This is a genomic window from Rhizobium sp. SJZ105 (genome assembly GCF_007828365.1).
Lineage (GTDB): Bacteria > Pseudomonadota > Alphaproteobacteria > Rhizobiales > Rhizobiaceae > Agrobacterium > Agrobacterium tumefaciens.
In genome coordinates this window covers 1-51,880 of record NZ_VIUP01000017.1, presented here as the reverse complement: position 1 = coordinate 51,880, position 51,880 = coordinate 1, and the positions used below count along the sequence as shown (strand labels likewise).

General features: G+C 56.3%; 42 protein-coding genes and 1 pseudogene. 27 read left to right on the top strand and 16 right to left on the bottom strand.

Annotation, left to right across the window (positions count from 1 at the left end):
• Window positions 1-396: 396 nt before the first annotated feature.
• The 9 genes and pseudogenes from FB593_RS25375 to FB593_RS25335 all read right to left on the bottom strand — a co-directional run.
• Window positions 397-683 (bottom strand): annotated as a pseudogene (locus FB593_RS25375) (ATP-binding protein); the annotation flags it as partial.
• Between the two features lie 677 nt (window positions 684-1,360).
• Window positions 1,361-3,352, bottom strand: coding sequence for an RNA-binding domain-containing protein (locus FB593_RS25370; protein WP_145167277.1), 1,992 nt, complete (start codon window positions 3,350-3,352; stop codon window positions 1,361-1,363).
• 803 nt (window positions 3,353-4,155) lie between these two features.
• Window positions 4,156-6,447, bottom strand: coding sequence for a methyl-accepting chemotaxis protein (locus FB593_RS25365; protein ID WP_145167276.1), 2,292 nt, complete (start codon window positions 6,445-6,447; stop codon window positions 4,156-4,158).
• A gap of 339 nt (window positions 6,448-6,786) precedes the next feature.
• On the bottom strand, window positions 6,787-7,749 hold the full coding sequence (locus tag FB593_RS25360) for a TorF family putative porin (RefSeq protein ID WP_145167275.1): 963 nt from the start codon (window positions 7,747-7,749) through the stop codon (window positions 6,787-6,789).
• Between the two features lie 312 nt (window positions 7,750-8,061).
• Window positions 8,062-9,465, bottom strand: coding sequence for a helix-turn-helix domain-containing protein (locus FB593_RS25355; protein WP_145167274.1), 1,404 nt, complete (start codon window positions 9,463-9,465; stop codon window positions 8,062-8,064).
• Window positions 9,466-9,597: 132 nt separating this feature from the next.
• Window positions 9,598-10,908 (bottom strand): aspartate aminotransferase family protein, encoded by a 1,311-nt coding sequence (locus FB593_RS25350; protein ID WP_321186327.1) that lies wholly within the window; start codon window positions 10,906-10,908, stop codon window positions 9,598-9,600.
• 25 nt (window positions 10,909-10,933) lie between these two features.
• Window positions 10,934-12,343 (bottom strand): aldehyde dehydrogenase family protein, encoded by a 1,410-nt coding sequence (locus FB593_RS25345; protein ID WP_186447977.1) that lies wholly within the window; start codon window positions 12,341-12,343, stop codon window positions 10,934-10,936.
• Window positions 12,344-12,398: 55 nt separating this feature from the next.
• Window positions 12,399-13,019: a TetR/AcrR family transcriptional regulator gene (locus tag FB593_RS25340; protein WP_145167273.1), complete on the bottom strand. Its 621-nt coding sequence runs from the start codon at window positions 13,017-13,019 to the stop codon at window positions 12,399-12,401.
• 124 nt (window positions 13,020-13,143) lie between these two features.
• Window positions 13,144-14,094: a phosphotransferase gene (locus tag FB593_RS25335; RefSeq protein WP_186447976.1), complete on the bottom strand. Its 951-nt coding sequence runs from the start codon at window positions 14,092-14,094 to the stop codon at window positions 13,144-13,146.
• Between the two features lie 302 nt (window positions 14,095-14,396).
• Here FB593_RS25335 and FB593_RS25330 point away from each other — a divergent pair, with 302 nt between their 5' ends.
• From FB593_RS25330 to FB593_RS25300, 7 genes are all read left to right on the top strand, one after another.
• A complete protein-coding gene (locus FB593_RS25330; protein ID WP_145167271.1) occupies window positions 14,397-16,847 on the top strand; it encodes a GcvT family protein in 2,451 nt (816 codons plus the stop codon).
• Window positions 16,848-16,919: 72 nt separating this feature from the next.
• Window positions 16,920-17,669, top strand: coding sequence for an electron transfer flavoprotein subunit beta/FixA family protein (locus FB593_RS25325; RefSeq protein ID WP_145167270.1), 750 nt, complete (start codon window positions 16,920-16,922; stop codon window positions 17,667-17,669).
• Between the two features lie 12 nt (window positions 17,670-17,681).
• The gene (locus tag FB593_RS25320; RefSeq protein WP_145167269.1) at window positions 17,682-18,614 is read left to right on the top strand and encodes an electron transfer flavoprotein subunit alpha/FixB family protein; all 933 of its coding nucleotides are present in this window, start codon (window positions 17,682-17,684) and stop codon (window positions 18,612-18,614) included.
• Window positions 18,615-18,661: 47 nt separating this feature from the next.
• Window positions 18,662-19,546 (top strand): formyltetrahydrofolate deformylase, encoded by an 885-nt coding sequence (purU, locus tag FB593_RS25315; protein ID WP_145167268.1) that lies wholly within the window; start codon window positions 18,662-18,664, stop codon window positions 19,544-19,546.
• 3 nt (window positions 19,547-19,549) lie between these two features.
• Window positions 19,550-20,443 (top strand): bifunctional methylenetetrahydrofolate dehydrogenase/methenyltetrahydrofolate cyclohydrolase FolD, encoded by an 894-nt coding sequence (gene folD, locus FB593_RS25310; protein WP_145167267.1) that lies wholly within the window; start codon window positions 19,550-19,552, stop codon window positions 20,441-20,443.
• 92 nt (window positions 20,444-20,535) lie between these two features.
• Window positions 20,536-21,942 carry an aldehyde dehydrogenase family protein gene (locus tag FB593_RS25305; RefSeq protein ID WP_145167266.1) on the top strand — a complete coding sequence of 469 codons (1,407 nt, stop codon included), beginning with the start codon at window positions 20,536-20,538 and terminating at the stop codon, window positions 21,940-21,942.
• Window positions 21,943-22,040: 98 nt separating this feature from the next.
• Window positions 22,041-23,693, top strand: a complete 1,653-nt coding sequence (locus FB593_RS25300) for an electron transfer flavoprotein-ubiquinone oxidoreductase (protein WP_145167265.1) — start codon at window positions 22,041-22,043, stop codon at window positions 23,691-23,693.
• 285 nt (window positions 23,694-23,978) lie between these two features.
• On the opposite strand, the gene FB593_RS25295 is transcribed toward FB593_RS25300, so the two are convergent.
• Window positions 23,979-24,338 (bottom strand): cupin domain-containing protein, encoded by a 360-nt coding sequence (locus FB593_RS25295; RefSeq protein WP_145167264.1) that lies wholly within the window; start codon window positions 24,336-24,338, stop codon window positions 23,979-23,981.
• Window positions 24,339-24,500: 162 nt separating this feature from the next.
• A complete protein-coding gene (locus tag FB593_RS25290) occupies window positions 24,501-25,919 on the bottom strand; it encodes a flavin monoamine oxidase family protein (RefSeq protein ID WP_145167263.1) in 1,419 nt (472 codons plus the stop codon).
• Between the two features lie 237 nt (window positions 25,920-26,156).
• Between FB593_RS25290 and FB593_RS25285 the strand changes: the two genes are divergently transcribed.
• Complete coding sequence (locus tag FB593_RS25285) at window positions 26,157-26,885, top strand: TetR/AcrR family transcriptional regulator (RefSeq protein ID WP_186447975.1); 729 nt, start codon at window positions 26,157-26,159, stop codon at window positions 26,883-26,885.
• A 186-nt stretch (window positions 26,886-27,071) separates the two neighbouring features.
• On the opposite strand, the gene FB593_RS25280 is transcribed toward FB593_RS25285, so the two are convergent.
• Entirely contained in the window at window positions 27,072-28,535 is a 1,464-nt protein-coding gene (locus FB593_RS25280; protein WP_145167261.1) for an APC family permease, read from the bottom strand.
• Window positions 28,536-28,719: 184 nt separating this feature from the next.
• On the opposite strand from FB593_RS25280, the gene FB593_RS25275 reads away from it, so the two are divergent.
• The 12 genes from FB593_RS25275 (at window position 28,720) to FB593_RS25220 (ending at window position 39,965) form a co-directional block, all read left to right on the top strand.
• Window positions 28,720-29,511, top strand: coding sequence for an SDR family NAD(P)-dependent oxidoreductase (locus FB593_RS25275; protein ID WP_145167260.1), 792 nt, complete (start codon window positions 28,720-28,722; stop codon window positions 29,509-29,511).
• 406 nt (window positions 29,512-29,917) lie between these two features.
• On the top strand, window positions 29,918-30,772 hold the full coding sequence (locus tag FB593_RS25270; protein WP_145167259.1) for a PaaX family transcriptional regulator C-terminal domain-containing protein: 855 nt from the start codon (window positions 29,918-29,920) through the stop codon (window positions 30,770-30,772).
• Between the two features lie 155 nt (window positions 30,773-30,927).
• A complete protein-coding gene (pcaF, locus tag FB593_RS25265; protein WP_145167258.1) occupies window positions 30,928-32,133 on the top strand; it encodes a 3-oxoadipyl-CoA thiolase in 1,206 nt (401 codons plus the stop codon).
• 23 nt (window positions 32,134-32,156) lie between these two features.
• Window positions 32,157-33,161, top strand: coding sequence for a 1,2-phenylacetyl-CoA epoxidase subunit PaaA (gene paaA / locus FB593_RS25260; RefSeq protein WP_145167257.1), 1,005 nt, complete (start codon window positions 32,157-32,159; stop codon window positions 33,159-33,161).
• Window positions 33,162-33,270: 109 nt separating this feature from the next.
• Window positions 33,271-33,555: a 1,2-phenylacetyl-CoA epoxidase subunit PaaB gene (paaB, locus tag FB593_RS25255; protein ID WP_145167256.1), complete on the top strand. Its 285-nt coding sequence runs from the start codon at window positions 33,271-33,273 to the stop codon at window positions 33,553-33,555.
• Window positions 33,555-34,337: a 1,2-phenylacetyl-CoA epoxidase subunit PaaC gene (paaC, locus tag FB593_RS25250; protein ID WP_145167255.1), complete on the top strand. Its 783-nt coding sequence runs from the start codon at window positions 33,555-33,557 to the stop codon at window positions 34,335-34,337. The genes paaB and paaC overlap by 1 nt, the downstream gene beginning before the upstream one ends.
• A 9-nt stretch (window positions 34,338-34,346) precedes the next feature.
• Entirely contained in the window at window positions 34,347-34,886 is a 540-nt protein-coding gene (gene paaD / locus FB593_RS25245; protein WP_145167254.1) for a 1,2-phenylacetyl-CoA epoxidase subunit PaaD, read from the top strand.
• A gap of 25 nt (window positions 34,887-34,911) precedes the next feature.
• On the top strand, window positions 34,912-35,988 hold the full coding sequence (gene paaE, locus FB593_RS25240; protein WP_145167253.1) for a 1,2-phenylacetyl-CoA epoxidase subunit PaaE: 1,077 nt from the start codon (window positions 34,912-34,914) through the stop codon (window positions 35,986-35,988).
• Between the two features lie 17 nt (window positions 35,989-36,005).
• A complete protein-coding gene (locus FB593_RS25235) occupies window positions 36,006-36,767 on the top strand; it encodes a Phenylacetic acid catabolic protein (RefSeq protein WP_145167252.1) in 762 nt (253 codons plus the stop codon).
• 15 nt (window positions 36,768-36,782) lie between these two features.
• Window positions 36,783-38,840 carry a phenylacetic acid degradation bifunctional protein PaaZ gene (gene paaZ, locus FB593_RS25230; RefSeq protein ID WP_145167251.1) on the top strand — a complete coding sequence of 686 codons (2,058 nt, stop codon included), beginning with the start codon at window positions 36,783-36,785 and terminating at the stop codon, window positions 38,838-38,840.
• Window positions 38,841-38,844: 4 nt separating this feature from the next.
• Complete coding sequence (locus FB593_RS25225; protein WP_145167250.1) at window positions 38,845-39,390, top strand: acyl-CoA thioesterase; 546 nt, start codon at window positions 38,845-38,847, stop codon at window positions 39,388-39,390.
• Window positions 39,351-39,965 (top strand): transferase hexapeptide repeat family protein, encoded by a 615-nt coding sequence (locus FB593_RS25220; protein WP_145167249.1) that lies wholly within the window; start codon window positions 39,351-39,353, stop codon window positions 39,963-39,965. Before FB593_RS25225 ends, FB593_RS25220 begins: the two co-directional genes overlap by 40 nt.
• Here the strand turns inward: FB593_RS25220 and FB593_RS25215 are convergent, their stop codons facing one another.
• The 4 genes from FB593_RS25215 to paaG form a co-directional block, all read right to left on the bottom strand.
• On the bottom strand, window positions 39,966-40,562 hold the full coding sequence (locus FB593_RS25215) for a TetR/AcrR family transcriptional regulator (RefSeq protein WP_145167248.1): 597 nt from the start codon (window positions 40,560-40,562) through the stop codon (window positions 39,966-39,968).
• Window positions 40,563-40,662: 100 nt separating this feature from the next.
• Complete coding sequence (gene paaK, locus FB593_RS25210; RefSeq protein WP_145167247.1) at window positions 40,663-41,973, bottom strand: phenylacetate--CoA ligase PaaK; 1,311 nt, start codon at window positions 41,971-41,973, stop codon at window positions 40,663-40,665.
• Window positions 41,974-42,015: 42 nt separating this feature from the next.
• Window positions 42,016-42,456 carry a hydroxyphenylacetyl-CoA thioesterase PaaI gene (gene paaI, locus FB593_RS25205; protein ID WP_145167246.1) on the bottom strand — a complete coding sequence of 147 codons (441 nt, stop codon included), beginning with the start codon at window positions 42,454-42,456 and terminating at the stop codon, window positions 42,016-42,018.
• On the bottom strand, window positions 42,453-43,241 hold the full coding sequence (gene paaG, locus FB593_RS25200) for a 2-(1,2-epoxy-1,2-dihydrophenyl)acetyl-CoA isomerase PaaG (RefSeq protein ID WP_145167245.1): 789 nt from the start codon (window positions 43,239-43,241) through the stop codon (window positions 42,453-42,455). The genes paaI and paaG overlap by 4 nt, the downstream gene beginning before the upstream one ends.
• A 101-nt stretch (window positions 43,242-43,342) precedes the next feature.
• Here paaG and paaN point away from each other — a divergent pair, with 101 nt between their 5' ends.
• The 7 genes from paaN to FB593_RS25165 all read left to right on the top strand — a co-directional run bounded on the left by paaN (window position 43,343) and on the right by FB593_RS25165 (window position 51,631).
• Window positions 43,343-45,004, top strand: coding sequence for a phenylacetic acid degradation protein PaaN (gene paaN / locus FB593_RS25195; protein ID WP_145167244.1), 1,662 nt, complete (start codon window positions 43,343-43,345; stop codon window positions 45,002-45,004).
• Window positions 45,005-45,053: 49 nt separating this feature from the next.
• Complete coding sequence (locus FB593_RS25190; protein ID WP_145167243.1) at window positions 45,054-46,193, top strand: ABC transporter substrate-binding protein; 1,140 nt, start codon at window positions 45,054-45,056, stop codon at window positions 46,191-46,193.
• A gap of 69 nt (window positions 46,194-46,262) precedes the next feature.
• Window positions 46,263-47,135 carry a branched-chain amino acid ABC transporter permease gene (locus FB593_RS25185; protein WP_145167278.1) on the top strand — a complete coding sequence of 291 codons (873 nt, stop codon included), beginning with the start codon at window positions 46,263-46,265 and terminating at the stop codon, window positions 47,133-47,135.
• Between the two features lies 1 nt (window position 47,136).
• Window positions 47,137-48,093: a branched-chain amino acid ABC transporter permease gene (locus FB593_RS25180; RefSeq protein ID WP_145167242.1), complete on the top strand. Its 957-nt coding sequence runs from the start codon at window positions 47,137-47,139 to the stop codon at window positions 48,091-48,093.
• Window positions 48,090-48,875 carry an ABC transporter ATP-binding protein gene (locus FB593_RS25175; RefSeq protein WP_145167241.1) on the top strand — a complete coding sequence of 262 codons (786 nt, stop codon included), beginning with the start codon at window positions 48,090-48,092 and terminating at the stop codon, window positions 48,873-48,875. Before FB593_RS25180 ends, FB593_RS25175 begins: the two co-directional genes overlap by 4 nt.
• Complete coding sequence (locus tag FB593_RS25170) at window positions 48,862-49,563, top strand: ABC transporter ATP-binding protein (RefSeq protein WP_145167240.1); 702 nt, start codon at window positions 48,862-48,864, stop codon at window positions 49,561-49,563. The genes FB593_RS25175 and FB593_RS25170 overlap by 14 nt, the downstream gene beginning before the upstream one ends.
• A 4-nt stretch (window positions 49,564-49,567) precedes the next feature.
• The gene (locus FB593_RS25165; protein ID WP_145167239.1) at window positions 49,568-51,631 is read left to right on the top strand and encodes a 3-hydroxyacyl-CoA dehydrogenase NAD-binding domain-containing protein; all 2,064 of its coding nucleotides are present in this window, start codon (window positions 49,568-49,570) and stop codon (window positions 51,629-51,631) included.
• Window positions 51,632-51,880 lie beyond the last annotated feature (249 nt).

The window sequence follows — 51,880 nt, the reverse complement described above, 5'->3', positions numbered from 1 at the left end:
GCCGAAAAATCCTCCGTTCTCCCTGGCATCCACGTCGGCATAAGTGGGGAATTTTACTTCGGCACTTCTGGGGAAAATTCACGCGGTATTGACACAGCTCACCGGACGCTCACGCTAAGGGCATACCCCATAGCACGGAAAAGCCGGTTAGATCAGCCGACTTCGTCTATGACGCCGATGAAGGCACGACGATGACTCCAGATCGCTTTCGTCGACGGTGGGGAAAATTTGCGACCATTATTCCCGACGCCACCGGGTCAGCAAAGACCGCGATAATCATAGTGTCGAGCCGCAGCAGAACCCCGGCGAGACCCCTCCAGACTTTCCTCAACTATCCTGATCTTCTCTTCGTTCGTCCAATCCCGACGACGGCCAAGATCATCGGCAGCGAGAACCTCAACGGGTGAAATGATTGTAGAGGATGACATAAGCCATGGAGTTAAGGACAATCATCGAAATCGGGCAGACAGCCCTAGGTGGAGGCATACCTTTGAAGCGCCAAGATTCGTTTCCGTCTCGACGGTTTCGCAATGGTGGGTCAGACGGTCGAGTAGTGCTGTCGTCATTTTGGCATCACCGAACACCGATAGCCATTCACCGAATGCCGGGTTCGTCGTGACGATAGTAGGGGTGCGCTCATAGAGCCCGCTGATCAGGTGGAATTGAAGCTGACCGCCCGTTTTCAAAGATGTTCAAGACGGAAGCTGTGAGCTTCATCGTGACATTATCTAGTAGAGGGTCTCGAGCGCCAGGCAATGGCGCTAGAGATTGAACGAGATCCATCATGGGGAATATTGCCTCCACGATTTGAGACGATCAGCGATAGCGTCCAATTCACAAACTAATCTAGAATAGTCCTCATTGCCGACCGCGTATCTTTTTCCCTGAACGACGGTGTCAGTTATTCTTGTAAATATTAGTCGCGTTTGTTCCGATTGCTTTACGTTGATGCGAGATGGATTTACGCTAGAGACATACTTCGACAATGCGGCCACTGCGAGCTGTGTATGAAGGTATCGCCTATACCCCGTGTGGGACAGATCATTGTAAGCAAAAGCTGAATTGAGCATGGAACCTTGATCCCCCCCAGAAGCGCCTTCCGCCTGGATGAAGGTATCCGTCAAGACTGCAAAATGCGCGTTTAGGCGTGAAACCTCGACTTCTTGGAACGAGTTGATCTTCCCGTACGCAATGCGTATTGCGTTGAATGTGAGCTCAGAAGCGTCTTTTCTGCGATTTGCAGAGATCATGATTTTTGCAGTCTCTGCCATTGCTTCAACATAAATTATCAGATTATTTTTCGGGTAAGCAATGTGATTTGGTTTTTTTCTAAAATATTCGACCAGAGATTTCCAATCCTCTATTCCGTATTTGACGTCCACATAGAGGCTATCAAGCTCTGGGCGTGTACAGCCATTATTGATAGCAAACTCGACGCTGGAATTTGCGTCGTCCAAAGCCGGAGTGGATATCTCCAATGCTGTGCGTGCAAAAAGACAATGAGCGTCCGGATTTTTTTATTTTCCTGTAAAATCAGTTTCGCTTTATCGAATGCGTCTTGCGGGCGGCTGTTCTTCAGTAGTCCGATAACTGCGTGGATACTTTGCGCTAGGCTCGCAGGTGTCTTGTTCCTTTCTTTCTTGATCCTTGCGCAATCGCGCTCGATATTTAGAGAGGTCTGACCGAGCTTTTCCTTAAGAGGAGCGATTACAGACACGAGTTCGCTCGAAGCTGAGAACGTTGGCACAATCCCTTTATTGTCAACTGTTGATACGAGGTGGAATTTCTGGAGTTCACCAGTTAGGTCGTTGAAGCGGCGAACTGGAAACATTAGAGCTTCTGATAACTCGGATATACTCGCCTTTTCTAGTCGAATTATCGCCAGCAGGGTCGATGCGGCGTGATGAGAAAGCATTTGAAGCTCTCTGGAGAAAGCAAACTCTCTAATGTCCTCGCCAAGCGAACCTGTCCATTTAGTGGGCAGCGTTTTCGGGTCTTCACCCAATGATATCAGCCGGATCATTGATGACGCGAACAGGGGAGATCCTGAAGAAACCCGAAAATAATCATCCACCAACGAATTTTTCAGTTTTGCAACTCTGAACTGAGTAGAGACATTGTCCACGTGCTGGTCAAATGCAGATTTGTGCAAGCCGCTAATCTTCATCACGGCCGTCGGCGATAACCCTTGGTCTAGCCGCGATGTGATAAGAGCCCGTGAAGGATGATGTTCTCGCCCAACGGTTCTGAGTATCAAGTTGTTGATTTCGGATACACAAAGCCTCTGTTCAACTTCAGACAAGCTATCAATATCGTCGATAACGAACAGCGTAGGGCACATTGCCAAACAATCCAAAAGAAGGTCTTGGAGCTCTGTGACAGTTGCATCTTCGTCGCTGGCACCTTCACCAACAAAGTCTGTTAGCATTCGATTCAAAAGTGATAGAGTGTCTGTGTAGTCGTACTTGGTCATATCAACCATTGCACCACGAAGAGCTGCAAAAGTTCGACGCTTGGCACTATACCATAATATTTTTTCAATTCCGGGATACTTAAAGTCGACTACTTCCTGTACAAATTGTCTTGCGAGAGCGGTTTTTCCTAGTCCACCTATACCGGTAATCATCCTCGTCGGATAATGCGGGCTGGAAAGCCAAGACCGAAGCTGAGATAGCTCCTCTTCGCGCCCGACAAATTGAACAAGTTCCGCATCAGGCGACGGCAAATGGTGTTTGATTGCGCCACTTCGTTTTTCTGTTTGAGCAATACCAAAAACTCTGTCAGACAAAAGGAGCTTCCAGTCTGATATCTCCTTGTTCGCCGGTCGACACTTATCGTCGGCTCTTATATAGATGTCTCCGACTGAATAAGGCTTTTGCGATCCTAGCCCCGATGGAGTCTTGATAAACCGAACGGGATCTAAATGGGCAGGCCGCTTTGGTATGTGTAACAGCACAATCCTCGCTCCGGACGTCCTGTGCACTTGAGCAAAACATTTGAATGATCCACTTGTGTAAGCAGATATCAGGTCATTGAGCTCCGAAGCATCAACAATTTCATTCGTTCCGACGAGGGGGCTATCTTTCTTTTCATCAATTCCCGATATAATGTATCCACCATATCCGTTGTGAAACGAGACGACGTCCTTAAGTAACTCGTGGTACTTGAGTTTCTTGTCGGTTTGCTCGAGATTCTCACCAATGATTTCGCGTTTGTAGTCCCACATTTCGGATTCTGTACCCAACGGGATTCCGTTGGGTATTATTGTGTCGATGACTTTTCTTCCGATGTCTTCCTCCACGATCATTTTACTGACTGAGGTCTTTATACTTGATATGGAGTTGCTGATCATCAACGGCCCTTCGCACGAAATCTAAATTGTCTGCAAAGCAGAGTTGTTATTCGTCTTATCGACGCCAGCCGGGTTTCGTCAATCATTCATAAAGCGATGACCAGATTGCCACAAAACTTCAACAAATAATGGTGCAACTTGATGCGAAATCCTTGAGGCAGGTTGGGTCAATCGCCGGATTGTGGAAACCTGAATGCGACAAGTACTGCTTCGCACCTGGACGGTTCGTGGTTAACTGTCATCAGACCTTAAATCGCTTTATGATAGAATTCCATTGTGATTCAGACGGATAGCGTCTGTGACTACTGTGTCACCGGTCCATTTCCAATCAAGGCGAGAAGGTCGGAACCGATAGCGGATGTTGATAGATTGGGTTTCAGAGCTTGTTTGCTAGCCGATCGCCAATCTGCGGCTGATTATGAAGACTGCACTACGAAGTCTGCTTGAGCCGGCATGCCGCCACTCCTTCAATTGATATCTTCAGCATAGTCACCCGGCAGGACGACGAGACGGTTGATCCTCACAGGCATGCCCCAAAATGGCTGTGCGATAGGATCATTCGGGCGCTCGTTCTTTCCTGTTCGCCGCTGGGGTGGGACTGTTTTTCTCGAGGACGTCGAAGTCCCTGTGGTTTCTCAAACGTAACAATAGCGTCGATCCGCTCCTATGGCACTGATTTTGAGATTATTATCAATGATATAGGTGGTTTGACGAAGTAAGCTTTGAATCGGTTTTGTCAGGTGTAGGGAGGACGTTGAAAGTCCTCCCTCCTGTCATACGCAATTTTAACTGTTACCGACCGGCTAGCCGCCAAAGGCACGTGCGACAGTGCTCCCAAGCCTTCGGGCTGCGGATGCTACCGGCCGATGCTCAATTTCAGAAACGGCGACAGGACGACGGAGAGGCTCGCCAGAGGTGCGGGTCTTGTCTACATTAAACTGTGCGATTAGCCGGTGCAGTTCGCCCGCTTCCGTTGCCAGTTCATGACTTGCAGCGGTCTGCTCTTCCACCATAGCTGCATTTTTTTGCGTAGCCTGATCAATGTTGTTAACAGCTTCGCTAATTTCCTTCAGGCCTGTTGATTGTTCTCGCGATGAGCGAACGATAGCCGCTACGTTCTGATCGATCTCTTGGACTTGGTTTATGATTTCGAGCAGAGCGGTCCCCGTCTCGCCAACGAGTTCAACGCCGATGTTGACGTGATCTCCGGACCTTGAAATTAGTGCCTTGATTTCACGGGCGGCGCCTGCCGACCTTTGAGCAAGCTCCCGCACCTCTTGAGCGACGACGGCAAAGCCTTTACCCGCTTCTCCGGCTCGCGCCGCTTCCACACCGGCATTCAACGCGAGAAGGTTGGTCTGGAACGCGATCTCGTCGATCACTGTTATGATGTTCGAGATTTCACGTGCAGAGCTCTCGATACCAGTCATAGCAGCGATGGCGCGCTTGACGACGTCTCCAGATTTCTCCGCGCCGTATCGCGTCTGCTCAACGAGAACGCCAGCATCCTCAGCACGTCGTGTTGCATCCTTAAGCGAACTGGAAATTTCCTCAAGTGCTGCGGCAGTTTCCTCGACAGAAGCGGCCTGCTGCTCTGTGCGTTTAGCAAGGTCGTCGGAGGCGGTTCTGATCTCGGAGGAACCGGCGCGGATTACGCTCGCAGTGTTTCCGACTGATGCCAAAGTAGTCCGAAGTTTAGCCACCGACGTGTTGAAGTCATGTCGCAACTGGTCTAGCGAGCCTGCAAATGCCTGATCGATACTGTGGGTCATATCACCATCAGCGAGCTTGTTAAGGCCTTCACCGAGCGCTTCAACTGCAGCGCGCGTCTGGCCCTCGCGCTCCTCCGCCTCCTCTACGCGTTGGCGGCGTTCCTTTTCCGTAAGCGCACGATCGCGCTCTGCCTCCTGCTCCAATCGGTTTTTGGCGACAGACGCATCACGCAAAACGGAAAGGGAGCGCGCCATTTCGCCAATCTCATCGTTGAATGCCGACTGCGACAAGTCGACATCAGTCTTTCCACGAGCGATATCGCTCGTCGCAAGTATCACACTTTCAAGACGCTTCCGGATACGCGACGCGAGGTACCAGCCGACGACAATCATCAAACCTGCAGCAACTGCGATGATCATTATGGAAGCGATGGCCAGAGACCTAACCTTCGAGAAGACAACTGCCTTTGGAACGCTCGCGACAATGAACCAGGTCTCATCTGCAGCAAGTGGTACCGTAACAGCAACGGAAATAAAGGGAGTGCCTTCGCGATCCTTTATCTCGTAGGCTTTGCCTGGATTGGAAATCATGTCTTGCCAGGACTTTGTGTCCAATCCGGACTCTGCCAAAGCCTTCCCGAGGGTCTCTTTGTCAGGATGGCTTATCACATTCCCCTTGGGGCTTAGTAAGGCGACATAGCCTGCTCCGAGCGGCTTCAGTTGAGCAACCTCGCCAGTTAAAGCCTCAAGCGAACTATCGATCCCAACGCTGCCCACGAATTTTCCATCAATTGAAATGGGGGTCACGAATGATGTCATCGTGACCATCTTGTTTCCAATCTTGTAAGCGTAGGGCTCGGTCAGCAAATCCTTGCCGGATGCCTTGGGTACAAGATAGAAGTCACCTGCACCGGGTTTGTCGTAGTCTGCGACCGCTGAAAGATCAACTTGCCCATCGCCTCGGCTCACATAGGGAACGTAGCGACCGGTATCGTCGTGCCCTGGCTTGTTGCGAAATTCCGCGTCCTTTTTGTCAAAGGCATTAGGCTCCCAGATCAGCCCAATTCCGACGACGAAGCTGTTGTCCGTCAGGAGCTTCCGCATGATTTGGGTCGTGTCTTCGCGGCTTGGATGTTCCATCGACGACGCCAAGGACGCTACGGTGGAGCTGATATTCCAGCCAAGTTCGGTGACTCTCGCAAAATGGGTTTCAATCTTTCCGGCGCTTGCGTGGGCCGCTCCGATCAGCTCCGACACTGAACGCTCTTCCACAGCTCGATATGACATCCAAAGTAGGATGCTCGCGGTGGCGACGGTGGTCGCTACCCCCGCGGCAACCAGTGCGAGCATGTTTCGAGCAATTGCTGTTTTGGGCACTAACATCACATTTTCCTCAACTAATGTAGCAGCCGCCCCGTCACTATTGCTGATAACAGCGTGATGGGAGCATCTACTATAATGCTGAGCAAAATTGAATAAAATCTGGTAAATTATGTAATATTATTTTTGAAAAACGAGAATATCTCAGATATCTACGTCAATTCCCGCGAAAAACTTCAATAAGTTTTTCGCGCCGAGATATTATACTTCTACTACATCTGCGTAGGCCTAAGGCAGGGCAGATAAATCGGAGATCTACTATTAGGTAGCCCCACAATTTTCTGCTCTGCCTTTGGACTATTCAACACGTTCAAGCGGTACGCCTGGAATTACTGCCTGATCTTACATATCGAAAGAAAGGGTGAGTGCAAATCGGTCACCGCAGGCGTTCGTCATCGACGTCACAGTAAAGCATTTGCCGGTCGAACCATTATCCAATGTGCTGCCCCAATAACGGAAGTCAAGGGTAGCGCTTTTATAAGTAATACCCAGTCCGATGTTCCAGACTGTGAAATCGGGTAAATCAATATCCGGTATGGAAGCACTTTTAAGATCGGTTGTGCCGAGCTTCTGTCGTCCGATTTCTCCAGAAGCGAACCAGGACGTATCTTCGAGTTGTAGAAGTGGGGGCAGAATCAGTTTGGCGTTTGCGGAAATGTAGGTCTCCGAAGCGCCAGTTCCCACGTAGTCAGGGGAGTAAGCAAGCGTACCGCCAATGGAAAGTGCCTCGTTTATTGCGAAGGTTGGTTTCGCTGCAAACTCCCACATATCCATATCTGTCGCTGGTAGTCCGCCGCCGAGCGCCCCGACGCCGATTTGTCCGGGATACGTATAATATGTTGCTCCGACATCCATGGTCAGGCCGTCCCACGTGTGGCGGACACCTGCGAAATAATCAAGTTCCGCTGCGGGGTCGGACAAACCCCAAGGGGATGATGGAAAGCTTACACTCGAAAGAAAAAACCCCCCGTAGAACCAATCGAAGGCTCGGCCCTCTACATAACCTTGGACCGCTGGCTTCCCGTCGCTTTGAGTTTGCCCACGGAACATGTAGTCTGTCGTAAATTTGACCCCGTATCCTACGCTGAAAGGGGAGGGAGTCTCAGGTACCTTGTTCTCTGCATTCGCATTGGCAACGTCCGCTGCAAGACTTTGTTCGGGAACAGAAATGTAAAGCGCGGAAACCAGACACGCGCCGACAGACATCCGGCAAAGTTTGGAGGCCGAGAACGGCTTTCGCCAGGCTGCGCCTTTCCCCAAACTTACGTCGGTGTGCGAACGATTAATTGCTGCTGTATCGTACAATTTGAGCCCCTCATCTTATGATTGATTGGCGTCGGTGAATAATATTCTCCTGCGCTCAAAGTACATTTTCTCCTGAACCATGTTGTGTCAATGAAATATGCATCATTCGAAATCTATAAAATGTGACTAAGTAATTAAATTACAAAACAATTTCTGTAATTATGTAAATATTTACAAACCATGGTATTTTTATAGCAAAATTCGCTTTGAATGAGATGATATTCATACTCAGGACAAAGTAACGAGTTGCGATATTGGCTAGGGCTGGCGATCGATGACGGAGCTTGACGAGGTAGCTAACTCTCAACTTTGTCAGTTTGTTGGGTAGAAGGATGATGGCATCGTCTGATTCGCTGAGGCTGGCAAAAGCTGATGTCCAATTGGGGGCTCAGACCTCGCAGCGCACTCTTTCCTTTGACAGAGCCGACAGCAGACCCCTATCGGCGTAGCGGCGGTCGGTACAGATCGGTCAGAAAAATAAACGGATTGCTTGGCGTACCTTGCTTCACAAACGAGAGCTACAGCGTGGCGAGTACGCGGCCTATTGTAGGCGCCTCCACCGCGGGTGACTGTACGTGCGATGGAAAAGAAGCGCCTCTCCTCATCAATCTCCAGCCATTGAGTGACAACACTGTCCGGGAAGGAAAATGCGTCGTGAATGTTCCAAAGCGGACAAGTGCCGCCATGGCGGGAAACTGGAAATATGTCTGTATTAATGCACTTCGAAACGGTGCCTGCTTTATCCACCCGCATGAAAAAAAACGGAACACGTTCCTTGCCGGGTCTCTGGAGCGTTGTGAGCCTGTGCGCAGTTTGTTCAAAATTTGTGCCGAACTGCACCGAAAGCGCCTCCACATCATAACGCCTCTCGTCTGTTGCTACGGCGAACTCCGCGTAAGGCATCAAAAGCGCGGTTGCGAAGTAAGCAGTTAACGCCTTTATTCCCCGGCGAATTGTTGTCTGGCTATCAAAACTCGCCTCTGCGAGCGCTTCGTGGATAAGGTGCTCCACTTCCAAAGTGGCCAATTGACACGCGAGTTCGAAGTTTCGGCCCGCAACGTCAAGAGTATCGCTGAGCATTATCTCCTTTTGTCCCACATCAAGGTGGTGGTTGGACCCGGCTAGATTGGTCGAACAGGTCCGTCTTATCTCGAGACCGTGGCGCGACTTAATGTACTGCTGAAGCCCCCCTGCTTGCCTTATGGTTGCCGACAAACGTTCTGCCGCCTCGTCCAGTCGAGGAAAGTAGTTTCGTTTTGCGGAAATAAAGTCCTGAACAGCCAAGACGGGATCAGCAACATTATAAAACTGCTCTGATGAGCAATTGTGCAATCCATCGGCCGAGGGATATATTTTGTCCCTATAAGCGTTGTGGAGACGAACGAGCGCCTCCGCGAGATTGGGGAAATTTCGGGTCACGTCGACAACTTCCAGATTGTCGACGTTTAGATCGTTGAGAATTGGATCTTGAAATACATAACGTAACTGGTCGAAAACTTCGTCGCCAATGCTACTGGAGAAGCTAGAAAAATCGATCTTGTAAACGCGGGCCAACCTCAGGAGGATATCTGCGGTTACGGGACGTTGGTTCCGCTCCATTAATGCAATGTAGGATGGCGAGATCTCAAGATCGCGCGCCATTTGCACCTGGGTGAGACCGCGCTCACGTCGCAGGTGTCGCAGGCGCGAACCTAGATAGATAGCCGGCTCTTTCATGCTCAACCACCCTTGCCAATGCCGACGGTGTGCGGCGTCTATCGAACGGATGCCTCAAGTCAGTCGGGCATACAACGAACTGTCACATGCAAACAGAAGAATTCTTGCGCTACGAGCGCTCTGCCCACAATTTCAGAGGCGGCCCAGAACATGGTCCATAACCTCGAAAAGATAGTCCGCGTTTGACTGAGAAAACGGCATCGGAGGTCGGATTTTAAAAAGGTTTTCCTTCCTTCCAATCAAACCCATTATGACGCCATTTTCCCGCATCAGATTAGTGGCTCGCTTTGCGAGCTTCGGATCGGCCTCCAGGCGCTCACCGGGGCGGATGAATTCGGCTCCAAAGAAAAGCCCAGCACCACGAATGTCTCCAAGGAAGCCAAATTTCCTGGCAAGCGCGCGCATTTTGTTTTTTGAATAGACGCCAACCGACCGTGCGTTCTCGATCAGCCTCTCACGTTCAATCACGTCAAGAACTGCCAGCCCCGCCGCACATGAAACGGGATTTCCTCCAAAGGTGTTGAAATAGAGGTTTTTGGTTCTGAAGGCGTGCATGATCTCGGAAGTCGTGACGACACCTCCGATGGGATGGCCGTTGCCCATAGGCTTGCCCATCGTTGCAATGTCCGGCACGAAGCCCGAATATTGGTGGCCCCACATTCCGGCGCCGGTGCGACCGAAGCCTGCTTGCACTTCGTCCGCAATGACGACGCCTCCGGCGGCTCTAACCTTTGTCGCGATGCTTTCCAGGAAGCCCGCAGGTAGATCCGGAAAGCCTTCATTGGCGAAGATCGGGCAGAGCAAGATAGCTGCTACACCGTGGCCAGCATCCTGCAGAGAAGCAATTGCGGCATCGAGATGCTGAAGCACGCGGGTTGCCATGTCTTCTTTGCTGACTTCCCCTGGCTGTAGATGGTAGCTATCTGGGGCGGGGATTGTTCTAAGAAAGGTGCTGAAGCCATCTTCGCGCGGTAGAAGGGTGGCTAGTTCCATTACGGCGGTCGTATTTCCGTGGTAGGTAAAGTCAGTAACGATAATGCCGTGATTGCCCGTGGCGGTACGCGCCATTCTGAGTGCGACGTCGTTCGCTTCACTTCCTGTGCACGTGAAGAGAATGGTAGAAAGCGAACGGTGATATGTTGCAGTCAGGCGCTCAGCGTAGTCCAGAATGGTATCATGCAGATAGCGGGTGTGCGTATTGAGCGTAGATGCTTGCCGAGTGATGGCATCAACAACGTGCGGGTGGCAATGTCCGACGTGCGGTACATTATTGTAGGCATCAAGATATCTCCGGCCGTTCGCGTCGTAGAGCCACACCCCTTCGCCGCGAACGAAATGGACCGGTTCCTCGTAGAATGTAGGATTATTCGGTCCGAGCAGACGTTCTCTTCTCGCCATCATCAACTGTGTCCTCGACGATGTCATGTTCTGGAAAGCATTCATTTTTGACCTCAACAGGGACAGGCAGTTATGAAAAGATGACTTGAATGTCGGTAAACTCGTTCAACCCTTCGGTTGAAAATTCAACACCGTAGCCGGAAGTTTTCGTGCCGCCGAAGGGCACATTTGGTTGAATCGCGCCATGCTTGTTGATCCAAACGGACCCGCACTCTAGCCGGGACGCGACTTCAGCGGCCTTTTGAAGGTCACGCGACCAGACAGAACCGCCCAGACCGTTAGGGTTGTCGTTCGCCATCGCTATCGCTTCATCGACATCGCGATACTTGATGATCGGCAGTACCGGACCGAACTGCTCCTCGTCGACCAGACGCGTGCCGTTCTCAAGGTCTGCGACCAGCGTGATCGGATAGAAATATCCGGGGCCCTTGCGGTTGTTTTCGCCGCCAACCAGGATCCTGCCACCGTCGAGCTTTGCCTGCTCGACAAGTTCAACGATCTTGTCGAGTTGTCGCTTGTTCTGCACAGGTCCAAGCAGGTTTTCTTCCAGGAGCCCATCGCCAACCGGAACCCGCTTGGCGAGATCAGCTAGCTTAGTGCAGACGTCATCGTAAACGGATTCGTGGACATAAAGCCGCTTCAGAGCCGCGCAAGTCTGACCGCCGTTGAGAAACGCACCCCAAAACAGGTTCTCGACAATCTGCTCCGGAATGACGTCTGGCAAAACGATTCCTGCGTCGTTGCCACCCATCTCCAGCGTCAGGCGCTTCATGGTGGCAGCGGCGGTCTTCATGATCTTCTGGCCTGTGGCACAGGATCCCGTGAAAACAATTTTCCGAATTGACTTATGGGAGGAGATTGCCGCCCCGAGATGATCCTCGCCCGCAATGCAGTTGACCACACCGGGGGGAAGTACCTCGTTGATAAGCTCAACTAGTCTCAGCGTTGAGAGGGGCGTGAAAGGCGACGGTTTGATGACAACTGTGTTACCCGTTCGTATCGCTGGCAGAATATGCCAGATAGCAGTGAGAACGGGATAATTCCAAGGGGTAATGGATCCCACAACGCCAAGCGGCTTGCGCAAAAGCTCAATTTTACCGTCGCTGTTGTCTTGCAGGACTTCGATCGGGGTGTCTAGTGTTGCCGTGTGACGGGCCCACACTACGGCGCCACCGACCTCCCAACGGGAACCATTCCCACTAAGTGGCTTACCTTGTTCACGGGTAATGAGTTGTGCAAGTTCTTCAGCGTTGTCCTCGATTTTCTGCGCGACTGCTCGACACGCATTAGCTCGCTGTTCGGAAGTCAACTTGCTCCACGTTTCAAAAGCGTCTTCAGCGGCTTTTACAGCGAGATCCAGATGTTCGACGGTCGCTTTCGGGGCCATCCCGACAACGCCGGCAGATGCAGGATTCCTGACTTCCATATGCGTATACGTCGGCACGGTCTTACCGGCAATTATCAAAGCATAGGTCTTCAATGTGATTGTCCTTCAATACAACCGATGCAAACGCACGTCGAGGCGGCACGACCGGCTATTGCGTTTCCAAAATTTTCTCAGCCGCGATCGAAGAAACAATTCTTCGCAACGCGGCAATGAGAGACTCTTTTTTCCCCGGTTCTTCGCTGACGATCCTGGCCGCCTCTCGCATAGAACCCACAATCAATTCAGCCAAAGCGGTGCATTGTTCCTCGCTGGCGGAATCCCCAAGTGTTTCCTTGAGATCCGACGCAACGAAGATGATGAATTGCTTTGAAGCGAGACCCACCACAGGCGTGAGAACAGGCCGCAACTCGGGGCTGAGAACGCTGTAGAACCGACCGTAAGTCGGAACTTCAGAAAGCTTCAGCAACGCTTCCGCCATCGCCACGATCCGCTTACCCGGATCAGAGCTTTTTGCCCGGACCTCTTTGGTTGTCTTCAACAGCCGTCCGGTAATGTCGGCGTATATCTCGCGATAGATGTCATTGAGTCCGTCGGGAAAATAGACATAGACAGTACCTTTCGAGATGCCGCCGAGCTCCGCGATCTTGTCGATCGAAGTTCCCGCGAAACCATCATCGTTGAAGACTTCCAACGTTGCGTCTAGGATTTCCTGCCTCGTTCGAAGCTTGTTTCTCTCCCGCAGCGACAGCCGTTCTGAACTTTTTGCCATGGATGCACCCTTTTCGAATTCGAATTGAATCGTACAGATAGTTCACTAATCGTACGTTCATACAAAAATCCGCCCTGCAAATGCAAATATCGAACTGCGTTGCCTTGCGGGGTGCGAACCCAGACTATCTTTCGACTTGCGACAGGAAGCCGCCGAAAGCGTTGCTGCCAATACGGCCAACTATGCGACCCCAGATATCTCTCATGAACCCGGTGTAATCGTAATCGTCGTTCATGTCCGCGGCAGCTAACGCTACTGCGAAAAGCGAAAACTGGTGGTGATCAGCTGCGACAGACAGCAGTTCCGTTCTGGCTCTCAGCTTTGGATCAAACTGACCGAAATAGGACTCGATCAACTTGTCGACCTGCTTCGGGTTAAACCCTTCAAATGTGGCAATCAGCCCAAGATCATAGCAGCGGTCGCTATTGCCTGAGAGATCATAGTCGATAAACCGGATTGTACCGTCGGCCTGGCGTAGGATGTTGGCACTGTAGAGGTCATTGTGGCTCGGAACGAAGTCGCGTGGTCGAAGATCTAGAGCTTTTTCGATGCGGTTGATCGTTTTACGAATTTCTTTGTAATCATCGGGCAATGCCACTCCCTTTCGCTCAGCAGACGCCAAGATCACGCGTGCCTCGGCGAAGGGGTTGAAATCCCGCTTAAAACACATGCCGCTGTCGTGCAGGCTCCGTGCGCGTTTCGCTACAAGATGAAGCATGTCAGGATCTTTCACATCCACCGGTGTTCCTGGAAGAAATTCCAGAAGAATGCCAAGAGGATCGTCAACGATCGCAATGACGGGTGCCCCGATGCCAAATTTCCCTGCCTCGACAGTGTTAAGTAAAGGCACTGCGCTCGGTGGGATGACGCCCAGCCCTTCCCAATCACAGTTCCAAAGTTTCAGAACTGCCTGATTGTTGTTGCCATTGGTAATAATGAAGTTTTTGTGCGCGCCGCCACCTGAAATCCAGCTCCAGGTTGCCTTGCCGTCGTCCCAGCCAGGTACCTTCGAAAGCGCGCTTGCGACGCGCTCGGCGAAAGCTGAAATTTCTTGAACATTGTTGTCTGTAGACATTGTTCTAGTTCCCATTGTTTTTTTTCTGCGTGTTTTCGAGACGACAGCTATTCGATCAAGTCTCCTGTCCTGTCGCTCCCCAGTCTATCGCGCACCGCCAGTCTCTCATTTCTCGAAGTTAATCGATAGGCGTTTACACGGTTTAAAATTCATGTCATAAACTGAATTCATAGTCAATAAACGAACTATGAGTTCAGAAAAAGAGCTCCACTGTCGAAATGAGGGGAAGTCATCGGCACTTAAAATTGGCCGCCCAAGGGCCAAGCCGATGCTCTGCGTCCCTGCTGTGAAAAGGGAAAACAATGGCGACCGAAATTCCTAAAGATGCGCAAGTGGTAATTATCGGCGGCGGGGTGCATGGCTGCTCTGTTGCGTATCACCTTGCCAAACAAGGTTGGACCGATGTGGTCCTGCTTGAGCGTAAGCAATTGACCAGTGGTACGACATGGCATGCAGCCGGCCTCGTCGGTCGTCTGCGCGGCGATGCTCTTTCAACCGAGTTTGCGTCCTATGGCACCGAAATCATCGAAGAGTTGGAGCGAGAAACCGGCCAGACCACTGGCTTTCGCCAGACCGGCTCGGTCACTGTCGCACGGCATCCCGACCGTATGCGCCAGCTCCGCAGGCAAGTTGATTATGCGCGCATTTTCAATATTGAGGCCTACGAAATAGGCTTGGACGAGATTCAGGAGCGGTACCCTCTCGTAAGCCTCGACGGCATCGTGGGCGGCACCTGGATCCCGAGCAACGGCTCCATCAACCCTGTGGACCTAACCAATGCGCTGGCAAAGGGCGCTCGTGGTCGCGGCGTAAAGATATTCGAAAACACTAAAGTCGAAGAGATCGTCGTCGAAGGTGGTCGTGTCACCGGGGTTCGCACCGACAAGGGCGAGATTCGGTGCGAAGCGGTCGTCAATACATCGGGAATGTGGGCACGTGAACTGGGTCGACGCAATAACGTCGAGATCCCTCTACACGCCTGCGCTCATTATTACCTCGTCACGGAAGCCATTCCCGATCTTCCGAAGAACCTTCCGGTGTTGCGCTCGTATGACGATGCGACATACTTCAAGGAAGACGCAGGAAAGCTTCTGGTTGGCTTTGGTCACAGGATCGTTGTGCCTTACGGGGAAACTGGCATTCCGGAAGACTTCAGCTTTGATTCGCTCCCCTTCGTTGAAGAGCACGTCATGGACGTCATGGAAGAGGCTCTTGAGCGCGTTCCGGTCTTGCAGTCTGTTGGTATCCGCACCTTCTTCAATGGTCCCGAAAGCTTCACGCACGATGGCCGCGCAACGATCGGCGAGGCGCCGAACGTTAAAGGCTATTTCATCCTGGCCGGTGTGAACTCCACAGGGATACAGTGCGGGGCCGGTGCAGGTCGGGCCCTTGCCGAATGGATTATAAACGGCCGTCCAATGCGTGATCTTAGCGCAGTCGATCCTGCCCGAATGGAAGCATTCCAGTCCGGCGATCTTTACCTACAGCAGAGAGCGCCGGAGACTTTGGCGCTTTCCTACGCATTGCATTATCCGCATCAGCAGCGCGAAACTGCCAGAAACATCCGCAGAACGCCTCTACATCACGCGCTCAAGGCTCAGGGTGCCTACTTCGGTGAATCGCTGGGGTGGGAGCGCCCAGCTTGGTACGGTCCTGCGGGATCCGATCCGAAGCCGGAACACTCCTTTGGAAGGACAAAATCTTTCGAGTATTCCTTGGCCGAGCAGAAGGCAGCACGTGAAGCCGTCGCTATTATCGACTACTCGCCGATGGGCAAGACCGAGGTCGAGGGCAAGGACGCCGAGGCATTCCTCCAGCGTCTGTGCACAAACAACATGGCCGTCGCACCCGGGAGACTCGCCTATACCCTCATGCTGAACGAAGCAGGCGGTGTGGAAAGCGATATGACCGTGGGGCGAATGTCGGCTGAACGCTTCATTGTGACCAGCGCGACCGGCCGTCGGCGGCGGGACCTTAATCGTCTTCTGGCCCACATCCGTCCGGGCGAGGATGTGCGGGTTCGCGACGTGACGACCGCCTCTGCAGCACTTTCCATCATGGGGCCGAACTCCCGCGCGCTGCTCTCCGAACTGTCTGGCGCGGATCTGTCAAATGAGGCGTTTCCGTTCAACTCGGCCAAGACAATCCGCATCGGCTATGCAGAGGTCTGGATTCAGCGTCTCTCGTATAGCGGCGAACTAGGCTACGAAATCTACATGTCGCCGGATGTTGCCGAGCATGTGTTCGAGACGATCATTGCGCTTCAGGGCAAGTACGGCATCAAGCTGCTTGGAACCGAAGCTCTGAACGCTCTGCGTATCGACAAAGGTTATCTCCACTGGGGTACTGATATGGCTTACATGGAATCGCCACATCAGCTTGGTGTCGATTTCCTCTGCAAGACGAAGAAGGAGATCCCCTTCATCGGACGCGATGCATACGTTGCGCGCAAGAGCGAAGCCAAGGGTCCGTATCTTTATTCGATCATGCTCAACGATCCGGAACCAATGTTGTTCGGACGCGAGCCTGTGCTGCGCAACGGCGAGGTCGTGGGTTCGATCACCAGTGCGGCCTATAGCTATATATTCGGCAAGGCAACGGCGCTTGGGTTGCTCGATTTCCAGAACGGCCCGGTTGATAGCTCCTATGTCAATGCGACCGAGTTCCAGGTACTTGTCGAAGGCAGTGCGGTCAGCGCCACTGTGAGCAAGCGCGCCTTCTACGATCCCGAGAACAAGAAAGTCATGTCGTAAAATTCAGCGCGGCATGGCGCTCGATGATCAGTTCCATGCCGCCGCGATCCGCTATTTTGGAAGGATCCTCCATTGAAAGTTCTTGTGCCTGTAAAGCGCGTCGTTGATTACAACGTGAAAATCCGCGTCCATGCTGATGGTTCCGGTGTTGATCTTGCAAACGTGAAGATGTCGATGAACCCGTTTGACGAAATCTCCGTCGAAGCTGCGGTTCGCCTTAAAGAAGAGGGAAAGGCCGAAGAGATAGTCGTCGTTTCGATCGGCCCCGCAAAATCTGAGGAAACGCTTCGTACGGCTTTGGCGATGGGCGCAGACCGCGCGGTTCTCATCGAGACTGACGAAGTTGTCGAGCCGCTCGCCGTCGCAAAGCTGCTGAAAGCGATTGCCGACGCAGAGAAACCTGGTCTGATCATTGTCGGGAAGCAGGCTATCGACGATGACTCTAACCAGACAGGTCAGATGCTGGCTGCCTTGTTGGGAGCCGCACAAGCTACCTTCGCTTCGAAGATCGAAGTGGAAGGCGCCGCTGCCAAGGTCACTCGGGAAGTGGACGGGGGCCTGCAAACGATCGAGGTCAAGCTCCCTGCCGTAGTCACGACGGATCTTCGCCTCAATGAGCCGCGATACGCACCGCTGCCCAATATCATGAAGGCCAAGAAGAAGCCGCTCGAGAAGAAATCCCCGGCGGACTTCGGAGTTGATCTCGTCCCACGCATTAAAGTCTTGAAGACGGAAGAGCCGAGCGGCCGCAAGTCCGGCATCAAGGTCAAAAGCGTTGCCGAGCTTGTGGAAAAGCTCAAAACCGAAGCCGGCGTTCTGTAAGGAGATTACAACATGGCCATTCTTCTTTTGGCAGATCACGATAACGCAACTGTTTCCGACCAGACAGCCAAGGCGCTGACTGCAGCCCTGGCGATCGCTCCTGATGTGCATGTGCTAGTTGCAGGCACGGGCGCACGGGCAGCCGCTGATCAGGCCGCGCAGCTTTCAGGGGTTTCGAAGGTTTTGCTAGCCGACGACGCATGTTTTGCCGGGAATTTGGCAGAGCCAATTGCAGATGTCATTGTCTCGCTTGCCTCATCGTATGATGCGATCGTTTCGGCCGCGACCTCAGTCGGCAAAAACGTGCTACCGCGTGTCGCTGCATTGCTAGACGTTGCACAGATCTCTGAAGTCATTGAGGTGGTTGCCCCCGACACGTTCAAGCGTCCCATCTACGCTGGCAACGCCATCCAGACAGTTCAATCCACCGATGCGATAAAGGTCCTCACAGTCCGAAGCGCAGCATTTCTCCCTGCCTCCCAAGGCCCAGCTGCTGCCGTCGAGCTCGTCTCGGCGGCAGCTTTTTCCTCCTCCATATCCACCTTCGTTAGCGATGCTCTTTCGTCTTCGGAGCGGCCGGATCTCACGTCAGCCAAGATTGTCATATCGGGCGGTCGAGCGCTTGGTTCGTCGGAGAAATTCCAAGAGGTGATTCTTCCTGTCGCTGACAAGCTTGGTGCAGCGGTCGGCGCATCACGCGCGGCCGTTGATGCCGGCTATGCGCCGAACGATTGGCAGGTTGGTCAGACTGGCAAGGTGGTCGCGCCGCAGCTTTACATCGCGTGCGGAATTTCCGGAGCCATTCAGCACCTGGCAGGCATGAAAGATTCGAAAGTCATCGTGGCCATTAACAAGGATGAGGACGCGCCGATCTTCCAAGTCGCCGATTACGGCCTCGTTGCAGATCTATTTGAAGCCTTACCCGATCTCGAGAAGGCACTGTGACGGTCACATAGCAGTACGTTCGTAGCACCTTGAAGTAAGAGATAATCATGAAATCCCACGTTTTAACAATAACTTGCACGTCAAAGCGCGGTATAGTAGCTGCGATAACGACTTATCTGGCCGAACTCGGGTGCAATATCGTAGATTCGTCGCAATTTGACGACTTGGAGACAGGTCTCTTTTTTATGCGTCTAACCTTTCTCTCGCAGGAAGGCGCGGCTGGAAAAGACATCATCTCCGGCTTTGCCGACGTGGCGAAGCCATTCGATATGACTTATCGATTCCATGATAGCGATGAGCGGATGAAGGTTTTGCTCATGGTGTCGCGTTTCGGACACTGCCTCAACGACCTTCTCTATCGCTGGCAGATCGGCGCCCTGCCGATCGATATCGTCGGGGTGGTATCCAATCACTTTGATTATCAGAAAGTCGTGGTCAATCATGACATTCCATTCCACCACATTCCCGTAACGAAGGCCAACAAGCCTGAGGCGGAAGCCCGCATCATGGACGTGGTCGAGCAGACAGGAACCGAACTCATCGTTCTCGCACGCTACATGCAGATCCTTTCGGATCAGATGTGCCAGAAGATGTCTGGGAAAATAATTAACATCCATCACTCCTTCTTGCCGAGCTTCAAGGGGGCCAATCCGTACAAGCAAGCTTATCAGCGGGGCGTGAAGCTGATTGGTGCGACTGCTCACTACGTGACGGCCGAACTCGATGAAGGCCCGATCATCGAACAGGATGTAGCGAGGATTACCCACGCCCAGTCGGCGGATGATTACGTGTCAATCGGTCGCGACGTGGAGAGCCAAGTTCTCGCGCGCGCGGTTCATGCTCATATTCATCACCGAACCTTCCTCAATGGAAACAAGACCATCGTGTTCCCGGCCAGTCCAGGTTCGTACAAGTCCGAAAGAATGGGTTGAGGAATGACGGCTATCGTTATAGACGGCAAACAGACTGCTGCGTCCATTATCGCAATTGTGAAATCCGCGGCTGTCGGCTTGGAGAGCGATGCCAAGGTTAAGCCAGGGCTTGCGGTGGTCATCGTTGGCGACGATCCGGCAAGTCATACCTATGTCACCTCGAAGAGCCGGATGGCGAGCGAATGTGGATTCAATTCCATTCAGCATACATTACCGGAGAAGGTCACGCAGGAAGAGCTTTCGCGCCTCGTTGAGACGCTGAACCAAGATATCAGCATTCACGGTATCCTCGTCCAATTGCCGTTGCCAAAGCACCTTGATCCTGAGCCCATAATTCAGTCGATCCGTCCACAAAAGGACGTGGACGGTTTGCACGTCGTCAATGCGGGAAAAGTTGCGACAGGTGATCTCGATGGGGGGCTGGTATCCTGCACGCCTGCAGGGGCGATGGTATTCGTTCGTCGCATTCATGGCGATGACCTTTCCGGCCTCAACGCGGTCGTCATCGGAAGATCGAACCTTTTCGGAAAGCCGATGTCGGCGCTGCTCCTCGCGGCGAATGCGACGGTCACGACCGCTCATTCTCGCACGAGGGACTTGCCATCGGTTTGCCGTAACGCTGACATCCTAGTCGCCGCTGTGGGAAGACCTGAGATGGTAAAGGCGGATTGGGTAAAGCCGGGTGCGACGATCATTGATGTCGGGATTAATCGTACATTCGTGTCGGAAGGCAAGTCTCGTTTGGTGGGCGATGTCGCCTTCGCCGAATGTGGTGAAGTGGCCGGAGCGATAACGCCGGTTCCCGGCGGCGTCGGACCCATGACTATTGCAATGCTTATGGCGAACACTGTGATCGCCGCCTATCGGGCCGAGAGCAGGACTCCGCCGAAGTTCTAGTGCGGTATGCAGGCCACATCTGAGAACCATCGCGAACACGCGATGAGTAGCGGGGGGAGTGAAAGATGAGATCCAATCGAAAGAAGAGTGTCATGAAGCAGTATCAAGCTACTATTGGCGGGAAGTCGGTTTCTGCGGATTCAGACTTCACGGTCCTGAATCCGGCAAATGGGAAAGAGGTTGGTCGCGCTCCGAACATGGGGCAGAAGGAGCTCGATGCTGCTGTGTCTGCTGCAAAGGCCGCCTTTATCTCTTGGTCGTCTCAAAGCGACGCTGCTCTGCAGACGGCTTGCGCGGCTGTGGCGGAGAAGATCGAGGCGCATTCAGCGGAGCTTGCCGAACTCATCACGCTCGAGCAGGGCAAGCCGCTGAACGGTATGGGCTCGCGTTGGGAAATGGGAGGAGCGGTCGCCTGGGCGGGTTATACATCCGGCCTGTCGTTGCCGCTAAAGGTACTGCAGGACAATGAGCAGGGCAGGGTTGAACTGCACCGAAAGCCGCTCGGTGTGGTTGGTTCCATCACGCCTTGGAACTTCCCTGTGATGATTGCGGTCTGGCATATGCTTCCGGCCCTTCGCACGGGCAACACCGTCGTCATCAAACCATCACCTTTCACGCCGCTTTCGACCCTGCGGCTCGTTGAGATCATGAATGAGGTGCTTCCGGCGGGCGTGGTCAATGTGGTGACGGGTGACGACCAACGCTTCAATCTGGGAGGCGCGATGTCGTCGCATCCGGATATCCGCAAGATCGTCTTTACCGGATCCTGCGCGACCGGCCAGAAGGTTATGCAATCTGCAGCAGAAACGATGAAACGCCTAACGCTCGAGCTTGGCGGCAATGATGCAGGCATCGTGCTTGCGGATTCAGATCCAGAAAAGATCGCCGAAGGACTGTTTTGGGGTGCCTTCCTCAACAATGGCCAGACCTGCGCCGCCATGAAGCGACTTTACGTTCACGACTCCATCCACGATGCAGTGTGTGACGCGCTTGTGGCCTATGCTAAGAACATTCCGGTCGGTGACGGTCTGGATGAGAAAAGCATGTTGGGTCCCATCCAGAACCGCATGCAGTTCGATAAAGTCGCCAGGCTTGTGACGGATGCGAAGGGGCGTGGCAAGGTTCTGCTTGGAGGCGAGCCAGGCGAGGGTCTGTTCTTTCCGCCGACGATCGTCTCCGGACTTAGCAATGGCGACGCACTTGTGGATGAGGAGCAGTTCGGACCGGTGCTGCCGATCATTCGCTACCACGACGTGGAAGAGGTGATCCGGCTGGCCAATGACAGCCCGAATGGCCTTGGTGGCTCGGTCTGGTCTTCTGATAAGGCAACGGCGCGCGAGGTCGCAAGTCGGCTTGAATGCGGCTCGGTCTGGATCAACAAGCACGGGGCCATCCAGCCCAACGCCCCCTTCGGCGGCGTTAAGGCATCTGGCATAGGTGTCGAGTTCTCCGAAGAAGGTCTCGCCGAATATACCGATATACAGGTCGTCTTCGTCTGAAATAGGAAAACTGCCACCGCCATCTTGTGCTGCCACGTATTGGCGAGCGCAAGACATCGCCAAGGAGCAGGTGTAAACGAGACATAAAGGGAGAAAATATGGAACTGCCGGAACGCGAAGCGATGGAATTCGACGTTGTGATCGTCGGTGCGGGTCCTGCGGGCCTTGCCGCCGCGATCCGTCTGAAGCAGGTCGAGCCGGAGCTTTCGGTCGTCGTTCTGGAAAAGGGTGCTGAAGTCGGCGCGCATATTCTCTCAGGTGCCGTGGTTGATCCCATCGGCATCGACCGGCTTCTGCCCGGCTGGCGTGAGGAAGAGGGGCATCCCTTCAAGACCGAGGTCAAGGACGACCATTTCATGTTCTTAGGCCCTGCGGGCTCCATCCGTCTGCCAAACTTCATGATGCCGCCGCTCATGAACAATCACGGCAATTACATCGTCTCGCTTGGGCTGGTCTGTCGCTGGCTGGCGGAAAAGGCGGAAGCGCTCGGCGTCGAGATCTATCCGGGCTTTGCCGCCACCGAAGTGCTTTATAATGAAGAAGGCGCAGTGATCGGTGTCGCCACCGGCGATATGGGCATCGAGAAGAACGGTGAACCCGGCCCCGCCTTCACGCGCGGCATGGAGCTGCATGGCAAATATGTGCTGATCGGCGAAGGCGTGCGCGGTTTGCTCGCCAAGCAGCTGATTTCCAGGTTTGACCTTTCGAAAGATCGCGAACCGCAGAAATTCGGCATCGGCATCAAGGAACTCTGGCAGGTCAAGCCGGAACACCACAAACAGGGCCTCGTGCAGCACTCCTTCGGCTGGCCGCTCGGTTTCAAGACCGGCGGCGGCTCGTTCCTCTATCATCTGGAGGACAATCTCGTCGCCGTCGGCTTCGTGGTGCATCTCAATTACAAGAACCCCTATCTTTATCCTTTCGAGGAATTCCAGCGCTTCAAGACGCATCCGGCCATCCGCGACACTTTCGAGGGCGGCAAGCGCATTTCCTATGGCGCGCGCGCGATTACCGAGGGCGGTTACCAGTCGGTGCCGAAGCTGACTTTCCCCGGCGGCGCGCTGATCGGCTGTTCTGCCGGTTTCGTCAATGTGCCGCGCATCAAGGGCAGCCATAATGCGGTGTTGTCGGGCATGCTGGCGGCGGAAAAGATCGCCGCGGCTATTTCCGCCGGTCGCGCCCATGATGAAGTGGCCGAGATCGAGGCGGAATGGCGCGACGGCGATATCGGCAAGGACCTGAAGCGTGTGCGCAACGTCAAGCCGCTGTGGTCGAAGTTCGGCACGCTTGTTGGCGTCGGCCTTGGCGGTCTCGACATGTGGACCAACCAGCTGTTCGGTTTCTCCGTTTTCGGCACGCTGAAACACGGCAAGACGGATGCGCAGAGCCTTGAGCCGGCCTCCAAACACAAGCCGATCGCCTATCCGAAACCGGACGGCGTTTTGACCTTCGACCGGCTGTCATCGGTGTTCCTGTCCTCCACCAACCATGAGGAAGACCAGCCGGTGCATCTTCAGGTGAAGGATATGGACTTGCAGAAGCGTTCCGAACACGACGTCTATGCCGGTCCCTCGACACGATATTGTCCTGCCGGCGTTTATGAGTGGGTGGAGAAGGACGGCGAGGAGGTCTACGTGATCAACGCGCAGAACTGCGTGCACTGCAAGACCTGCGATATCAAGGATCCGAACCAGAACATCAACTGGGTGCCGCCACAGGGTGGCGAAGGGCCGGTTTACGCCAACATGTGAGGGTACTAACAGGCCCGCCGGTGCAAGCAAGGAAAATTTGAAATTTGTTGGAGGCAGCTGGTTCTACCGCGCAATAGTGTCTGATTTCCTGCATCTTTGAATCTCTGCTTCATCGAAGGCAAATAAGCGCGGCAACTCTAAAGAAATACCAAGACCGAGGTTGCGTCGATTTAGCCGCAACAGTCGCAACTACAGGGTCGTAATGCGGCGAGTGTGCCTGTCACACTCGCAGGGCTGCCGTTGGCAATCTCGCACAATTTGGTCTCTCACGAAGAGGCCACCACTCTACTCCATGTTAAGCAAGAAAGCTTTGCGAAAGGGTTCGGTGACGTCCCAATGCGTTTCCGATCCCTTCTCGATGATCCAACCGTCACCCACGCCGAAGGTGGTCTTGTTCCCGGTGCTTATGTCCGTGATCGTTACGCTACCCTCAAGAACGAAAGCATGTTCCGTGAAAGACCATTTGATTATTGCCGACGCCGGTTGCTGAACGAATTCGCCACCGACAAGATTGCCGCTGGTGAAGTTAATGCGGCTTTGAGCCTTGAAATCATTGCTGATATCCCGCGCGCCATTTTGCACAGGATCAAACGGTATCCAATCCTGTCCGTTGCTGGAGTCCTTGAGATAGGCGACAACACTCATATTAAATCTCCCGTTTTTGGATTGTTAGATTACTTACTGTTCTGTCGATTGAACGACGAGGCCAACGATGCTGATCCTCAGCATAAAGTCCGGTCACAAGCTGAGCGCTCCGATAAGGGCTTCGAGGGAGAGAATTGCCACGAACTTCATGGCCTGTTCCGCTCATGCCTTCTTCAATTCGGAGATCACCGTGCGTGCGACGTGATTGCCACGTTCAATGGCGCCATCTATGAAACCTCGCCAACCGTTAGCACTGTCGGCGCTCGCAAAGTGAACAAAGCCCTCCGACGCCTGAAGTGCGGCAAGAGCGTTAGTAAACTGGCCCTTTTTATAAAAGCACCAAGTCCCTTGGATGTATTCATCCTCAGCCCACTGAAAGCCGTCGACGTCGATGACGCTCGCACCGGGAATGAACTTCTGAATGTATGGAGTAAGAACGGCTGGATCCAACAGGTCGATTTCAGTAGGGCTCGCAAGGGCGACCATGATCGTCTTGTCGTCCTCGGTGTACTCCATCCAGAACATGCTGATCGGAAACGGATACGGAGCGGATGCCAGGAACTTACCGACGTTCTTGTCGATGGTGAAATAGAATTTCAGGCCAGCTCCCGTGTGTCTTTCTTTTGACGCTGTTATCTTTGCGGACATCAAAGGTGGGTGGAACTCTACGTTATGCAGAGTGTTGAGTGGCACCGTGCAAATCACGCGTCTAGCGCGGTATGTAGCCCCACCTTCGACAGTCACTTCGACGCAATCGGCAGATTGTATGATCTTTTTCACGGGCGAGGAAACCTTCACATCGGGTTTTCCATCTGCGATCAGCCGGTCTATCAAGCCAGCCGTTCCCTCGCGGATCTTGTAGTGCCCGCATCGATCCCAAAGAAGGCCGACATTAAAATCCCCAAGCGAGTACCACTTGAGCATGTCAACGAAACCAGCCAAGGATGGGTCATTATTGCAGCATGTCGCAACCCACGAATTGAGAAGCGCCTTTTCTTCTGCCGTAGCGTCCAGCGAATCGATCCGGTCGACGCATGTCATCCCGTCATATTGTTTCCAGGTATCTGTATCGAACGGAGAGTGAGCCTGCGGGAAGATTGTTGCGCCGCCCATACCATCTACGTTGCAGAACTTCTGCATCGCTCCGACGAATATTTCGAGATAGATGTCTGACGTTTCGGTTCTGACCTTGCCATCGACCATCCACGCTACCGTATCAGGAACTGCGCCAGCGCTCTCCTTCACGCCCAGTCCATATCGGTTCATTTCCGCCCAAACATTTGGTTGGCACCAGTGAACCCAAGTCCCACCGAATTCAGCGGGATGGCCATTGTACTCGCCAGTGTGAGTGCGTCCGCCCACGATCGTCCTGGCTTCCAGGATAACTGTGTTCAACCCGGCATTTCCGAGTTCACGAGCAGCGGTACATCCGGCAAAGCCGCCGCCAATAACAATCACATCAATATCGCTCTCCTGTCCGTCTGCCGCTATGGTTGATGCGAGAGTAGAAATTGCCGGAGCGAAAGTGCCCCCTGATTTGGTGGGTTCGGGTCGAGTAGTTGGGGTGTTGGGCTTCATCATCAGGGTTCCTCCTCCTGGTTATGGGCGCTTCGGACCTATCTGTGTCCGCACTCCATTGGCTTGCCCGCACGAAGGCTCCGGCTGTGTCCGAGACACAGTCGCTCCTCCAGAGCAAACGCATTTAGCATTGCTGACTGAGCCGATATAAAGCAGAATAGGTCATCTGACCTATAGACAGGATTAGGTCAGTTGACCTTTTTGTCAACATAATTTTTGCCGATCGCTAGAGGAATGAGCATGAACGTTGGACGAACCACAGAAATACGGAAAACTCTAGACTCCCACGGCCCCAATAAAACGATCCGGGAGATCGTCGCGCCTGGTGGCTTGAATGGCGACGAGAGTATTTATTTCGGCGCGTCTGTGACAACCCTGAAGGGGCGAGAGCGAGTTACACAGATCCTGGAGTCAGCTCTTGAAGTCATCGTCGACGAGGGGTTTGAAGGGATGAGCTTGCGTTCAGTCGCGCGCAAGACTGGTATCACGATTGGCAACCTGCAACACTACTATGGTACTCACGAAGGTTTGTTGCAGGCAGTGACACGATATATTCTTTATCACTATTTCGTTGAGTACGATCGATTGGCCGAGCTCTACAACGGAAACACTGAAAAGCAGTTTGAAGAAACGATTCGTTTTCTTATCGATGATTGCAAAACCGAAAGAACGAATGCTGTGTTTTTCAGCTTATGGGCGATGTCGCAACGCAGCGATTTCGTTTCCGAGATGATGGACCTAATGTATACAGACCACCGTAGATCACTGGAAAAACAGCTGATAGCGATCAACCCGGAGATGTCGCCGGAACGCGTACCAAAGATTGCCGCTCTTATCGCCGTTCAAATCGAAGGACTGATGCTTTTGATTTCAGCCGGTCGACCCAAGCACGCTGAACTCCAGGGGATTGAGGAGGAATGCATGCGGCAGATAATGCGGATAGCTCACCAGACAGATGAACCGATTTAACAAGGCAACAAGGTCTTTTGGTGCCAGGCCTCACGCTGTCAGCAGCCGAAGAATGAGCGAAGGTCATCCACGAGCAATCGCCGCCACGTACGAACATGGCGGCGAAGGCTGCAACGCGACTTGCGCTGAATTGCTACAAATATATTTCCGTCCTTTGATGCCGCCAGTGTCTTGGCGGCCTCGGGATCAGTTCAGCTGCTGTCTCCCAATTCTCGCGTAAACATTGGGACGTATGGCTTTGTAGAAGAGAGCGAGTGCGAGACCAGCGCCGAACAACGCCCAAATCACAACTTGCAACACGATCGCGGTAAGTGTGTTACCGCCGGTCAGGGCGACAAAGTTTGTCGCTGACAAATACACCGCCATGCCCAGACCAGCCGTTGCAAGCACTGGGGCGACAAGTGTTTGCCACAGGCTGACGTCCTTGATTTGTTCCCGCCTTTTGGCAAAGAACAGAATAACAGCGATGCTCGTCAAGAACATGAGGAAAAGAAGCGGGAAGCCACCTGCACCAGCCATCCAGGCATAGGTTACGTTCGGATCCGTGCCTGAGAAGATCAAAATTCCCGCTGCCATTGTGACTGTAAGCACCAAGGACGCGACGTAAGGTGAGCCATGGCGAGGATGGACGCGACCGAGGACCGACGGTAACGCTTCATCAATTCCAAGCGAGTGGCAATAACGGGCGATGATATTTTGGCACGAGAGGACTGCTGCAAAGGCTGAGGTCACCACGAGAATAGAAATAGCGTCACCCGCCCAGACACCGGCATACTTCACCATCGCATTCGTGAACATTCCGGTGGGATCCGCCGTCGCGGCAGCCGGCGCTTGGCTCGGGCCGTAGGCAAGAACCAGTAGCCAAGTCGTCAGAACATAGAAGACACCGATGAAGGAGACGCCGAGATATGTGGCGCGAGGAATTGTCTTTCGCGGATCTCTGCTTTCCTCCCGAAAAATAGCCGTCGCTTCGAATCCGAGAAAGGTGATTACGGCAAAGAGGATTGAAACGCCGACCGAACCACTGGTCAAGGCATCCCACCGAAACGATGTGAGAGAGAAACCTTCGGGGCCACCGCTTCTCGCGACTGCGACATCGAAGACCAGCACGATGGCGATTTCAAGAACCATTACAACCGACAGGACTTTAGCCGACAAATCAATGCGCAGATATCCGAGGATACCGACTACCGCAACGAGCGCCAGTGAATACAGCCACCATGGAAGAGACGGCCCGTGCAGCGTGTTGATCACCATATCTCCAGCGACAATACCGAAGAATATCGCTATTCCCAAGCCGACCATCAGATAGCCAAGCACCGCGATGAAACTGGCTGCGAGCCCGAATGTCTGACCCAAGCCGGCGCTGATGTAGGAGTAAAACGCTCCTGGATTCGGCAAATATCGGCTCATTGCCGTATAGCCGACCGAAAAAAGGAGCAGCATTGCCATCGCTGCTGCGAAAGCGATGGGTGCGCCTACGCCGCCAAACATAACAACGAGCGGAAGTACGCCCACGACGCTCGCTAACGGTGCCGCAAACGCAATAACCGTGAGGGCCAGTGCTATGGGTCCCATTTGACCTTTGAGTTGAGGTGCCTCGGGCGTCCTTGTATCGAGGCTTGAAGTGTAAGCTGCTGGATCTGTCATTTGCCATTCCCCTTTTGTGATTTAGGCATTGACATCAGGAGATCACACTTCTGTGCGTATTTCTAGACTATGAGTACGATTTTTTAAACATGAGTTCGAATTATGACTTTTCGAACAAAATAGTATTGCGTTTGCCTTAGAACAAGATCATCTTTCGTGCATCTAACTGGTGGGAGGTGTAGCTATGTTGTTGAAAAATAAAGTTGTTCTTGTGACGGGTGCTGGTACCGGCATTGGCGCCGCCACATGTCGGCAGGTGGTACAACAAGGCGGCAAGGTAATTTTGATGGGCCGTAGGGCTGACGCTATCGAGGAGATTGCATCTTCAATCAATTGTCCAGATGCAGTGTTGGCGAGCGCCGGGGATGCTGGTTCGTTGACCGATGTCAGCAGAGTTGTCGCAGACGCGCGGAAGCGTTTTGGTGGCATCGACGCAGTCGTCGCGTGCGCTGGAACAGTTGAGACCGGTGCGGTCCTCGATCTTGCGGATGAAGGCTGGCGGCGTCAGTTGCATTCCAATCTCGACACCGCATATTTTACGGCCAAGGCGGCCCTCCCATCTCTTATTGAAAGAAAAGGCGCTTTTATTGTCATGTCGTCAATCGCTGGCCTGCAGGCCATGCCCATGACTTGTGGCTATGTGGTCGCGAAACATGCAGTGATAGGCTTAATGCGATCAATCGCGATCGACTACGGGCCAAGCGGCGTGCGCGCCAACGCTGTTTGTCCAGGCTGGATCCGCACTCCGATGGCGGATGAAGAAATGGCTCCAATTATGGAGCGCGAGAGCGTGACCCTAGAAGGGGCGTATGCGCACGTGACGTCCGACACGCCGCTCCGGCGAGCCGGAGACGCGGACGAGGTTGCGAACCTTTGTTGCTTCTTGTCATCGGACGGGGCTCGACTGATCACAGGCTCTGTGATGACGATCGACGGCGGCAGCACTGTAGTCTGCGTTCCTACCCTGAAGATGTGATATTTGAATGCCCAACTGCGCTGGGCCGCCTCCGACCGTCGATTTTCGTGTGCGAATGCGAGGTCGGCGGCCGGATTGGTTTCTTGCAATCCATGCTAGCTCGAGACGTACCCCGCTGTCATTTTCTTCGTTAGTTAGTAAGGAAAGGCGGCGACCGATCGCACTAGGCGGTCAGGCTGTCTGGTGCCAGGTTGGGGCATAGTAAAAGCAAGCCCGGCAGCGGTCCGGCGCAAAGACTGCCAACCTTCGGCGCGCAAGCCATTGAGATTGAACAGTGATCTTCCTTTAGTATGGAAAATCAAGATCGAATTGCCTTGTTCGTCGATATGCTGCATTAACACCAACTGCGAACTTTTCATCCCGATTCATAGTGAAGGCGGGAGCACGCAAATTGGATTAGTGGAGCATGTCGCTTAGCCTTCTCCTGAACAATGCTTCTCTTAGAGCCGCGAGTTTCATCGTCACGATTTATGGTGACGTGGTCGAGCCGAGAGGCGGCGCGATCTGGGTCGGTAATCTTATAGAAGCATGCGCGGAGGTCGGCATTAGCGAAACGCTGGTCCGAACGGCTGTTTCCAGATTAATGGCCGCTGGCCAGCTCACAGGGGAGCGGGAGGGGCGCCGTAGCTACTATCGTCTAACGGAGACGGCACAAGCTGACTTTGCGGCCGCCGCTCGTCTTTTATTTGGTCCTTCAGACCCACCACAATGGCGTTTCGTTTATCTCGGCGGCCGTGCTTTGGAGGCTGACACAAAACTTCTGGAGCATGCGGGCTACACCCGTTTGGGTCCTCACTTGCTGATGGGAGCGCGATCCCATCAGCAATTGTCCGAGGGCAGTATCGTTTTCACCGCGGACGCCGTCGGTGCCAACTTCGGGCTGCGGGAGCTCGCGGCTGAATACTGGGACCTTTCGAAATACGCCAAGGCCTATGACGATTTTCTGCAGCGGTTCCGGAGATTCTCCGACCTGATTGAGGCAGGAGAAAAACTCAGCCCCATTGAGCATCTCGCCGCCCGTCTTATTCTCGTTCATCAATATCGGATCATTGTCCTGCATGATCCCCAGCTGCCCGCGTCGGCCTTGCCGGCTGATTGGCCGCATACCGAAGTGCGGCGCCTCTTCGCGACTCTCTATATTCGCCTGTCGGCTCAGGCGGATGACTTCGTCGCAAGAAGGTTTCTCACGTCAGCTGGACCGCTACCTGTGAAAACCACCGCCACCAAGTCTCGGATGGACGAGCTTCGCACCACCTTGTGAACTCTCGCTAAGCTTCGACTGAACGAGAAAGGAAACACGCACCACGTAATGTCACAGAAAATCCCATAAATCATGTTGAACTGTGACATTCAAACTGATATAAGCTAACCAATCGGTCGACTAATAGTCGCTCGAAGGAGGAAGAGGAGGAATTTGTGCCGGAAGCTTTTGTTTGCGACGCTGTGCGTACACCGATTGGACGATATGGTGGTCTATTGTCGTCTGTCCGCGCCGACGATCTTGCTGCTATCCCGCTTGCGGCGTTGATGGCCCGAAACCCGCAGGTTGACTGGTCGAAGGTTGACGACCTGATTTACGGCTGCGCCAATCAGGCTGGCGAGGACAATCGCAATGTTGCCAGAATGGCGGCACTTCTTGCCGGCATGCCCGTCTCCATTCCCGGTACGACAGTGAACCGGCTGTGTGGCTCCGGCATGGACGCTGTTGGCATGGCGGCTCGTGCAATCCGGGCTGGCGACTGTGATTTCGTCATCGCCGGCGGCGCCGAAAGCATGAGCCGCGCGCCTTTTGTCATGCCCAAGGCAGAAAGCGCGTTTTCGCGAACAAACGCGGTCTACGACACCACGATCGGCTGGCGCTTCGTCAATCCGAAGATGAAAAAAGCCTTCGGCGTTGATTCAATGCCGGAGACGGCCGACAACGTTGCTGCGGATTTTGGCGTCAGCCGTAAGGATCAGGACGCTTTCGCCGCCCGAAGTCAGGCGCGATGGGCTGCGGCACACGAGGCCGGCATCTTCGCCGACGAGATCGTGCCTGTTTCCGTGCCTCAGAAAAAGGGCGATCCGATTGTCGTCGATCGCGATGAGCATCCGCGTCCCGGCACAACGGCCGAACAACTCGCTAAGCTCAAGGGTGTCAATGGTCAGGACCTGTCCGTCACCGCCGGCAATGCGTCCGGCGTCAATGACGGCGCTGCGGCGCTCCTGATCGCCAGCGAGGCGACGGCCAAGGCGCAAGGTTTGACGCCAAAGGCCCGCATCGTCGCCATGGCCGCCGCCGGTGTCGAGCCGCGCGTGATGGGCGTCGGCCCGGCTCCGGCCGCGCGCCGCGTGCTGGAACGCGCTAATCTCTCCATCGGTCAGATGGATGTTATTGAACTCAACGAGGCTTTCGCCTCGCAGGCGCTGGCGGTGCTACGCGACCTCGGTCTGTTAGATGATGCCGACCACGTCAATCCAAACGGCGGCGCGATCGCCATGGGCCATCCGCTTGGCATGAGTGGCGCCCGTCTCGTGACTACCGCCGCCTACCAGCTTCATCGCCAGGGCGGCCGCTATGCGCTGTGCACCATGTGTATCGGCGTCGGCCAAGGCATCGCACTCATTCTCGAACGTGTTTGACACGAAAAGACAGGAGAAATGGCATGTACGCACAGTTGGTGAAAACGGATGGCGCCCGCGTCCGGAGCCTCGACGAGATGGATCCGGTCGAACGCGCTTTCCAGGAGCGCATCGACGCCGGACAAAAGATCGAGCCGAAGGAATGGATGCCGGAAGGCTACCGCAAGACACTGGTGCGCCAGATCAGCCAGCATGCCCATTCCGAGATCGTCGGTCAGCTGCCGGAAGGCAACTGGATCACCCGCGCTCCGACCCTTGAGAGGAAGGCGATCCTGCTTGCCAAGGTTCAGGACGAGGCGGGTCACGGCCTCTATCTCTACTGCGCTGCCGAAACTCTCGGGATCAGCCGCGACGAGATGTACGAGCAACTCCATTCTGGCAAGGCCAAGTATTCCTCCATCTTCAACTACCCGACGCTGAGCTGGGCCGATATCGGTGCAGTTGGTTGGCTGGTCGATGGTGCGGCGATCATGAATCAGGTGCCATTGCAGCGCTGTTCTTACGGGCCTTATGCCCGCGCGCTTGTCCGCATCTGCAAGGAAGAAAGCTTCCATCAGCGCCAGGGCTTCGACATCCTGATGAAGATGGTGAAGGGCACGCCGGCGCAAAAGGCGCTGGTTCAGGATGCGCTGAACCGCTGGTGGTGGCCGTCGCTGATGATGTTCGGTCCTTCCGACGATGCCTCCGTGCATTCGGCCCAGTCGATGGCCTGGAAGATCAAGCAGAATTCGAACGACGAGTTGCGCCAGAAGTTCGTCGACCAGACCGTGCCACAGGCGGAGTATCTCGGTCTGACTGTTCCCGATCCGGACCTCAAGTGGAACGCGGAAAAAGGCGGCTACGATTTTGGCGAACCGGATTGGAGCGAATTCTTCGCGGTCATCGCCGGCGATGGTCCGTGCAACGCAGAGCGTCTCGACGCCCGCAAGAAGGCCTGGAGTGACGGCGAGTGGTTCCGTGACGGTCTCGTGGCTCATGCCGAAAAGGCGCAATCGCGCCGCCAAGCATCTCGTATCGCGGCCGAATAGACGTCGTCCGGATCGCGCGTTCGACCGCGCGATCTACGAAGTCCCCATCGCATAACATACGCTCACGAGGCGGTCCGCCGCAGACGAGCGCGAACAAGGGAGAGAAATCATGTCCAGCGAATGGTCCCTCTGGGAGGTCTTTATCCGCGGCCAGCACGGCCTCAATCATCGTCATGTCGGGAGCCTGCATGCGCCTGATGCCGAGATGGCCGTGAACAATGCCCGCGACGTTTATACGCGCCGCAACGAAGGCGTAAGCATCTGGGTCGTGCGCTCAAGTGATATCACCGCAAGCGCCCCATCCGAGAAAGGACCGCTGTTCGAGCCCTCCAATTCGAAAGTTTATCGTCACCCGACCTTTTTCGACGTTCCAGAAGAAGTGGGACATATGTGATGGGCGCGCCTGAAGAAACATCCAACACTAACAGTGCCGGGTTGTTCGAATTCCTCGTGCGGATGGGCGATAACACCCTTATTCTTGGACACCGGGTGTCGGAATGGTGCGGCCACTCGCCAGCGCTGGAAGAGGATATAGCCCTTTCCAACACCGCCCTTGACTTGATTGGCCAGACACAGCTGTGGCTCGGTCTTGCCGGCGAAGTTGAGGGCAAGGGGCGCTCCGCCGACGATCTCGCCTATCTGCGTGATGGACTGGATTTCCGCAACGTGCTGCTTGTCGAGCGCCCGAATGGTGACTTCGGCGCGACGTTAATGCGGCAGTTCCTGTTCGATGCCTGGCACTATGTTTTGCTGAAGGCGCTCAAAACCTCCAGCGACGCGCGCGTCGCCGAGATTGCCGAAAAAGCTTTGAAGGAAGTCTCGTACCATCTCGACCGTAGTCGCGATCTCGTGATCCGCCTTGGCGATGGCACAGCCGAAAGCCATCGCCGGATGCAGGCGGCCCTCGACGATCTGTGGCCCTATACCGGCGAGTTGTTCATCGGCGATGCCTCGGATGCGGCGGTTGCCGCTGACGGCGTGGCGCCCGTGCCTGTATCTCTGAAAGCATCCTGGGACGAAATTGTGTCCGAGGCTCTGGAGGAAGCGACGCTCAAGGCACCGGCCGACGGTTACATGCAGAAGGGCGGCAAGCGTGGCATCCACACCGAGCATCTCGGCTTCATCCTCTCTGATCTGCAATTCCTGCAACGTGCCTATCCCGGCGGGACCTGGTAGGAGGTATCGATGTTGGCGGCCCAGAATCCTTCGACAGGGTATCCTTCAACGGGGCAGGTCTGGACATGGCTTGCCGACGTACCGGATCCGGAAATCCCGGTGATTTCGGTGGTGGATCTCGGCATCATCCGTGATGTCGCTTGGGAAGACGAGGCGCTGGTCGTCACAGTCACGCCGACCTACTCCGGCTGTCCGGCAACCACGGTGATCAACCTCGACATCGAGCGCGCATTGAACGGGCACGGCATTGGCAAGGTCAGGCTGAAGCGCCAACTTTCGCCCGCCTGGACGACCGACTGGATCAGCGCGGAAGGCCGCGAGAAACTGAAAGCCTACGGCATCGCGCCGCCGATCGATGGAACGGCTGCCGATGGGGTGCTTATGAGGCGCATCGACCGACTTTCTGGCCGTTCCAACCTGACGATCGCCTGTCCGCGCTGCGGATCGGTCGAGACCGAGAAGATCAGCCAGTTCGGCTCAACGCCGTGCAAGGCCAGCTATCGCTGCACCGACTGCCTGGAACCCTTCGATTATTTCAAGTGCATTTGACCCGAGACAAAGGATGAGGGCCGCCATGGCACGTTTCCATTCCCTGAATGTCACCGAAGTGCGGCGTGAAACCCGCGATGCCGTCGTGGTGACGCTGGTCCCTTCCGAGGATGACCGCGCAGCCTTCGATTTCACCCAAGGCCAGTATCTGACCTTCCGTCGCAAGTTTGAGGGCGAGGAACTGCGTCGCTCCTATTCGATCTGCGCCGGCCGCGACGAGGGCGTGCTGCGCGTCGGCATCAAGCGCGTCGATGGAGGCTGTTTCTCCAGTTGGGCCAATGAGAGCTTGAAAGCCGGCGATACGCTCGAAGCCATGCCGCCCATGGGCGCTTTTTTCACCGATATCGAGCCGGAAGTGTCAAAGCACTATCTGGGTTTCGCCGGCGGTAGCGGCATCACACCCGTACTGTCGATCATTAAGACGACGTTGAATCGTGAGCCAAGATCCCGTTTCACGCTCGTATATGCCAATCGCCAGATATCCTCGATTATGTTTCGCGAAGAGCTGGAGGATCTGAAGAACGCCTATCTTGGACGTCTGTCGATCCTGCATGTGCTTGAGAGCGAAGCGCAGGACATCGATCTCTTCACTGGCCGAGTTAACGCGGAAAAATGCGCTGCCCTGTTCAAGAGTTGGATTGACCTGAAGTCGGTGACGACCGCGTTCATCTGTGGTCCTGAGCCTATGATGCTGGCGATCGCCGGCGCTTTGCGAGAGCATGGGCTGCGTGACGACCAGATCAAGTTCGAGCTTTTTGCCTCGTCGCAACCTGGTAGGGCGCGAGAGCGCGCGCATAGCGCCGGTGGTACGGATGTCAATTCCAGCTGCCAAGCGACGGTCACACTTGATGGCGCAACCCGCAGTTTCAGCATGCCCAAGCACGGCCAGAGCCTTCTCGACGCGGCACTCCAAGCCAACATCGACGCGCCTTACGCCTGCAAGGCTGGCGTCTGCTCAACCTGTCGCGCGAAAGTCATCGAAGGCGAAACGGAGATGGAAGTCAACCATGCGCTTGAGGACTATGAGGTCCGACAGGGCTACGTGCTGACGTGCCAGTGCTACCCGCTGAGCGACAAGGTCGTCGTCAGCTACGACCAGTGACAGTGGAGGACAAGGGCATGACCGAAACCGACACGATGCCAATTGACGACTACCTGGCGCAAGGAGGCGTTCTGACTTCGCCAGACAATGTGCCGGCGCGCTATCGCGGCGAACTGCTGCGCCTGATGGCAAGCTTCGTCGATAGTGAACTGGCCGGCTCTGCCGGATTTGCCGACACGATCAATGATGCGCCCGGCATCGGGGAGCGGATTTCAGCCGCCCGGATCGTGCTGGAAAAGACAGATCATGCCGGTCAAGTCTTAACGATCATGGAAAGTTTCGGAGCCGATGGCAGGCGCTATGCGGTGCATCACCCTTGGGCTGCGCGTCTTGCCCGTGATGCCGATATCGGTGCGGCGCGGCAGGATGGCGACATGCGTCTTTCGATCTTCCACTATCCGCTCGAAGGCTGGCTTGATGCGGTTGTCATGAATGTACTGATGGGCACGGCTGGCATCATCCAATTGCGCGAGTTGTCGCATGTTTCCTACCAGCCGCTGGCCGAGGTTTTCCGCCGCATCGTGCCGCGTGAAACCCGTCATCTCGAACTTGGCATCGCCGGCCTCGGTCACATCTCGGCAAACCCGGCAGAACGCGATGCAGCCATGGCCTCCATCGCCTATTGGCGCCCGCGGGTTGCCGCCAGCTTCGGGCTTGCGGAATCGGCACGCTACGACACGCTTCACCGGTTCGGCCTTCGCCATACCACCAATGAAAAACTCCTTGCCGAATGGCAGGCGGACGTCGAAGCGCAGTTATCTGCGCTGAGATTGATCTGACAGGAAGGAATCAACATGAACGTTCTGGCATCCCAGCCTCACCGGTTGGAAAGCTATGTCTGCGGCAGCTGGACCGTCGGTGCAAAGGAAGGAGTTCCGCTTCTGGACGCATCAACAGGGATCCCTGTCGCATTCATCGACTCGACGGGTATCGATTTTGCCAGCGCGCTTGCCTACGGCCGCGAAAGAGCTGGCCCGGCGCTGCGCCGCATGTCCTTCCATGAGCGGGCCGCCATGCTGAAGGCGCTTGGTTTGGCACTGATGGACCGCAAGGAGGAGTTCTATGCGCTTTCCACTGCCACTGGCGCAACGCGCGCTGATAGCTGGGTGGACATCGATGGTGGTATTGGCACGCTGCTTTCTTACGCATCGAAGGGCCGCCGCGAACTACCTAATACTCGTGTGCTCCTAGACGGCGATGTTGAGGCGCTCGCAAAGGACGGCAGTTTCTCAGCACAGCATATTCTCACCCCGCTCCAAGGCGTTGCTGTTCATATCAACGCCTTCAACTTCCCCTGCTGGGGCATGCTCGAAAAGCTTGCCCCGACGCTGCTCGCCGGCATGCCGGCGATCGTCAAGCCGGCAAGCCAGACGGCTTACCTGACCGAGTTGATGGTGCGCCGTATGATTGAGACCGGTCTTTTGCCAGAGGGGGCCGTCCAGCTTATCGCCGGTTCGGTCGGCGACCTGCTTGATCACGTCGAGGGTCAGGATGTCGTCACCTTCACCGGGTCGGCCTCGACCGGCCGCAAGCTGAAGAGCCATCCGGCCGTCATTGGCAATTCCGTGCGTTTTACCATGGAAGCTGACAGCCTCAATGCCTCCGTGCTGGGCATTGACGCCGGACCCGGAACTGAGGAGTTCGATCTGTTCGTCAAGGAAGTTGCCCGAGAAATGACGTCGAAAGCCGGGCAAAAGTGTACGGCGATCCGCCGCGTCATCGTTCCTCGCGCCCATTGCGATGCCCTTGTTGCGGCACTGGGCGACCGGCTCGGAAAGACCATTCTGGGCAACCCCGCTGATGAAGCTGTCCGCATGGGCCCGCTCGCCAGCCTCGATCAGCGCGATGAAGTGCGTGCGCGTATCCGCGACCTCCTCGGCGATGCCGAAATCGTCGCCGGCGATCCCGACACACCTCACGTCGTTTCCGGTCATGCCGAAGCCGGCGCTTTCCTCAATCCGGTCCTGCTTTATTGCGAGCGTCCCTGGGACGCAAAGGCTGTGCATGATGTCGAGGCCTTTGGCCCGGTTAGCACGGTAATGCCCTACGATAGTTCCGAAGAGGTCGTCGAACTCGCCCGCCGAGGCAAAGGCAGTCTCGTTGCCTCGGTTTTTACCAACGACCCGGCTTTTGCCACCGACGTGGTACTCGGAATGGCGCCGTATCACGGCCGTGTCTTGATTGGAAATCGTGCAAGTGCAAAGACTTCGACTGGACACGGTTCGCCGTTGCCTGGCCTGGTCCATGGTGGTCCCGGCCGCGCGGGCGGTGGCGAAGAACTCGGGGGCATGCGCGCCGTCAAGCATTACATGCAGCGCACTGCCGTCCAAGGTTCTCCGACGCTTCTGTCAGCGGTCACCGGCCGCTGGGTTGGCGGGGCGGAAGCGCACACCGGCGGCGAGCATCCCTTCCGCAAGTCGCTAGCCGAGCTGAGGATCGGCGACCAACTCGTCACCGGCACCCGCACGGTCACCTTGGAGGATATTGAACATTTCGCTGGCTTCACCGGCGACACGTTCTATGCCCATATGGATGAGGAAGCGGCAAAGGCCAATCCGTTCTTCGACGGTCGCGTGGCCCACGGCTATCTGATCGTCTCGTTCGCGGCAGGGCTGTTTGTTGATCCAGCGCCGGGGCCGGTCCTTGCCAACTATGGTGTCGACAACTTGCGCTTTCTCACTCCGGTGAATCCTGGTGACACATTGCAGGTGAAATTGACTTGCAAAGATATTAACCCGCGTTTCGATGCCGACCATGGCGAAGTCCGCTGGGATTGCAACGTGACAAACCAGTTGGGTGCGACCGTGGCACAGTACGACGTGTTGACAATGGTAGCGAAAACCAGAGCGTGACCGCATGACACCGATCGAGCAGGATTCACGTCGCTTTGACATGACCGTTCTGATGACGCCCGAAATGGCAGACGTTTCGGGAAGGGTTCATGGCGGTGCGCTGCTCAACCTGCTCGATCGCGTCGCGGTTTCCTGTGCCTCTCGCTATTCACAGCAATACGCCGTGACGCTTTCGGTCGATCAGGTGACGTTTAAGGAGCCGATCCATGTCGGCGAACCCGTCACTTTCCGCGCTTGTGTCAACTATGCAGGCCAAACCTCCATGGAGATCGGCATTCGCGTGGAGGCGGAGGAGATCAGCTCGGGCATCCGGCGTCACATCAATTCCTGCTATTTTACGATGGTGGCGGTGGACGAGACAGGCACACCCGTCCACGCTCGGAAAATGCGTCCCGCAGACCTGGTGGATATCAGGCGGTACAACGCGGCCGAGCTTCGCCGAAAGCTCCGACGTGAATTCGCTGAGCGGCTGGAGAGCGTAATCGTTGACCAAAAGAAGGGAGATGACTGGTGGCGCAAATATATGCTTACGACGGCGTGGTTCCGGTAATCGATCCAGCCGCCTTTGTGCACCCTGCAGCAGTGGTCATCGGCGATGTTTTCGTGGGGCCGGCGTGCTACGTGGGGCCCGGGGCGGTTCTTCGTGGGGACTTCGGGCGTATTGTCCTTGAACGCGGATCCAACGTGCAGGAGACCTGCGTCGTGCACAGTTTCCCGAATCTCGAGGTGGTCGTTGCGGAAGAGGGACATATCGGTCATGGGGCGGTGCTGCACGGATGCCGAATCGGCCGCAACGCCATGGTGGGCATGAATGCTGTCGTTATGGACGAGGCCGTTATTGAAGAAAATTGCATCGTCGCCGCGATGGCATTCGTCAAAGCCGGCGCTAAGATCCCTCCAAATAGCCTTGTGGTTGGCGCTCCAGCACGGGTGGTTCGCGAACTAACATCAGAGGAAATAGCCTGGAAACGCCAAGGCACTGCGGTTTATCAGCGGCTCGCTCTGGAAGCGAAGCACAAACTCGTGCTGACATCGCCACTGACAGAAGCCGAGCCCGGAAGACGTCGTATCGTCGCACCGGAATATGATCCGCTCATTCTCGAAAGGCTGAAACTGGGCGATTGATCAGCGAACGGCTTTCAATCCTTCGAGGATTAGCGTCGTGGCTATATCCGCATATTCATCCCGTGTAATTGGCCCGTTCGGGCGGAACCACATATAAACCCAGTTCATCATGCCGAAGAGAGACATGGTGACGGGCATCAGCAATGGGCGGTCCCTGTTAAGATCGGGGTTGATGTCGAGGATAGCACTCGAGAAACGCTTGACTATTTGTCGCTCGATCGTCTGCAATTCGGAAAGTTGTTCCCGGGACAAGGCGCTTGTGCCGTTGAGCTGCACCTTGTGTTCGTTGTCCCGACCCTCGTAGTTCGCAAGCACGGCCTTTACCAGAAGGCGCAGTCGCTCCTGCGCCGGCACGTCGGTGCGATCCGCGGCTTTGATTGCCTCTTCCAACTCCGCCAGATGAGTGCGCACGATGTCGAAGATCAATGCATCCTTGCTCGGATAGTAGTGATAAAGCAGGGCCTTCGAGACGTTGCTGTGCGAGGCGATCATGGACATAGAGGCCTTCTCCATGCCGATTTCGGCAAACACCGCTGCGGCGCTCGCCAGAATGCTCCTCTGTTTTTCCTCGAAGTCTACTGCGCGCGTGCGTGCCATAGTTCCTGCTCTACTTGTTAGGCTGTGGCTGCGCGGAAGGCGGCCATCCTCCCTATACACAGCCAAACCCGCGCTCGGCTATAGCCGGCGCTGCGTTTACTCACTCTTTTGGACGGTTATCGACCACGCGCTTTGCCTTGCCCTCGAAGCGTGCCACCCCGCCTGGCTCATGCACCGTAATTTTAGTCGACACGCCCACAATGCTCTTGATGTGATGGGCAAGTTCTTTCGCCGATCCGGCGCGCGCGCCCTCATCGGTCGCGTCTAGCGTACATTCGACATGAACTGTCATGTTGTCCATGCGGCCGGTACGGCTTAGCTCTATCTGGAAATGTGGGGCTAAACCGCGACATTTCAGGATTTGCTCCTCGATCTGGGTCGGGAAGACGTTGACGCCGCGGAGAATCATCATGTCGTCGGAGCGCCCGGTAATCTTTTCCATGCGGCGCATAGCACGTGCGGTTCCAGGAAGCAGCCGCGTCAGATCGCGTGTGCGGTACCTTACGATCGGCAGACCTTCCTTCGTCAGTGTCGTGAAGACGAGCTCACCAAGTTCACCGTCCGGCAAGATCGTGCCGGTCACCGGGTCGATGATTTCGGGGTAGAAATGGTCTTCCCAAATATGCAAGCCGTCCTTCGTCTCGACGCATTCACTGGCGACGCCTGGACCCATGACTTCCGAGAGACCGTAGATGTCAACGGCGTGCATATCGAACGCCTGCTCGATCTCCTGGCGCATGGAGTTGGTCCAAGGCTCGGCACCAAAAATGCCAACAGCAAGCGAGCTCTCCCTTGGGTCGATACCTTGGCGGCGAAACTCGTCAAGGATCGACAGCATATAGGAAGGGGTGACCATGATGATGCGCGGCTTGAAATCTTGCATCAGCGTGGCTTGGCGTTCGGTCATTCCGCCAGAAATCGGGACGACCGTGCAGCCCAGCTTTTCCGCACCGTAGTGCGCGCCGAGGCCGCCCGTGAACAGGCCGTAACCATATGCGACGTGTATGATATCACCGGCTCGTCCACCGGATGCACGGATCGAGCGGGCGACGACGCTTGCCCAGGTGTCGATGTCCTTCGCGGTGTAACCGACAACCGTCGGCTTGCCGGTCGTGCCGGAAGAGGCATGAATTCGCGAGAGCTTTTCCCGCGGAACGGCGAACATGCCGAAGGGGTAGGTGTCGCGCAGGTCCTTCTTGGTGGTGAAGGGGAATTTGGCGAGGTCCGAAAGCGTTTTCAGGTCCGAGGGATGTACGCCCGCCTCGTCGAATCGCTGGCGATAAAAGGGGGAGTTTTCATACGCATGGGTCAGCGACCACTTCATACGCTCGAGCTGCAGCGCGGAAATTTCGTCTCGCGAAGCGGTTTCGATTGCTTCGAGGTCGCCGGGGCGGGGGGAAAGGTCTTCCATAAATGTCTCCTCCGAGAATGCGGGATGGTACCGACGCGGGCTCTATTCCGACAGATGGGAACCCGAAACTGTTCGCGAGTGGCCGCGGAATTCCGCGACGTGCTCGCCCTCCTGATTGGTGATGCGGATATCGTAGATGCCGCTCCGTCCGCGACGCGACACCTCCCGTGCCGTCGCCGTCAATCGGTCGCCTTTGAAAGCCGGTGCAATATAAGTCACCGAACAGTGCTGGGCGACGGTGCGCTGGTTGAAGGTGTTACATGCAAATGCGAAGGCTGAATCCGCCAGCGTGAAGATGTACCCGCCGTGACAGGTGCCGTGGCCGTTTGTCATGCTTTCAGCGATCGTCATGGTGATCGTCGCCTCGCCGGGGGCAACGGAAACCAGTTCCATGCCGAGATGGCGGGTGGCATGGTCACCATCCCACATGGCATTGGCGCAGGCTTCGGCCAACGCCTGCGGGGAGAGGCCGGCGGCGCTCATTTGCCCTTGAACTCGGGCTTGCGCTTTTCGAGGAAGGCGGAAACGCCCTCGGCATAGTCGGCACTGCGACCGGCCTCGCGTTGGAGGTCGCGTTCGAGATCGAGCTGCTGATCGAGTGAATTCATAGCAGCGGCCTGGATCGCACGTTTTGTCATGCCGAGGCCCTTGGTGGGCCCGGCAGCGAGGCGGGTGGCGAGTTTTACTGCCTCATCCATCAGCGTGTCGTCGTCGACGGCACGCCAGATGAGGCCCCAATCGGCGGCGGTTTCCGCGGCGAGCGGTTCGGCCGTAAGTGCCAGTGCCTTTGCGCGCGCCTCGCCAATGAGGCGAGGCAAGCTCCAGGTGCCGCCGGAATCAGGCACGAGGCCAATCTTGGCAAATGCTTGGATGAAGCGTGCCGAGCGGGCGGCCAGCGTGATGTCACAGGCGAATGCGATGTTGGCGCCAGCGCCGGCGGCAACGCCGTTGACGGCGCAAATCACCGGCTTTTCGAGGCTACGAATAAGGCGTAGAAGCGGGTTATAGTAAGTTTCGATCGTGTGGCCGAGATCGGGAACGCCTTTGCCAGGATCGCGGTCGCCGAGGTCCTGGCCAGCGCAAAAACCGCGGCCAGCACCCGTCAGAAGCACCGCACGAACATCTGAGTCAGTGCGAGCGCGCTCAAAACCGGCTCGTAGCGCCACGTGCATTTCTTCGTTGAACGCGTTGAGTTTGTCTGGACGGTTCAGCGTCAAGCCGAGAACGCCACCGGCGAGCGCCGACAGAATAGTGTCGGAATTTGTCATATGTCCTCCCTGTCGCCCTTCCCAGCGGCGACCGTAAAAAAACTCTTGCATAAACCGAATGGCCGGTCAATTATAAATCCACTGACTGGGAGGAATTAGAGATGACCGAACTTTTCGAGCGCCATCGCCCGACGCTGGACGCAGCTTTGGAAGCAGCGGCCAAGCGTGACTTCTGGTCCGCCTATCCTGAAGTACCAAGCGGCAAGATCTATGGCGAAACCGCCAAGGACGATGGGTTCGCCGCCTACGAGGCGCGACTCGGCAAGGCCTTCTCTCTCGCCGATCATCCGGCGGAGGGCTCTGTAGGTGCGGAAGTGTCGCCTTACGGATCATCCCTCGGTATCACCTATCCGGAAGCCTCCGTCGACATGCTGATCACGGCTTCTCGTGCCGCCGCTCCGCAATGGGCCGCGACGTCGCCGGAGGTGCGTACCGGCATCTGTCTCGAGATCCTCGCCCGCCTCAATGCTCGCAGTTTCGAAATGGCCAATGCTGTCATGCACACGACGGGCCAATCTTTCGCCATGGCCTTCCAGGCCGGCGGCCCGCACGCGCAGGATCGCGGCCTCGAGGCCGTCGCCTACGCTTATGCCGAGATGAGCCGCACGCCGGCCAAGGTGGTCTGGACGAAGCCGCAGGGCAGGGGCGAGCCGATCGTCATGGAAAAACACTGGCGCACTGTGCCGCGCGGCGTCTCGCTGGCCATCGGCTGCAACACCTTCCCGACCTGGAACAGCTATCCGGGCCTCTTTGCCAGTCTTGCCACCGGCAACACTGTTATCGTCAAGCCGCATCCCGCCGCGATCCTGCCGCTCGCCATCACCGTCGAGATTGCCCGGCAGGTGCTGGTGGAAGAAGGCTTTGCCCCCGATGCCGTGCTGCTCGCACCTGACGCGGTCGGTTCGGAGATTACCATGGACCTTGTCCGGCATCCGGCAATCGCCATCATCGATTATACTGGCTCCACCACGTTCGGCAGTTGGGTGCGCGAAAATGCCGACCGTGCTGATGTTTATACCGAAGAGGCCGGCGTTAATTCCATCGTGATCGGCGCAACCGACAATTTTGCCGGCATGTGCAGTAATATCGCTTTCTCGCTCTCGCTTTACTCCGGCCAGATGTGCACGGCTCCGCAGAATATCTTCGTTCCGCGCGCCGGCATTGAAACCGATGAAGGCCACAAGAGTTTTGACATGGTCGCAACCGGCATCGCCGCTGCTGTCGATCACCTGCTTTCCGACCCGGCCCGCGCTGCCGGAATCTGCGGCGCCATCGCCAACCCCGCCACAATCGATCGCGTAGCCGTCGCCCGCTCCATCGGCCGTCTTGTGCGCAATTCCACACCAGTGGAAGGTCTTGGAGATGCCCGCACCGCAACTCCGCTGATCTTAGCCGTCGATGCAGCGGACAGCGAAACATATGCGGAGGAACGTTTCGGTCCCATCGTCTTCATCGTCGCGGTCGATGACGCCAGCGATGGCGTAGAACGCGCTGCCGAGCTCGCCGAGCGCAAGGGTGCTATCACCGCTGCCCTCTACGCCACGGAAGAGGCGCAGATCCTCGCCGCCGCCGATCGCTTCGCCACGGCCGGCGTCAATCTTTCGGTCAACCTGACCGGCGGCATCTACGTCAACCAGAGCGCCGCCTTCAGCGATTTCCACGTCACCGGTGCGAACCCTGCAGGCAATGCCAGCCTGACGGACGCGGCTTTCGTCGCCAACCGGTTCCGCGTGGTGATGTGGCGCCGCCCTGTCGCGGCGTGAGAGGAGTTTTCGCTTTAAATCTTTGTCTTTGTTGGGAGGAGAAACCGACATGAAATTTGCGCTCATTACCACCGCGCTTGCCCTGATCCTGGGCTTCGCAGCGCCTGCCTTCGCCGATATCAAGATCGGTGCGACCATTTCCGAAACCGGCCCCGCCTCCTTCCTTGGCGACCCGGAAGCCAAGACGCTGATGCTACTGGTCGAAGAGATCAATGCGGCCGGCGGCATCAACGGCGAGAAACTGGAACTCGTCATCTATGACGACGGCGGTGACCCGAACAAGGCGCGCACTTTCGCGACCCGCCTCGTGGAAGACGACGAAGTCGTCGCCGTAATCGGCGGCACGACGACCGGCACCTCCATGGCCATCATTCCCGTCTTCGAGGATGTGGAAATCCCCTTCATCTCGCTGGCTGGCGCCATCGAGATCGTCGATCCGGTAAAACCCTACACCTTCAAGACACCGCACACCGATCGCATGGCCTGCGGGAAGATTTTTGAAGACATGAAGAAGAACGCCATCACCAAGATCGGCATGATCTCCGGTTCCGATGGTTTTGGCGCCTCCATGCACAAGCAGTGCCTTTCGATCGTTGGCGACTACGGCATAGAAGTCCTCGCCGACGAGACCTATGGCCCAACCGACGCCGACATGACGCCGCAGCTTACCATCATCAAGGGCAAGGACGGCATCCAGGCCGTGCTGAATCCCGGCTTCGGTCAGGGGCCGGCAATCGTCACGCGCAACTACGCCCAGCTCGCCGTCGGCCTGCCGCTCTACCAGTCGCACGGCGTCGCTTCGGATGGTTTCATCGAGCTCGCTGGCGCGGAAGCCGCGGAAGGCGTTCGCCTGCCGGGCACGGCTCTGCTCGTGGCTAAGCTGCTTCCTGAAAGCGATCCGCAGCGCGCTGTCGTCGCGGCTTACAAGGGTGCCTACGAGAAGGCGACCGGCAAGCCGGTCTCAACCTTCGGCGGTTATGCCCATGATGCGCTTCGCATTCTCGTCGATGCCATCACGCGGGCGGGCAGCGCCGAGCCGTCGGCCATTCGCGATGCGATCGAGGGTACGAAGGGTCTAGTTGGCACGACCGGCACCGTCACCATGACGGCCGAGGACCACCTCGGTCTCGACCTCTCTGCCTTCCGCATGCTGCAGATCGAAAAAGGCGGCTGGAAGATCGTCGAGTAATCGAACCCGCTGGCCCACGCCCTTACGGCTTGGCCGGCGGATACCGTCGTGCGCGAAGCGGAGGCCTCCATGCCCGAATTGCTGCAATTCCTTCTGTCCGGGATCACGGTCGGCGCCGTCTATGCGCTGGTCGCTCTCGGTTTCACGATCATCTACAACGCCTCCGACGTCGTGAACTTCGCCCAGGGCGAGTTCGTCATGCTCGGCGGAATGATCACCTTCTTCACGCATGCCGCTGGCCTGCCACTGCCCCTTGCAGCCGTCATCGCCATCATCGTCACGGCGGCGATCGGGGTGGCGCTCAACAAGCTCGCCATCGAGCCTGCGCGGGGCGCCCCGGTCGTCTCGCTGATTATCATCACCATCGGCGCTTCCATCTTCATCCGGGGCGCGACGCAGCTCGTCTTCGACAAGCAGATCCACCGCTTCCCTGCCTTTTCCGGCGACGAGCCGATCCTCATCGGCGGCGGGACAATCCTGCCGCAGAGCCTCTGGGTCATTGCCGGAGCGCTTGCCGTTTTCGTCTGTCTCTGGCTGTTCTTCACGCGCACGCTGATCGGCCGCGCGGTGCTTGCAACGGCGAACAACCGTGTCGCCGCCCAGCTCGTCGGCGTCAACACCAACTACGTGATGACGCTCTCCTTCGCGATGTCCGCCGCCATTGGTGCGCTCGCCGGCGTGCTGGTCACACCGATTACCCTAACCAGCTATGATGTTGGCCTGGCACTGGCGCTGAAAGGTTTTGCCGCCGCCATGCTCGGCGGCATGGGGAACCCGAAGGGTGCACTGGTCGGCGGCCTATTGCTCGGTGTGCTGGAAGCGATGACGGCCGGCTATATAAGCTCGCAATACAAGGATGCCGCCGCCTTCATCGTCATCCTCGCCGTGCTCTTCGCCATGCCGCAGGGCCTGTTCGACCGCAAATCGACGGATCGGGTGTGACATGCGGCTCTCCAGCAAGGCAACCACGCTCCTCGTCCTCGCCGCGGTCATCGCGATTGCACCGGTTTTCTTTCCGTCATCCTATTATTTCCGCGTCGGCTCGCTGATCTTCGTCAACGGTCTGGCGGTGACGGGTCTCGTCATCCTCATCGGCTATGCCGGCCAGATCAGCCTGGGACATGCGGGTTTCGGTGGCATCGGTGCCTACGCCTGCGCGCTGGCGCCCGTTCATCTTGACCTGCATCCGGCGCTCGCCGCCGTGCTCGGCGCGCTTTTGTCCGCTGCCATCGCCTACCTGGTCGGTCGGCCGATCCTGCGGCTTAAGGGTTATTATCTCGCGGTCGCCAGTCTCGGTTTCGGCATCCTCGTCTCGATGGTGCTCTCCAATGAAGCGCAACTCACTGGCGGCCCCGATGGCATGGCCGTGCCGGAACTTGGGCTTCGCGCCGTGCTGAAGGCTATCGGGATCGAACTGTCCAATACCGAATTCTGGTATGCCTTTTCAGGCCTCGTGCTGGTGATCGGGGCGTGGCTGGCACTCAACCTCTACCACAGCCCGACCGGCCGTGCGCTTCGGGCCTTGCATGGGTCCGAGGTCGCGGCCCGCACGGTCGGTGTCGATGTGGCGCACTACAAGCTCGTGGCCTTCGTCATCTCGGCGGTCTATGCCTCGGTTTCCGGCTCGCTGCTGGCGCTCCAAAACAAGTTCATCACGCCGGATGTCGCGGGCTTCATGCATTCGATCGAGATGGTCACGATGGCGGTGCTCGGCGGGGCCGGTTCTGTGCTCGGCGCCATCCTGGGTGCGGCGATTCTCACCTCGCTGCCGCAGGTGCTGACGATTTTTCAGGAATACGAACAGCTCATGCTGGGGCTCATCATGATGCTGGTCATGATCTTCATGTGCGAGGGCCTGCTGCCCTCCATCGCGCGCCGCATTCGGGGGAGGGCAGAATGAGCCTGCTTCAGATCGAGGGTTTGGGCATCGATTTCGGCGGCCTGCGCGCCGTCAACGATGTTAGTTTCTCCTTGAAACCCGGCGAGATCGTCTCCGTCATCGGCCCGAATGGCGCCGGAAAGACGACGCTATTCAACATGATCTCCGGAGTCTATGTGCCTGCGCGCGGCCGCATTGTGCTGGATGGCGAGGATATTACCCGCATGCCGCCGCACCTTCTGGCGCCCCGCGGCCTTTCGCGCACCTTCCAGAATTTGCAGATTTTTCAATCGATGAGTGTTTTGGAAAACGCCGTCGCTGGCCATCACCTGCATGAGCGCGGCTCGGTTTTTGCCGATCTCTTCTCACTGCCCGCCGCCCGCCGCCGCAGCAAGGCGTCCGAGGAAAGCGCCCGCGCCTTGCTCGACCGTGTCGGCCTCGGCCGCGCTGCCAAGCAGGAGGCAAGCTCGCTCTCTTACGGCGCGCTGAAGCGCCTGGAAATCGCCCGAGCGCTGGCGCTGAACCCCCGGGTGCTGCTGCTCGACGAACCGGCGGCCGGCTGCAACGCGGTCGAGACGGAAGAGATCGATCATCTTATTGCACAGGTCGCGGCCCAAGACGTGTCGATCCTGCTGGTGGAGCACGACATGAAGATGGTCATGCGCATTTCCAACCATATCGTGGTGCTCGATCACGGCGAAAAGATCGCCGAGGGGGAGCCGACTGCAATCTCACGCAACCCGCGCGTCATAGAAGCCTATCTCGGCGTCCAGACAACGGAGGCTCAGCATGCTGACAGTTGAGGGACTGCGCTCGCGCTACGGCCGCATCGAGGTGCTGCATGGCATCAATCTCGACGTGGCGTCCGGCGAGATCGTCACGGTCGTCGGCGCGAACGGCGCCGGCAAGACGACGCTGCTCAAGTGCCTCTCAGGTATACAGCCGGTTTCGTCCGGTGAGATCGTCTTCCGTGGCGAAACGCTGACTTCAGTGCCGGCGCACGCCCGCGTGCGGCGTGGCCTCGCCCAGTCGCCGGAGGGCCGGCAGATTTTCACCAACCTCACGGTGGAGGAGAATCTGCAGCTTGGCGCCTATCTCTTTGCCGACGAAAAGGTGGACCGCGATATGCAGGACGCCTTCGCGATGTTCCCGATCCTCAAGGAGAAACGGAACCTCGCGGCGGGTGGCCTGTCCGGCGGCCAGCAGCAGATGCTGGCAATCGCCCGCGCGCTGATGGCGCGCCCATCCTGCCTGCTTTTAGACGAGCCGAGCATGGGCCTTGCGCCCATACTCGTCGCCCAAATCTTCGACGTGGTGAAGAGCCTTAAGGCACTCGCCGTGACCGTGCTCCTTGTCGAGCAGAACGCTTTTGGTGCGCTTTCCATCGCCGATCGCGGCTATGTCATGGAGACGGGGCAGATCGCCATGTCGGGCCCATCAGAAGAACTAATTGCAGACGAGCGTATCCGCTCCGCTTACCTTGGAATTTAAAGCCATGTCCATTACCATCGCGCGCCAAAGTGCTATCGCTATCGCCACCATCGACAATCCACCCGTCAACGCCCTGTCACAGGCATTGCGCGAAGCGTTGGTCGACGCCGTGGCTGAACTGGATGCCGAATTTGCTATAAAGGCCGTCGTGCTGATTTGTGCCGGCCGCACCTTCATCGCGGGAGCGGATGTCAATGAGTTCGGCAAGCCGCCGCAACCGCCGCATCTCCCAGACGTAGTAGCGATACTCGAGGGCGCGAAAAAGCCTTGGGTCGCGGCTATCCATGGCAGCGCACTCGGCGGCGGGCTCGAAGTGGCGCTCGGCTGTGCCTATCGTGTGGCCGTTCCCGCCGCCAGCCTCGGACTGCCGGAAGTGAAGCTCGGAATAATTCCAGGAGCAGGCGGTACGGTTCGTTTGCCGCGCCTGATCGGCCCTGCGGCAGCGGTCGAACTAGTGACGGGCGGCAGCCCAATCGGGACGAAGAAAGCGAAATCGCTGCGTCTTGTCGATTCGATCATCGAAGGTGACCTGCTTGCCGGTGCAGTGGCCTTTGCTAACGAGATTGCCGAACAACCTCTGCCAAAGCCGCTTGCCTTACGCGGGATACCCACAATCGAAGCTGGATTCTGGGAGAGCGTGGAAAAAGCGGTTGCGTCAAAGGCGAAAAGCGAGGTTGCGCCACTTAAGGCTCTGGCTTCTATCCGCAATGCCAGCGAAACGGATTTTGCCAGTGCGATGGCCTTCGAGCGAGCAATCTTCCTGGACCTGCGCAACTCGCAACAGGCAGCAGCGCTGCGGCATGTCTTCTTCGCCGAGCGTGCGGCACCCCGCCCGCCAGAGATTGCTGGTGTGACGCCGCGCAATATCCGTTCCGCCGCGGTCATTGGTGGCGGCACAATGGGTGCGGGCATCGCTGCGGCGATGCGCGATGCCGATCTGCCGGTAATCCTTATCGAGCGAGACACGGCGGCGGTCGAGCGAGGGCTTGCAAACATCCGCGCCATCTTCGACGGTTCAGTGAAGCGTGGCCGTATCACGCAGGCGGTTGCAGATGAACGCATGTCCGGCGTCACCGGCAGTGATAATTACGAGATGCTTTCCGATACGGACCTCGTCATCGAAGCTGTGTTTGAGGATCTTTCCGTCAAGCGTGCAGTCTTTGAAAAATTGTCGGCGGTTTGCCGGAGGGATGCGGTGCTGGCCACCAATACATCCTATATTGATCCGGAGGCGATCAGAGAGGGCGTAAGCCACCCCAAACGGTTCCTCGGGCTGCATTTCTTCAGCCCGGCTCATGTCATGAAGCTGCTGGAAATCGTACCGACCGGAGAGACGGCGCCGGAGGTTCTAGCGACCGGTTTCGCACTCGCCCGATTGCTCGGTAAGATCCCAGTTCGCGCCGGTATTTGCGATGGCTTCATCGGCAACCGTATCTTGAAGGTTACCCGTGCGCAGGCTGAACGGTTGCTGCTTTCGGGCGCTACGCCGGCAACGGTTGATGCTGCCATGCGGGCCTTCGGCCTGCCGATGGGACCCTTTGAGGCGCAGGATTTTGGCGGTCTCGACATTGCCGCCTTCCAGCGTAAGGCGGCCCGCGAGCATGGCGAAACTCCCTTCGCGCCTGTCGCCGACCGGCTTTGTGCCATCAAGCGTTTCGGCCAGAAATCTGGTGGGGGCTGGTACGATTACGAGCCGGGCGATCGGGCGCCAAAACCGTCCGAAGCGGTGGCTGAGATCATTGCTGAAGAGGCTGCAGGCGTGTCGCAGCGTGTTTGGGGGGAGGTGTCGATTGCTGATGCAATTGTCCTGCCAATGGTCAATGAGGCAACGCGCATTCTAGAGGAGAAAATAGCACTTCGTTCTCCCGACATCGACCTCGTAAAAATTCATGGCTACGGCTTTCCGCGCTGGCGTGGCGGACCGATGCACTATGCGGAGGCGCGGGGCCTTAGCGATGTCGTGACCGCGCTTGACAGACTTGCTGCGGAAGGGCTTGCCGAGCCACCGTGCGATGGCCTTCGCCGTGCGGCCGGAGAGGACGGCTTTTTGCGACTTGCAGGAGGTTAGAACGATGCTGACGTCGGCGCTGTTCGTTTCGACTATTAGCGGATCGTGCTTTGAAGGTCTTCGCAAAGCTATACTTCGCAGCTGGGAGCCTATTTTTTCAAAGTGGCGAGAATTCCTGCCGGTCACTTTAGGAGGGGTCAGAACAAGAGCAGTCCGAAATCGTACGCTCTCATGAGCGATTTAGGTTTTCCGGGCGCATTTAAACTACCCCGTTTTCGCGAGGTCGGTCAATTGATGCAGCCTGTGCAC

Bases quoted from the DNA above. Each gene is read 5' to 3' on its own strand.
- FB593_RS25270 (WP_145167259.1), top strand. From the start codon at position 29,918: ATGTCGCTTAGCCTTCTCCTGAACAATGCTTCTCTTAGAGCCGCGAGT.
- FB593_RS25285 (WP_186447975.1), top strand. From the start codon at position 26,157: ATGAACGTTGGACGAACCACAGAAATACGGAAAACTCTAGACTCCCAC.
- FB593_RS25175 (WP_145167241.1), top strand. From the start codon at position 48,090: ATGAGCCTGCTTCAGATCGAGGGTTTGGGCATCGATTTCGGCGGCCTG.
- folD (WP_145167267.1), top strand. From the start codon at position 19,550: ATGACGGCTATCGTTATAGACGGCAAACAGACTGCTGCGTCCATTATC.
- FB593_RS25300 (WP_145167265.1), top strand. From the start codon at position 22,041: ATGGAACTGCCGGAACGCGAAGCGATGGAATTCGACGTTGTGATCGTC.
- paaC (WP_145167255.1), top strand. From the start codon at position 33,555: ATGGGCGCGCCTGAAGAAACATCCAACACTAACAGTGCCGGGTTGTTC.
- FB593_RS25215 (WP_145167248.1), bottom strand. From the start codon at position 40,562: ATGGCACGCACGCGCGCAGTAGACTTCGAGGAAAAACAGAGGAGCATT.
- FB593_RS25330 (WP_145167271.1), top strand. From the start codon at position 14,397: ATGGCGACCGAAATTCCTAAAGATGCGCAAGTGGTAATTATCGGCGGC.
- paaI (WP_145167246.1), bottom strand. From the start codon at position 42,456: ATGAGCGCCGCCGGCCTCTCCCCGCAGGCGTTGGCCGAAGCCTGCGCC.
- FB593_RS25365 (WP_145167276.1), bottom strand. From the start codon at position 6,447: ATGTTAGTGCCCAAAACAGCAATTGCTCGAAACATGCTCGCACTGGTT.
- FB593_RS25340 (WP_145167273.1), bottom strand. From the start codon at position 13,019: ATGGCAAAAAGTTCAGAACGGCTGTCGCTGCGGGAGAGAAACAAGCTT.
- FB593_RS25235 (WP_145167252.1), top strand. From the start codon at position 36,006: ATGACCGAAACCGACACGATGCCAATTGACGACTACCTGGCGCAAGGA.
- paaA (WP_145167257.1), top strand. From the start codon at position 32,157: ATGTACGCACAGTTGGTGAAAACGGATGGCGCCCGCGTCCGGAGCCTC.
- FB593_RS25180 (WP_145167242.1), top strand. From the start codon at position 47,137: ATGCGGCTCTCCAGCAAGGCAACCACGCTCCTCGTCCTCGCCGCGGTC.
- paaZ (WP_145167251.1), top strand. From the start codon at position 36,783: ATGAACGTTCTGGCATCCCAGCCTCACCGGTTGGAAAGCTATGTCTGC.
- FB593_RS25370 (WP_145167277.1), bottom strand. From the start codon at position 3,352: ATGATCAGCAACTCCATATCAAGTATAAAGACCTCAGTCAGTAAAATG.
- FB593_RS25355 (WP_145167274.1), bottom strand. From the start codon at position 9,465: ATGAAAGAGCCGGCTATCTATCTAGGTTCGCGCCTGCGACACCTGCGA.
- FB593_RS25290 (WP_145167263.1), bottom strand. From the start codon at position 25,919: ATGATGAAGCCCAACACCCCAACTACTCGACCCGAACCCACCAAATCA.
- paaG (WP_145167245.1), bottom strand. From the start codon at position 43,241: ATGACAAATTCCGACACTATTCTGTCGGCGCTCGCCGGTGGCGTTCTC.
- paaD (WP_145167254.1), top strand. From the start codon at position 34,347: ATGTTGGCGGCCCAGAATCCTTCGACAGGGTATCCTTCAACGGGGCAG.
- FB593_RS25295 (WP_145167264.1), bottom strand. From the start codon at position 24,338: ATGAGTGTTGTCGCCTATCTCAAGGACTCCAGCAACGGACAGGATTGG.
- FB593_RS25225 (WP_145167250.1), top strand. From the start codon at position 38,845: ATGACACCGATCGAGCAGGATTCACGTCGCTTTGACATGACCGTTCTG.
- FB593_RS25305 (WP_145167266.1), top strand. From the start codon at position 20,536: ATGAAGCAGTATCAAGCTACTATTGGCGGGAAGTCGGTTTCTGCGGAT.
- paaN (WP_145167244.1), top strand. From the start codon at position 43,343: ATGACCGAACTTTTCGAGCGCCATCGCCCGACGCTGGACGCAGCTTTG.
- purU (WP_145167268.1), top strand. From the start codon at position 18,662: ATGAAATCCCACGTTTTAACAATAACTTGCACGTCAAAGCGCGGTATA.
- FB593_RS25335 (WP_186447976.1), bottom strand. From the start codon at position 14,094: ATGTCTACAGACAACAATGTTCAAGAAATTTCAGCTTTCGCCGAGCGC.
- FB593_RS25185 (WP_145167278.1), top strand. From the start codon at position 46,263: ATGCCCGAATTGCTGCAATTCCTTCTGTCCGGGATCACGGTCGGCGCC.
- FB593_RS25165 (WP_145167239.1), top strand. From the start codon at position 49,568: ATGTCCATTACCATCGCGCGCCAAAGTGCTATCGCTATCGCCACCATC.
- FB593_RS25275 (WP_145167260.1), top strand. From the start codon at position 28,720: ATGTTGTTGAAAAATAAAGTTGTTCTTGTGACGGGTGCTGGTACCGGC.
- paaE (WP_145167253.1), top strand. From the start codon at position 34,912: ATGGCACGTTTCCATTCCCTGAATGTCACCGAAGTGCGGCGTGAAACC.
- FB593_RS25350 (WP_321186327.1), bottom strand. From the start codon at position 10,908: ATGAATGCTTTCCAGAACATGACATCGTCGAGGACACAGTTGATGATG.
- paaK (WP_145167247.1), bottom strand. From the start codon at position 41,973: ATGGAAGACCTTTCCCCCCGCCCCGGCGACCTCGAAGCAATCGAAACC.
- paaB (WP_145167256.1), top strand. From the start codon at position 33,271: ATGTCCAGCGAATGGTCCCTCTGGGAGGTCTTTATCCGCGGCCAGCAC.
- FB593_RS25190 (WP_145167243.1), top strand. From the start codon at position 45,054: ATGAAATTTGCGCTCATTACCACCGCGCTTGCCCTGATCCTGGGCTTC.
- FB593_RS25280 (WP_145167261.1), bottom strand. From the start codon at position 28,535: ATGACAGATCCAGCAGCTTACACTTCAAGCCTCGATACAAGGACGCCC.
- FB593_RS25170 (WP_145167240.1), top strand. From the start codon at position 48,862: ATGCTGACAGTTGAGGGACTGCGCTCGCGCTACGGCCGCATCGAGGTG.
- FB593_RS25320 (WP_145167269.1), top strand. From the start codon at position 17,682: ATGGCCATTCTTCTTTTGGCAGATCACGATAACGCAACTGTTTCCGAC.